We start from the raw sequence: 56761 nt of genomic DNA, 5'->3' as shown, positions 1-56761 counted from the left end.
CTGGAGGGCGTACGCGTCGAGCTTGTTGTAGAGACCGATGCCGCGGCCCTCCTGGCGGAGGTAGAGCAGGACCCCGCCGCGCTCGGCTATGCGCTCGACCGCCTCGCGCAGCTGCGGGCCGCAGTCGCAGCGGGCGGAACCGAAGACGTCGCCGGTGAGGCACTCGGAGTGCAGCCGCACCAGGGGCACGGGGCCCGGGTCGCCGAGGACCACGGCGAGGTGTTCCTGACCGTCGGCCAGGCCGTGGAAGGTGACGAGTTCGGCGTCGACGCGGTAGCCGTCCCCGAAGCGCAGGGGGACGCGGACGCGGGAGCGCTGGGTGGCGGCGGGGGTCTCGGTCATGCGGATACTCCGGATCCATAGGCTCCGTGGAGATATCTGCTTCGGTGCTTCAGTTTTGAAGCAGCTCCACGGTTCGAGACCCTACCTCATGCTTTAAATTTGAAGCAACAGGATTATGGCGCTCGTCACGAGCAGGACGGCGAGGAGCGGCGGCGCCACGGGACCTCGCCGGAGGCGGCGTCGTCGCCCTGGAGCCCCTCGGTGACGCTGGTGAAGATCTCCTCCAGTTGCCCCACCTGCTCGGGGGTGAGCCGGTCGATGAGCGCGGCACGGACCGTCGCCACATGCCCCGGCGCCGCCCGCTCCAGCACCGCCATACCCTCGTCCGTGAGCACCGCGATACTCCCCCGCTTGTCCCACTGACAGCTCTCGCGCCGCACCAGCCCGTCCTTCTCCAGCCGGGCGACGGCATAGGTCAGCCGGGGCCGGGTGATCTTCAGCCCCTCGGCGAGATCGGTCATCCGCAGCCGCCGATCCGGCATCTCGGAGAGGTTGGCCAGGATGGAGTAGTACAGGTGCGGCATGCCGGCCTCCTGCTGGAGCTGCCGGTCGATGGTGTCCTCCAGGAGCAGCGAGGCGGCGATGTACGCGCGCCAGGCGCGCTGCTCGTCGGGGCTGAGCCAGCGGGTCGTCATGCACCCAGTGTAGGTTTGCTTCAAACTTGAACCAAGATCGCCGTCCATCGACCAGCCGGGGAGCGCGCCGAATGCCCCACCCGTACGTCCTCCTCTCCGCCGCCGTCTCCCTGGACGGCTACCTCGACGACACCGGCCCGGACCGCCTCCTGCTCTCCAGCCCCGCCGACTTCGACCGCGTCGACGAGGTCCGCGCCTCCGTGGACGCGATCCTCATCGGCGCCGGCACCATCCGCGCCGACAACCCCCGCCTGCTGGTGAACTCCGAGGAACGCCGCGCGGCCCGGGTCGCGGCCGGGAAACCGCCGTACCCCCTGAAGGTCACGGTCAGCGGCTCGGGCGACCTGGACCCGGCCGCGAACTTCTGGCACACGGGCGGCGACAAGCTCGTCTATACGACGGAGCAGGGCGCGGAGCGGGCCCGTGCGGTGGGTCCGGCGGCCGACGTGGTCTCCCTCGGGACCTCGCTGGACTGGCGGCGGCTCCTGCGGGACCTGTACGACAGGGGGGTACGGCGTCTGATGGTCGAGGGCGGCGGCCGTATCCACACCCAGCTGCTCCAGCAGGGCCTGGCCGACGAGGTGCAGCTGGTGCTGGCCCCGCTGTTCGTCGGCGATCCGGACGCGCCCCGCCTCTTCGGTCCGGGCGCCTACCAGGGCGGCCGACTGCGCCTCGTGGAGACCCGCCGTATCGAGGACGTGGTCCTGATGCGCTACGAGCCCACGGCCCCCGGCACCGGCCTGCGGCCGTCCGCCGCCGACCACCACTGGCTCTCACTGGCCTGCGAGCTGGCGGACCGGTGCCCGCCCTCGTCCACCGCCTTCAGTGTGGGCGCGGTCGTGGTCGCCGCCGACGGCACCGAACTCGCCCGCGGCCACTCCCGGGAGGGCGACGACCCGGTCGTCCACGCGGAGGAGGCGGCCCTGGCGAAGATCGCCGCGGACGACCCGCGGCTGGCCACCGCCACGGTGTACACCAGCCTGGAGCCCTGCACCCGCCGCGCCTCCCGGCCGGCCCCCTGCGCGCGGCTGATCCTGGACGCGGGAGTACGCCGGGTGGTGACGGCCTGGCGCGAGCCGGACACCTTCGTCGAGGACGCCGACGGGACGGGGCTGCTCACCGGGAAGGGCGTGGACGTCGTCGTCCTCGGCGAGTACGAGGAGCGGGCGAAGGCGCCCAACCGTCACCTGCTCTGACCTCGCCGCGCTCAGGGACATACCGGCGACGACACCCGGTGGACGGACACCCGCAGGCCGGTGCGGCGGATCTCCAGCACCCGCCGGTACGGCAGCACACTCCACTCCCCGTCCGGCTGCGGCACCCCGCTCGACGCCACGACCACCCGCTCCCCGTCCACCAGGTAGCGCAGCCGGAAGAAGTCGGGCCCGCGCCGCCGGCTGACCTCGGACTCCGGGTCCTCGTCGGAGTACGCGTACAGCGCCTCCCCGGTCAGCAGCAGACAGTTGAGGCTCGCGAAGGACGCGCGGGCCCGTACGTCCTCGGCGGCCTGTGCGAGGGCGTCGACCGGGTCCTCGTCCCGCAGCAGCGTCAGCACCCGCAGGAAGAACCGCTCGGAGTCGGTGGACCCGGCCGCCCCGGCGAGCAGGTCGGCGTCGATGAGCTCGTCGAGGGCGTCGTACGGCGAGAAGAACCCGTTGTGCGCGAAGGCGAGGGTCCCTGCGGTGAAGGGGTGGGTGTTGCCCGGCACGACCGGCAGCCCGGGGCTCGCCAGGCGCAGGTGCAGCAGGGCGCAGTCGGTGACCGTGCCGCTGAGGGTCTGATCCCAGCGGGTGTTCGCGGCGGCCGGGTCGGTGTCCTTGACGATCCGCGGGCCCGCGCCCTGCCGCGGCCAGGCGGCGATGCCCCAGCCGTCGCGGTGTTCACGGCCCAACTCGGTGAAGGGGGCGGTCAGTTCGCCGAGGGCTTCGGCCAGGGGCAGGGGAGTGCGGGTGACGACGCCGAGCAGGCGGCACATGCTTGATCTTCCTCACGGGTTTCAGGAACGGCGGGATTCCAGCCAGGAGGCCGTCCTGGACAGGGCCGCGTTGACGGCGATGAAGGCCACCGCCGCGACCAGGTAGGTGGACAGCACGGCGTGGTAGTACTCGCCCAACACCTTTGCCTGGTGCAGCAGTTCGAGGTAGCTCACCACGTAGCCGAGCGTGGAGTCCTTCAGCAGCCGTATCAACTGGCTGACCAGGGCGGGTGCCAGGGCCCGCAGCGCCTGCGGGATCACCACGTGCCGAAGGGTCTGGCCGTACGTCATGCCGAGGCTGTGCGCGGCCTCCGTCTGTCCGCGCGGCAGGTTCAGCACCCCGGCCCGGAAGATCTCCGCGACCACGGCGGCGTTGCCGAGCACGATCGGGACCACCAGCTGCCAGAACACCGGGAGGGTGAGGCCGACGCTCGGCAGCCCGAACAGGAAGACGTACAGCAGGAGCAGCAGCGGTACGGAGCGGAAGAGTTCGACGTACGTCCGCGCCACCGCCCTCAGCGCCCGGGACCGGGCCAGACGGGCGAGCGCGACCAGTCCGCCCAGCGGGAAGGCGAGGGCGGCGGCGACCGCGGTGGCGAGGAGGGTGTGGCCGAGACCGTCCAGGAGGAAGCGGAGCACCGGCCACTGGGCGAACATCCACCACTGGCTGCGATCCAGCTGACCATGGGCGGCGAACTGCCTTACCGCCAGGGCCAGTAGGACGGCGAGGGCCGACAGGGAGACCGCCGTGGCGATGTGGATACGGCGGCGGGCGCGGGGGCCGGGGGTGTCGAAGAGGAGGTGGAGGTCGTCGCTGGGTTTCCTCATCGGGCCACCGCCAGTCTCCGCTCGACGCGCCCCGCGAGCAGAGCCGACGTCAGCGTGATCGCGACGTAGACCACCGTGGTGATCGCGAAGGTGGTGAGCGGCTGGTCGTACCGGAGCGTCAGGAACTGGGACTGGCCCGACAGTTCGGCCACACCCACCGCGGCCGCCAGCGACGTACTGAGCGCGCAGCCGATGAAGATGCTGCCCAGCGGCTGCACCATGGGCCGGATCGCCTGCGGCAGGATCACGTACCGCAGACACGCGCCGAAGCCGAGTCCGAGCGCCCGGGCCGCCTCCACCTGCCCGCGTGGCACGGCCCGTACCCCGGAGCGCACGACCTCGCACACGAACGCGGCCCAGTACAGGGCCATCGCCGTGGCGGCCGTGGCGAACAGCGGGTACAGCAGCCCGAGGTCGGGCAGTCCGAACACGAACAGCACGAGCAGGACCAGGAGGGGGATGTTGCGGAACACGCCGACGTACGCGGCGCCGAAGGCCCGCAGCGGGGCCACCGGGCTGATCCGCAGGACGGCCAGGAGGACTCCGGTGAGGACCGCGCCCGCGAAGACGAGCGCGGTCAGGGCGAGCGTCAGCAGCAGCCCGTGGCCCAACTGGACCGCTATGGCGGGGAGATGGTCGGTCATGGCGCCCGGTCAGCTGCCCTCGGCCGAGCCGATCACCGGCGGCTTCGGCGCCGCACCGGTCACGGCGGTGCCCAGCGTCGCCTTCCACAGCTTCGCCCACAGCCCGTCGGTCTCGATCGTCTTCAGCCAGGCGTCGACGAACTCCTTCATCTCCGGGTCCTGCTTCGGTACGCCGATGCCGTACGGGTCGGTCGTGAACGGCTTGCCGACCACCTGCACCGACGAGTCGCGGTACTGGACCCCCACGAGCAGCGCCTGGTCGTTGACGTAGGCGTCGGCGCGGCCCTGCTGCACGGCTTGCACGCACTGGCTGTTGCCGTCGAAGAGCAGGACGTTCGCCTTGGGCGCGAAGTCCTTGATGTTGCCGGCGGCCGTCGAACCGCTCTGCGCGCAGACGTTCTTGCCGTTCAGGTCCCTGACGGACGTGATGGCGGTGTCGCCCTTCTTGGTGAGGATCGCGTTCCCCGAGGAGTAGTACGGCCCCGCGAAGTCGACCTTCTTCGCCCGTTCCGGGGTGATGGAGTAGGTGGCGAACACGGTGTCGACGGTGCCGTTGCGCAGCAGCTGCTCGCGGGTGGCGACGTCGACCTGCACGAGCTTGGTCTTCGTACTGCCGGTGATGTACTTCGCGAGCATCGCCGCGAGGCCCGCGTCGAAGCCGGTGAGCTTGCCGGTGACCGGGTCCTTCAGGGAGAACAGGGCGGCGGTGTCGGTGCCGCCGACGACGAGCGTGCCGCGCTTCTTGATGGTGGCCATGAGGCTGCCGGACGGTATCCGGCTCGCGGCGGCCACGGGAGCGGCGTCGAGGACCTGCTGGTAGCTGTCACCGGAAGCCGGGGAGCCTTCGGCCGACGACGGGCCGGAGGCCGACGGAAGCGCCGCCGGACCGCCGCCACAGGCGGTGAGGGTGAGGGCGAGCGCGGCGGGGACACAGGCGGCGGTGAGCAGGCGGCGCGTTCTCATAAACGAAGTCCTTTTCCTGGGGTTCTTCGAACTCTTTGCACAACCGGGGAATTTCAGTGGGACAGAACCTTCGACAGGAATTCCCGCGCCCTTGCCGAACGCGGACCGTCGAAGAATTCGTCGGGCGCCGCGGTCTCCTCGACCCGCCCGCGGTCGAGGAAGACGACCCGGTCGGCCACCCGCCGCGCGAAGCCCATCTCATGGGTGACGACGAGCATGGTCATCCCGTCGGCCGCGAGGTCCGCCATGACGTCGAGCACCTCGCCGACCATCTCGGGGTCGAGCGCGGAGGTCGGCTCGTCGAAGAGCAGCACCTCGGGATCCATGGCCAACGCCCGTGCGATGGCGACGCGTTGCTGCTGCCCGCCGGACAACTGCCCCGGGTGGGCGTCCGCCTTGTCGGCGAGCCCGACCCTGGCCAGCAGCTCACGGGCGCGTTCGGCGGCCTGGTCACGGGGCCGGCCGCGCACCCGCACCGGCGCGAGGCACAGATTCTCGACCACGCTGAGATGCGCGAACAGGTTGAACGACTGGAAGACCATCCCCACCCGCGCCCGCAGCCGGGCCAACTCCCGTCCCTCCTCGGGCAGTGGAACCCCGTCGAGGAGGACCCGCCCGGAGTCGATGGTCTCCAGCCGGTTCACGCACCGGCACAGCGTGGACTTCCCGGAGCCGGACGCCCCGATCAGGACGACGACCTCTCCGGCCCGCACTTCGAGATCGACGTCCCGCAGGACATGCTGCTCCCCGAAGTGCTTGTTCACTTTCTCGAGTTGTACGAGAACACGGTCCGTAGGCACGCGCTAAGCATGGGCGGGCCCGCTCCTGGCGGTCCAATTCGAATGTCACCGGGAATTAATAAAGGCTCTTTATGCTTGCCGGATGTACGACCCCCGACAGCTGCAGGTCCTCGCCGAGGTCGCCCGGACCGGCACCTACACCGCCGCCGCGGAGGCCCTCGGATACACCCAGCCCGCCATCAGCTACCAGATGCGGATGCTGGAACGCGCTGTCGGCACGCCCCTGGTCACCCGTCGCGGCCGCGGGATCCGCCTCACCCCGGCCGGCCACGCACTGGCCCGCCACGCGGCCACGGTCCTGTCGGCCCTGCGCGGCGCCGAGGAGGAGCTCTCCCTGCTGGCCTCGCCGGGCGGCGGCCGGGTCCGGCTCGCCGCGATGCAGAGCAGCTGCGTGACCCTGGTCCCCCGGGCCCTCGGCGCGCTGCGGCGCACGCACCCGGAACTTGAGGTGACGGTCACCCAGGCGGAGTGCCGCGTCTCGCACGGGCTGCTGCTGGAGGGGGAGGTGGAACTGGCGGTGATGTGCGACGTGGAGGCGATGGCGCCGACCGCCGCGGAGGAGGACCCGAGCGATCCCCTCCTCATCGACCCCCGGCTGCGCCGCGTCCCCCTGCTCACCGACCGCCGCTGCGTCCTGCTCCCCGCCGATCACCCGGCCGCGGCGGGACCCACCGTCTCGCTGGCGGACCTCGCCGACGAGCGCTGGGTGCTGGAGTCCGGCCGCAGCCGCTTCCTGGCCGCCTGCCGGGAGGCCGGCTTCATCCCGCGCGTCGCCGCCACCGCCGACGACCAGCTCACCCTGCACCGCCTGGTCGCCCACCGGATAGGCCTGGCGGTCCTCAACGAACTGGGCGTCTCCGCCCACGCCGACCCCCGAGTGGTGGCCCGTCCGCTGTCGGGCTGGCCCGTCCGCCATGTCTTCGCCCTCCTGTGGCCGGACGCCCTGGCCATCCCGGCGGCCTCCGCCCTGCTCACCACACTCCGCGAGGCGGCGCGGCGGACCGTGACGGCGGTTCCCTGATCCGTGTCACGGCCGAGCACGAACCGAATTTCAGAAATGCCCGATTTGCGGTGAATAGAGGTATGGGCGGGTCCGAGCCGGATACTCGTCCGGCATGGTACGGACGGTGAAACGGCATGGAAGGCACAGCGGGCACGGCGGGCACGTAGCGGCAGGCCAGGAGGCCGAGACCGCGCGGGCACCGGCTGCCGGGCCCGACGAGCAGGTGGAGCGGCAGGCGCCGGACACTCCGACGGATCTGCCCAGGCGCTCCTGGAGCGCGGTTCTGAAAGGCACCCTGAAGGAGTTCAAGCGGGACGAGCTGACCGACCGGGCCGCCGCGCTGACCTACTACGGGATCCTGGCGCTGTTCCCGGCACTGCTGGCGCTCGTGTCCCTGCTGGGGATCATCGGCAGGTCGGCGACGCAGCAGGTGCTGGACAACATCCAGAAGCTCGCCCCCGGCGCGGCACAGGACGTCCTGCGCAACGCGGTACAGCAGATGCAGGGCAACGCCGGACTCGGCTCGATCATGGCGATCGTCGGTCTGGTGCTCGCGGTGTGGTCGGCGTCCGGCTTTGTCGCCGCGTTCATCCGCAGCGCCAACGCGGTCTACGACGTCCCCGAGGGCCGTCCGGTGTGGAAGGTGCTGCCGGTGCGGGTCGGGGTGACCGTGGTGCTGATGGTGATGGCGGTGATCAGCGCGTTGATCGTCGTGTTCACCGGCGGGCTCGCGCGGGAGCTGGGGTCCGCCCTCGGGGTGGGTGACACGGCACTGACGGTGTGGTCCATCGCGAAGTGGCCGGTGCTGGTCGTGCTGGTCACGGTCATGATCGCGCTCCTGTACTGGGCGACCCCGAACGCCAAGGTCCGCGGCTTCCGGTGGATCACCCCGGGCAGCTTCCTCGCGCTGGTGATCTGGATGATCGCTTCCGCCGGGTTCGCGTTCTACGTGGCGAACTTCGGCTCGTACAACAAGACGTACGGCACACTCGCCGGTGTGATCATCTTCCTGGTGTGGCTGTGGATCACGAACCTGGCCCTGCTGCTCGGCCTGGAGTTCGACGCGGAGCTGGCCCGCCAGCGGGCCGTCGCGGGTGGACACCCGGCCGGCGAAGAGCCCTACGTCCAGGCGAGGGACACCCGGAAGTGGGACGAGGAGGACCGTCGCCGCGCACAGGGGCCGATCTGAGCGCCGTGCCCGTGTGAGTGCTCTGCGGACGGGAAGTCGGCTGGTCATGGGAGCGATGGCGGATCTGCACGAAGGGGATCGCCGGATTTCCAGGCAGGTGATCGCCCGGGGGCCCTGGTGGGTGCGGCGGGTGGCGCCCGCGGTGGAGGAGGCGGCCGAGCACACCAAGGTCTGGTGGGCCGCGGCCGCGGTGATGACCGCCGTCGGAGGATGGCGGGGCCGGACGGCCGCCGTCACCGGGATCGCGGCCATGGCAACGGCCGAACTGCTCTCCAACGCGGTCGCCAAGCAGCTGTGCCGGCGCCGTCGCCCGCCACCGGAATGGGTGCCGCCGGAACATCTCCGGGAGCGCCCGGACAGCTCCTCCTTTCCCTCCGGGCACACGGCCGCCGCGTTCGCCTTCACGGGGGCCGTCGCGCCGTCGTGGCCCGCGGCCGGTGCGGTGTGCGGGGCGACCGCGGTGATGGTGGCGGCGCAGCGGGTGCACAGCGGGGCGCACTACCCCTCCGACGTGGCCGTCGGCGGCGTCATCGGACTGGCCGCGGCCGCCCTGTCCCGGGCCGCACCGACCCTGCTGCGGCGACGCGTGCTCGCAACGTTTCGAGCCCGAGCAAGGCGGCGGAACTGCTGGTCCTGAAAGAGGGATCTGCTGCGCGCGGTGTCGATGAACAGCAACACGAAACTGCGGACGGTCACCGAGACCCTCGTCGACTCGCCGTAGCCGCCGCGCGTGGTTGTGGACGGCGCGCCACGGCGCCCGAGCCGGCCCGAGCGCCGCAGGGAGCAGGGCGCGTCGCTCGCGTGATCCGTACTGTGGTCACACGTATTCGACGACCGCGTGCGGCACATACGGCGCCTCCAGGCGGTTCAGCTCCTCCTCCTCGAGAACCAGGTCCATGGCGGCCACGGCGTCCGTCAGATGGTGCGGTCGGGTCGCGCCGATCACCGGGGCGACCACGGCCGGGCGTTGCAGGACCCAGGCGAGCGCCACCTGGGCCATGGGAACGCCGCGCTCCTTGGCGATCTCCGCGACCACCCCGGCCACCTCACGGTCGGACGTCTCGGTGGGGCCGTAGAACTGCTGCTGGATCGGGTCGCCCGCGGTGCGCGGCGACTGTTCGTCCCAGGGGCGGGTGAGTCGGCCGCGGGCGAGCGGGCTCCACGGGGTGACGGCGACGCCCTCGGCCCCGCAGTACGGCAGCATCTCCCGCTCTTCCTCACGGTTGATGAGGTTGTAGTGGTTCTGCATGCTGACGAACCGGGTCCAGCCGTGCAGGTCGGCCACGTACTGCGCCCTCACGAACTGCCAGGTGTGCATCGAGGAGGCGCCGAGGTAGCGGGCCTTGCCGGCCTTCACCACGTCGTGCAGCGCCTCCATCGTCTCCTCGACGGGGGTGTCGTAGTCCCAGCGGTGGATGATGTACAGGTCGATGTAGTCGGTGCCGAGGCGGCGCAGGCTCGCGTCGACCTCGCGCATGATCGCCGAGCGGGACAGGCCGCCGGCCAGCGGGCCGTCGTGCATCTTCTCGTACACCTTGGTGGCGATGACGACGTCCTCACGCCGGGTCAGCTTCCGCACGGCCCGGCCCAGGAACTCCTCGCTGGTGCCGAGCGAGTAGATGTTGGCGGTGTCGAAGAAGTTGATGCCCAGATCCAGTGCCTGGGCGATGAAGGGGACGCTCTCCTGCTCGGGCAGCGACCAGGGATGTGTGCCGAGGTGCGGCTCGCCGTAGCTCATACAGCCCAGTGCCAGGGGCGACACCTTCAGGCCGGACGAGCCGAGTTTCACGTACTTCATGCCGCCCCTTCCCGCTCCGCGGCGGCCAGGGCGTCGACCGCCCCGGCGGCCTGGTCGATGGTCTGCCGGCTGTTGAGCGTGCCGTCACCTATGGAGATGCCGAGGCGCTGCTCCAGGATCAGGGAGAGCTCCACCAGGGCCAGGGAGTCGAGGTCCAGGTCCTCGAGCACGGCTTCGTTCGTCACGTCCTCGGGCAGGACGTCGAACTTTCCGGTGAGGATCTCGGAGATCATCGTGGCCACGGAGTCGGTCATTGCGTCACCTCTCGGGTTGCGTGAGCGGGGGTTGTGAGGGAGGGGTTGTGAGGGGGGGTGTGAGGGGGGGGAGCGGGACATCGGGAGAAGGTCCGTGGGGATCAGTCCGTGCTGACGAGCATCGCCGTCCAGGTGAAGCCCGCCCCGGCGGAGAGCATCAGGCTGTAACGCCTGCTGCCCGTGCGGTCCTTGAGGACTTCCACGCAGTTGGCGGTCAGGTCGCCGGAGCCGATGTGTCCGCTGGGGTCGCTGTGGAAGCGCGGGACCACGCCCGTCAGGCGCCGCACCGGAGCGGCGTACGTCGCGTCGAAGCCGGCCCGGCCGATGCGGGGCAGGTAGGCGTCCGCGAGCGTGAAGCCGGGCAGGTGGCGGTCGCCGAAACCGGCGGCCGTGCGGATCACGGTGGCGATGACGTCACGGCTGAGCGCGGCGAACGCCTCGGTGCCGTGCTGCCGGAAGTACGCGCGCTTGGCCCGGCGTATGTCGATGGGCTTGCCGTACATCTCCTCGACGGGGCCGAGGGGGTTGCCGCAGCGGTGCATCACCTCCAGCTCGGAGAGCGAGGCGTGGAACACCGCGTGGACCGTGATCGCGTCCGGGACCGGGGTCGTGGAGACCAGGGCGGCGGTGCCGCCGTCGCCGCAGACCACCCCGTAGTCGCAGGCCCAGCGGTCGAAGTTGTGGTCCGGGAACACGTCGCCGGTCGTCACGAGGCAGTGCCCGCCCGGGTGGGTGGCCAGCCAGGACGCGGCGAGGTCCAGGGAGAGCGCGGCGCCGTTGCTGAGGTGCTGGGCGGCGAACGGGGTGCAGAAGCGCAGGTCGAGTCGGTCGGCGATGTAGTGGGCGGGGGACCACAGGTCGTGGCCGGAGTGATGGATCCAGGAGTGGACCAGGCAGCTGATCTCCGATCCCTCGATGCCCGACCGACGCAGGGTGTCGGTGGCCGCCAGGACCGCGAGCTCCGGTCCCGATGCGCCGGGTGCCTCCCGCACCGACTCGATGCCGAGGCCGTCGGCCTCGTCCTGGGTGAGTTTCCCGTCGGCGACGGCTTCCTTGGCGGTCGACTGGCCCTCCGGGAGGAAGACGGCCGGGGAGGACACGTAGAAGGGGGAGACGTTGGTCGACACCGCTATGTCAGGACGGGTGTCGGTGTTCTGGGCAGGGGGCATGGGAAGTCCTTTCGAGCCGGGGGATCGTGGGGAAATCAGGCCCGTCAAGCGGCACTTCGCGCGGCCTGGGCAGCAGAGGGCGCGTGCCCGCGGAAGACCCACCAGGAAATGACGGTCGCCGTCACGAGAACGACGATCGCCATTCCCGAGGCGACCGAGAAACCGGTCTCCAGCGAATCCATCGCGTACATGATCGCGCCGAACAGGGCGACCCCCAGGGCGCTGCCGATCTGCCGCAGCGCATTCAGGGCACCGGACGCGACCCCGCTCAGGGACGAGTCCACATTGTTGATCATCACGGAGTTCAGACAGGGCGCGGCGATTCCCGCTCCGATTCCCATGGGAACGGTGCTCACCGCCAGGAGAACCGTCGAGTGTTCCTGGATCGACGGAATGATCCCGATGAATCCGACGACCTCCAGGAGCAGCCCGGCGGCGATCAGTCCGGTTTCGCTCCACCTCTTCGTCAGGCGTCGCACCTGGAGGTTGGTGAACCCGAGGGTCAGTGTCATCGGCAGGAACAGCAGCCCCGACACGAAGGGTGTGTAGCCGAAGATCTGCTGCAGCACGATGCCGAAGACGAACAGGAACCCGAAGTTCGCGATGTTCAGGAACACTCCGGACAGGACCGACCCGTTGAACGCGGCGTTCTTCAGCAGCGAGGGCGGCAGGACCGGGTCCCGGAACCTGCGTTCGTGCAGGACGAACAGCACGGCCATCACCACGGACGCGCCGAGGAGCACTGCCGAGTCCGGTGAGACCCGCTTGTTCTCACCGACCTCGATGACCGAGTAGGTCACGCCGATCGCGGCCAGGACGAAGCAGATCTGGCCGATCCAGTCGATCCGCTTGTATGTGCGAGGGGACGGCCTCAGCCGCACCGAGACGACCAGGCTGAGGACGACGAAGGGGATGTTGAGGAAGAAGATGTACTGCCACGACAGCAACTCGGTCACCACCCCGCCGAGGACAGGGCCGGCCGACAGGGAGACGGCCCCGCCCGCGGCCCAGGTGCCGATGGCCCGGCTGCGCCGCTCGGGGTCCTCGATGTCGTGGCGCAGGATCGCCAGCGACGACGGCAGCAGCGCGGCGGACCCGACGCCCTGCACGATCCGGGCGGCCAGCAGCTGGGGCATGGAATCGGCGAGCCCACAGCACAGGCTTCCCAGACCGAAGACGACCAGGCCCACGGTGAACACCCGGTTGCTGCCCAGCCTGTCGGCGATCGCCCCGGAGGTCAGCATCAGCCCGGCGAACGTCAGGGTGTACACGTCCACGATCCATTGCAGGCTGGCCGTCGACGCACCGATGTCCGCCCTGATCGACGGCAGCGAGATGTTGACGATCGTGACGTCCAGGGTGGTCAGGAAGATCGCCGCGCACGCCACCAGGACGACGAACATGTAGGACGGGGAGGAGTTCCTGCTCTGCTGCGGCATTGTGTCTGTTTCCTTCAGGAGGAGAGCGGGGACAGTTTTTCGTCGAGCCGCCCGTCCGTGATGTCGAACAAGTCATGGAGGTGCCCGTCAGGCCGGACGACGATTCCGCGTGGCGCACCGTTCAGCAGCTTGGCCAGGCGATAGCTGGGGCGCCCTTCCAGATCGACGACCGCGAGACGCTCGCCCCATTTCTCCCGCACCTGGCGTACGGTCTGCTGCCATTCGCTCCAGGAATACGATTCGCCCGGATGCAGCGCCACGGTGTGGCGGTGCCGGTCGATCCGCAGAAATCCGTCGCTTTCCCTGGCCTCATAAGTGCACGGAACGCGTCGGCCGAGCTGCCCGCCGCGCTCGGGCGCGTAATCGATGTCGAACTGGGCGAGTTTCGGTGCCAGCGCCCGGTCGAAGAATCCGGACACGGTACCCAGCCGCATGGCCGCGTCCCGCAGGAGGATGTCCCGCCTCTTCTCGAAGAGGCCGATCCGCGCGAGCCTGGCCGTGTCGGCGCCGACCTTCTGCATGGTGCTCTTTCGTTCGGCGCCGTAGGAGTCCAGGGCCGGGAGCCGGCTGTCGCGCAGTGCGGTGATCAGGCGCCAGGCCAGGTTCACGGCGTCCTGGACGCAGCTGTTGAGTCCTTGCCCGCCTGCCGGATGCACGACGTGGGCCGCGTCGCCCGCCAGGAAGACCCGCTGTCCTGAGCGGAAGGTCCGCGCGGTTCTGACGTCCGCCGTGAAAACGGCGCTGAACCTCATGCCGCGCAGCTTCTGCGCCCCCGGGACACGGGTCCTGAGCACCTCCGCGAAGTGCCGGGCGTCCGGGACCTCGTCCTCCTTGAGCTCGGGCGGGGCGCTGGCGGCCACCCTGAAGAAGCCGTCACCGAGCGGGGCGATCGCCGCGTTGCCGTGCGAGGTGAAGAAGTACGCCGTCTCCTGCGAGGTCCGCTGGTCGTCCAGCTCGGCGTCGGTGATGATCAGCCTGGTCGGCATGGAGATGCCGTCGAACCCGATGCCGCACAGTTCCCGCACCGTGCTGCGGGATCCGTCGGCGCCGACGAGGAACTTGGCCGCGCCTTCGACGCTCTCGCCGTCGGGGCCCTTGAGCGTGTAGTGGACACGCCCCGGTTCCTCGCGGATGTCGAGGAGTTCGTATCCGTCCTCGACGCGTCCGCCGAGTTCCTCGAACCGTCGGGTGAGGAGGTCCTCGGTCCTGTCCTGGGGGATCGTGACGCCGTACGGATACCTGGTGTGCGGGAGGGAGTCGAGCCGGATCCTGGCCGCGAGCCGCTTCTCCGAGTAGTAGGTCAGGTCCCGGAAGGTGTGGCCGGTGGCCACGATCTCCTCGCAGAGGTCGATGCGTTCGGCGAGTTCCAGGATGCGCGGCCAGAGAATGGTGGCCCGGGAGTGGGGGCTGCGGCGGATCTTCCGGTCGAAGATCCGTACGCTTCGGCCGGCCCGGGCCAGTTCGCAGGCGACCCACAGTCCGGTCGGGCCCGCTCCGCAGACCACGACGTCGTCCTCTTCGGTCATTCTCCCCAGCTCCTCTCGCAGTGGTGCGGTGCCACGTCCCACCCGCGCACGTCCGCCCAGCCGTCCCCGGTCGCCGGCTGCCTGCCGAGGACCGCCGCGACTCCCCGGCAATTTCCCGGGAGTTCGACATCGGCCGGGTCCCTGCGCAGGAAACGGGCGCCGAAGAACTTCAGTACGGCTCCGTGCGCGACCACGAGCACGGCCTTGTCCGCGCCCGCGCTGTGCGGGCGGCCTTCGGCGATCGAGGACAGCCCCCGGCAGAACCTGTCCAGCGCGGCGGTCGCGGTCTCCCCGCCGGGTGGTGCGTAGCCGTATTCCGTCTGCAGCCGACGCATGTCCGCCGGATGGCACCGGGCGTATTCCTTCGCCGACAGGCCGTCGAGTTCGCCCAGGTCCCGCTCACGCAGCGCGGGCACGGTGATGCGGGGCGCCCGGATCTGCCGGGCGATCAGGTCCGCCGTCTCGACGGACCTGCTCAGGTCGGAGGAGGCCACCAGGTCCCACCGCCGGCGGTCGAGCCGCTGCGCGACGGCCCGGGCCTGCGCCCGGCCGGTTTCGTTCAGGGGGATGTCGACGTGGGCCTGGAAGCGGCCCTCGTGGTTGTAGGCGGTTTCACCATGCCGGATCAGCACGCAGCGCATAGGGGCTATCCCGCCGTGACGTCGGGCCAGACCAACGTGGCGGCCCCCCAGGTGGCACCGCCACCGAACGCGGTGAGCAGTACGCGGTGGCCGGGACTGAGGGCTCCGTCGACGGTGCCGTCGGCGAGGGCCAGCGGAATGGACGCGGCGGAGGTGTTGCCGACGCGGTCGATGTTCACCAGGGCCCGCTCGGCCGGCAGGCCCAGCTGTTCGGCCACGGCCTGGATGATGCGTGTGTTCGCCTGGTGCGCGACCAGCCGGTCGACGTCGGACACCTCCCACCCGGTGCGCGCCAGCACGGTGCGGGAGGACTCGCTCATCCGCTGTACGGCGGTACGGAAGACCTCCTTGCCCATCATGCGGAAGTACGGGTCCGCGTCCCCCGCCAAGGGCCCCTGGGAGCGGTGTTCGGCTCCTCCGCCGCGGACGGTGATGAGGTCGGCGAGGCTCCCGTCGCTGCCGAGGCTGACGTCCCGGACGGCGCCGGGTTCGTCGCTCTCCCCGGCCCGCAGCACCACGGCGCCCGCGCCGTCCCCGAAGATGACGCTCGTGGTGCGGTCCTCGGGGTCGAGGAGCGTGCTGAACGACTCCGCGCCGATGACGAGGACGCTCTCGGCGAGGTGTGCGACCACGGCGGCGGCCGCGGTGTGCAGGGCGTACAGGAATCCGGAGCACACGGCGGCGACGTCGAACGCCGGTACGCCGACAAGCCCCATCCGGGTGGCGACGGTCGGTGCGGTGGCCGGGCAGATCCGGTCCGGGGTGGTGGTGGCGACGACGACCAGGTCGACGTCGTCGGTCCCGGCACTCTTCAGGGCCCGTCGGCCGGCCTCGGCCGCGAGGTCGCTGGTGGTGGTGCCGGGGGTGATGACATGGCGCTGGGCGATCCCGGTCCGGGTTCGGATCCAAGTGTCCGAGGTGTCGAGGCGGCGGGCCAGTTCGTCGTTGGTGACCACGCGGGGCGGTACGAAGCCGCCCAGGCCGGTCAGTACCGCTGCTCGGGTCATGAGGCCACGTCCTGTGTCGGCAGCTGGTGGGTCACGGCGGACCGCACCTGGATTCCGGCGAGTTCGGCGACGACGTCGAGCGTGCGCCAGGTCCCGCCGCCCATGCGCAGCAGGCCCAGGTTCTCCAGGCTCGCCGCCACCGGGATGCCGTGTCCGGCGCGGTCGGGCCGGGCGGCCGTCATCGTGGTCTGCCGCATCCACAGGGTGTTGCTGTCCCGGCGCCGGATGCCGTCGACGTCGTAGAGCATGACCTGCGCGAGTTGGAGGGCCGTGACGAAGGCGTCGACCATGGAGACCCCCGGCCGGTAACTCCCTTCGAGGCCGCGGTCGGGCGTCGGAGCGGGCCCCTCGGTGACGACGTCGAGTTCCGCGGTCGCGCGCAGGCCCTCGTGGTCGACCTCGACCTCGCGGACGCTCTGCCGCCGCCGGGTGAAACCCTCCCCGAAGTAGCGCTGCGCGCCGGGTCCCAGCAGGGCGGAGAAGTCGTCGTACACCGCCTCACCCACGACGGGCCGGACCGGCGCGTGATCGACCTCGCAGCGCACCCGCATGGTGCCGGCCGTGCAGTCGATCGTGGAGCGGCGGCGGGCCGGATTCCCCTCGGCCGGGGCGGTGCCCCGCAAGGTCGCCCGCACCGGGATGCGGTGCAGGTCCTCCTGGGGGCTGGTGCCCGCCGAGAGCTTCACGGCACGCAGCCACGCGTCCTGGTGTCCGGCCCCTTCGGCGGCCGCCGGGCCGGCGAGGCAGACTTCGGCGAGCTGGGCGGCGACGACCAGTCCGTCGATGGTGCTGAAGTGGGGGCGCAGATCCGTCCCGGCCTTGCGCGACCAGTCCGCGGGGTAATGCACCCCCACCGAGGAACTGGCCTGCACGGCACCGTCGTTGCCGCGGGAGACGTGCAACCGCCCGGGCTCGTAGCGGACTCGGCGAAATCCCCGGCCGAAGAAGCGCTGCTCGGCCGGTCCCAGTCGATCGTCTATGGACGCCAGCATGGTGCGTACTGAAGAGGCGGTCATCAATGTCCCGTCTGTGGGCCGCTACCGAAAACAGATGGAAATTTGACGCGCTCTTTGCCGTGGTTAACATATTGGCAATGAACGCCTCGGCGGGAAGACATTTCCCTTCCCGCCGGTCGCCCCCAAATGCTGGGATGCACCACCTAGTTGTGTCAAGCGGCAAAAATTTGCCGCTTCAACCTCTTGGTTTTCCGGCTAGAATGACCAGCGCGCAGACAGTTACGCAGGCATCAAGGCGACCATGCGCATGTCCGGGTAATAGGCCGGAAGCAAAACCCGGGAGGTGACCTGCAGCTCATTCGACGAAATATGCGGAAGGGAAAGTCGAAATACTCCACCCTGCCGGAACGCGACGATGAAAGGCCCGGCAGTCCACAGCTCCTCGAAATCGGGTTCCCGTCGCACGATCTCCAGAATACTTCTCAGATTCGGGTCGTCCGGATGCCGATGAAGAGCGAACCGGAGCTGCGCGAGATACCAGGCGACCTGCTCACGCCAGTCCACCAACTGCGTCCGCGCCTCGGGCTCCGCCAGGATCCAACGCAGCAGGTTGGCCCCCGGTTCACGGGACCAGACGAACCAGTCCCGCATCAGATCGTTCGCGCCGACAAGGTTCCACGCCCGGTCGACGAGATAGACGGGACAGCTCGTCTGTCCGGCGATGAAATCCCTGATCCAGTCCATCCGGCCGTCGTCCTCCGACTGCTCGGACTGCCCCTCGTCCGATACCTCGGACATTTGATACGCGTACAACGCCGTACGTTCTCCGGGGCCCAAGGAAAGCGCGTCAGCGAGGTTCGTAAGGGTTTCCGGAGTGAGCGGTACACGCGTGCCGCTCTCCAGTGCCCTGTACCATCGCTCACTCACTCCCATGAGCTGAGCAACTTCTCGCTGTGTCAGCATCTTTCCCCGGCCGGATCTCTCTCCGGCCTCCACCCGCCAGGCGCGTAACAGAGCGGGAAGTCCCACCGAATCAGCCGAAAACTGGCCGCCGTCCCACATTTGTCTTTCTTTCTCTCGGCTCCCCCTACGTTCCCATCCTATGCAGGCGGGAACAGTAGAACGTGTTCGACAAATCGCTCCAGAAAGGTGTCCGCCGTGTGCCAGCCCTCTCGTACGACCCGTCCGCGGCCCGATCGCCGGGTGGTGGTCACCGGACTCGGAGCGATCAGCCCGTTGGGCGTGGGCGCTCCCGAGCTGTGGGCGGGACTCCTCGACGGCCGTTGTGGTGTACGGCCCCTCGACGGCCCCGAATTCGACGGCCAGCCGATACGCATCGCCGCGACCGTTCCCGTCGAACCCGGCTCCCTGCTGCCCCGCCCGCAGGCACGGCGCATGAACCGGGCAGCCCAGTTCGCGGTGCTCGCCGCCCGTGAGGCGTGGCGGGACGCCGGGTTGGACGTGGGCGGCACCCGGGACAGCGAGCTGGACCCCACCCGCACCGGCGTCTCGGTCGGCAGCATCATCGGCGGCTTACCCGTCCTGGTGGACCAGGACCGGCGGCTGCGTGAGCGAGGCCCGCGCTCGGTCTCCCCGCTCACCGCTGCCATGGCCGTCCCCTCCCAGGCCGCCTCCCAGATCTCCCTCGACCTGCACATCACCGGCGAGGCACGGACCGTGGTGAGCGCCTGCGCGTCCGGCACCGAAGCCATCGGCCAGGCCGTGGACCGCATCCGGTACGGCCACCTCGACCTCGTACTCGCGGGTGGTGCCGAAGCCGCGGTCACGCCGGCGGTGATGGCGGCGTTCGCGTCCATGCGCGCGCTGTCCACGCGCAACGACGACCCGTTGGCCGCCTCCCGGCCCTTCGACCGGCACCGCACCGGATTCGTCAACGGCGAGGGCGCCGGCCTCCTCGTGCTGGAGTCGGAGGAACACGCGCTGGCGCGCGGGGCCCGGATCTACTGCGAGGCCGCAGGCTGGGGCCTGTCCGCCGACGCTCACCACCTGGCCGCCCCCGATCCGACCGGCGTCGGCATCGAGCGCGCTGTCCGACGCGCCCTCGTCGACGCGGAGGCCGGCACGGAGGACGTGATGCACGTCAACGCGCACGCGACGGGGACCATCGACGGCGACGCGGCGGAAGCGAGAGCCCTGCGCACCCTGTTCGGCGCCGGGAACGTGCCGGTGACCGCGCCCAAGGGCGGCCTCGGCCACCTCCAGGGCGCCGCGGGAGGCGTCGAGGCGGTCGCCACGGCGCTCACCCTCCACCACGGGGTGGTCCCGCCCACCATCGGCTGCGACGACCTCGACGAGAACATCGGCCTCGACGTCGTACGCAAGACGACCCGTGTGTTGTCCGCGAGGGGAGACCTGGTGCTGAGCAACTCGTTCGGCTTCGGGGGCCACAACGCGGTCCTGGCCCTCAGACGCCGCTGAGTTCGGCTTACGCATCCGGGCGGGCGGTGCCACCGCTTGCGCGAGAAGGATCACTGGACCCGCCGGTCACCAGCGCGGACTGCGGCAGCCGCGGGGCGAGGGCCAGCATGCCCGGCACCGTCACCAGGGCGAGCGCCGCCAGGGCGATCCATGGGGCCGCGCTCGACACGTCGAACAGCAGCGAGAACAGCAGCGGGGCGACGACCGTGGCGATCGCGAAGGAGTACTGGAACACCGCGATGTAACGCCCTCGGATATCGGCGGGCGCGGCATCGGCGGACAGCGCGTTCGACACGGGAGAGTGCACGAGCTGAGCCGCCGAGTAGCACAGCACCGCCACGGTGAGACAGGGGACCCACAAAGCCCGGGGCAACCAGAGCGGACCGGCCGTCAGACCCGCCCACACAGCCCAGAGCACACCGGCCAGGCACAGCGACGTGTGTCGGGGCAGAGGTCGGACCAGGCGGACGACCGACGTCTGGAGCACGGCCTGGACGACCGTGTTCATCGCCAGCAGGGGACCGACCACCCAGGTCACGGCGGGCAGTTGGCGGTCGATGAAGGGCGGGAAGGCGACGCTGAGCATGACGTTGCACAGCGCGAACGCCGTGTTCAGTCCCACGAGCCCCAGATAGGGACGGTCGGCCCAGAGCGCCCGGTAGCCGCGGCTGCTTCCCTCCGTCTTCTCCGGCTCCTCACGATCTGCCGTGACGGGCAGAGCCGCGCTGCGCGGAACTCCCCGTTCGAGCAGTACGGCGGCCACCAGCAACAGGCAGGCGCAGGCACCGATCGCCCCTCGATACATGGGGCCCGACTTCACCGACAGGGCGACACCCGCGACGATCGCGCCGACCCCGTAGCCCGCCGCACGCAACGAGCCGATGATGCCGAACCACCGCTCGCGGGAGTGCCCACCGGGATCGCGGTCGGAGAGATTGCTGACGAGGGTGAAGGCGGAGGACCAGAAGGCCCGTTGCCCCAGTGAGGCGACGGTCGCGGCCAGGAGGATCGCCGTATCGCCGCGGACCATGAGGTACCCCAGGAAGCCCGCCGCCTGGAGCAGCTGCGCGACCAGCACGACCGGCTTGGGTCCGAGCCGGTCGACGAGACGGCCGATCCACAGCGGCAACGGCAGGGAAAGCAGGCCGGCCAGGCTCAGCAAGGTGCCCACCCGCACCAGCGACGCGCCCGAACTCGCCGACAGATAGAGCATGGACAACGGGACGAACAGCCCGTTCACCACGGAGTCGACCATCAGTACAAGGAAGACCGCCGTCCCGGCCGCGTTCCGCCGGGCCCTCACCGGCCCCGAACCGGGCGCGCTCGGCCTCCACCCCGGCCACCGCAAGGCCCGCCTCCCCGACCCCGTCAAGAATCCCCCCGACTGCCGCGCCGGCATACGGGACGGCCACAGTCGAACGTCCCGCAGCACATATCCCCCACCGCGAACCGACAACCCATCACCACACGAACCTTTGGCAAGCCCTTACGGTCCGGACGACACGGCACCTCACGCAACACCGTGGCCCCGACCAGAAGAACTGATCGGGGCCACGAAACCGCTGGTCAGGAGCGCAAGGCGACCCTGACCGCCGTAGGCCCTGTGGGACTCGAACCCACAACCAATGGATTAAAAGTCCACTGCTCTGCCAATTGAGCTAAGGGCCCAGGCGATGTTGCCTCCCCGAGCATAGCCGGACGTGGCCGTGTCTCCGATCGGGTATCGGGGGACACGGCCGCGTCGAGGCGGCGGAACGGGGTGGAAGATCAGGGATCGACCGGTTCGGGGGCGTTCGCGCGGGCGGACTCGCGGGCCTTGGTGCGCTCGTGCTCGGGGTTCAGGAACCAGTGCCGGGCCGAGGCCTGCCACCAGATCCAGGCGAAGCCGAGGACGACCAGGACGGCGATCGGGGCGTAGTTGAAGGTCTCCCAGGTGACCGGGGAGACCTGGGGGAGCATGAACAGCACCGTGATCACGCCGACCCATGCCACCGACACCACGCCGATGATCCGGGACCAGCGGCCCAAGTGCCACGGCCCCCGGTCGAACGCGTCGCCCTTGCGCAGCCGCAGCAGCGTCGGGATGACGTACGCGATGTAGAGGCCGATGACGGCGATGGACGTCACCGCCGCGTACGCCGTGACGTTGATCAGGTACGGCAGGCCCAGCAGGAGCGCCCCGCCCGCGGCCAGCCACACCGCCGCCACCGGGGTCCGCGTACGCGGGCTCACCGTGTGCCACACGTGCGAGAACGGCAGCGCTCCGTCGCGTGAGAAGGCGTAGATCATGCGGCTGTTGGCGGTCACCGACGCCATCCCGCAGAACAGCTGGGCGCCGATCACGACCAACAGCAGGAGTTTGCCGGCCGTGGCGCCGAGCGCGTCCAGGAGGATCTGGGCCGGCGGTGCCCCCGTCGGCGACGACAGCGCGCCGTCGTACGACTGGATCGCGAACGTGAAGCCGAGGAGCAGCACGAAGCCCGCGATCCAGGACGTCCAGATCGACTGCACGATGCCCTTCGGGCCCGCCGTCGAGGCGTCGTGGGTCTCCTCGGTCATATGGGCCGAGGCGTCGTAGCCGGTGAAGGTGTACTGAGCCATCAACAACCCCAGCAACACCACGTACACCCCGCTCCCCCAGCCCGTGTTGTTCACGAACTCACCGAAGACGAAGGACGCCGACTGGTGGTGGTCCGGGGCGAAGGTCAGCGCGCCGACGATCACCGCCACACCCACCACGTGCCACCACACGCTCACGCTGTTCAGCAGCGCGACGATCCGCACGCCGAAGGTGTTCAGCAGACCGTGCAGGATCAGGATCCCGGCGAACAGGAGGATCGTGCGGCCGGGCGTCACCTCGAAGTCGAACTGGAGGTTCAGGTAGGCGCCGAGGAAGGACGCGGCCCCGAAGTCGATGCCCGCCGTCACCGCCACCTGCCCCAGCACGTTGAACCAGCCCGTGAACCACGCCCAGGCGGCCGCGGTCCGGGGCTGGGCCAGCTTGTGCGCCCAGAAGTACAGGCCCGCCGAGGTCGGGTACGCCGAACAGATCTCGGCCATCGACAGCCCGACGAACAGCGTCATCAGGCCTACGGCTACCCAGCCCCAGGTGATCACGGCCGGGCCGCCCGTGTTCATGCCGAACAGATACAGCGTCAGACAGCCCGACAGAACCGAGATGATCGTGAAGGAGACCGCGTAGTTGGAGAACGCCGACATGCGGCGGGCGAGGACCTGCGTGTAGCCGAGCTGGGCAAGCCGTTCTTCGTCGGAGAGGCCCGAGTCGGAAGGGCCCTTCTGCCCGCTCGCTATGGCGTCATCTGTCATGCCCCCAGCGATTCCCACCCTGGGGGCGTGACACACGTCACAACTTGGCCGAGAAGTGCCCCTCTAGAAAAGGCCCTTGTAACCCTGCCAGCCGGTGGCGATCTTCACCCGCGCCCCGAACGACCCCTTGCCGTCACCGCTGTTGCGCCAGACGTTCCCGCCGGTGTCCCGGGAGACCAGGTCCGCCCTGCCGTCCCCGGTGATGTCCCCGACACCCACGACCACGTTGTACGAACCGCCCCACGCCGTGAACAGCTTCGTCCGCGCCGAGAACGTCCCGTTGCCCTTGCCGTAGTACCGGTAGAGGTTGTTGGACTTGTCCTGCGCGAGCAGATCCCCGATGCCGTCGCCGTTGAGGTCCCCGGTGCCGACGATCTTCTTGTACGTCTTCCAGTTGTCGTAGAGCTTCACGCGGGCGGAGAGCTTTCCGGCGCTGGTGCCCTTGTAGAGATAGACCGTGCCGGTCGAAGCACCCCGCGCGATCAGGTCGGGACGGCCGTCCCCCGTCACGTCACCGGGGTAGGTCAGCACGTCGTACTGGTTCCAGCCCGAACTGCCGAGCGTCGTGTACGGCGTTGACGTCTTGAACTCGGCGCTGCAACCCGGCTTGTACAGACGCAGGGCACCACTGGCCAACCGCATCAGGATGTCGTTGCAGCGGTCGCCGCTCAGGTCGCCGAAGGGAAGCGGCTTCACCGTACTCGCCCAGCCCCTGCTGGGGATGTCCCCGGTGAACGTGCCCTTGCCCGTGCCCTGGTGGAAGGAGAGCGTGCCCGAGGAACTCTGGGTGAGCAGGTCGCCGACGGCGTCGCTGCCGCCCACGTGGTGGTGGCGGGCCGGGCGGCCGTCGATCAGCCCGACCGTGCCGGTCCACGACGGCGCGGCCCCGACGCCGTCCGCCGGGGTGACCGAGAGCGTCCAGTCGTAGGGGCCGTCGGTCAGGACCTTCCCGTTGGAGTCGGTCCCGGGCCAGCCGACGTCCAGCCCGCCGCGCGCGGCACCGCCGTCCCGCGTGTACACGACCTTGCCCGTCGCCTTGGAACGCACGGTCAGCCGCGAGCTCGCCGTCGGCTTCGACAGCATCAGAGAGACCAGGGTGTCGGGCGTCGTGTCGATCTCCTGCGCCGTGACGGACGGCGCCTTCGTGACCGGTGCGAGCAGCCGCAGCGGCTGCTGCGCCACGCCCGACGGTACGAGGTGCACCTGCTCCCGGGCGTCCACGTAGGCCGCGTTCGCGCCGGACTCGTCGACGGTCCAGCGCACGTCCCGCTGAGAGGTCCCGGTGTCGGGCAGGTCCCCGATCACCCGGCTCGCGGCCGTGCCGTCGGTGAACGTCGTCAGCGTCAGCTTCCCGGCCCGCTTGTCGTGCGTGACGACGAACCCGTCACCGAGCTTGGCCTCGCCCGCCGGCACGGGCACGGACTTCTTCGCCGTACGGTCGTAGACCCCGGCCCGGCCGTCGCAGGTCCAGTACAGGTAGCGGCCGAGCGCCTGGAGTTCGGTGGGCACACAGCCGGCGTCCGTCGTCACCGTCTCGACGGTCTTCTTCGTCGTCAGGTTGTACGCCGTGACGGCACCGGCGGTCGACCCCGCCGTCCACAGGAGCTCGCCGTCGAGGGCGGCGGCGCCCGGGGTGCGGGTGACCTTGGGACCGGAGCTGTCGCCGAGCCTGAGCACGGTCTGCTGGGTCGCCGTCGTGTGGATCACGTACTGGCCGGAGACGTCGGTGATCCGCCCGCCCGCGGGGACGTAGTTCTCCGAGAAGTCGTACGCCCCGGGCCCGCTCGCCCTGATCCGCTCGTTGGTGGCGGTGTCCCGCGTCAGCCACACCGCCCGGTTGTCGGCCGTACCGAACACGGCACAGCCGCCCTCCGCCGCAGGGCAGGAGTAGAGCATCATGTCGGTGCCGTCGTAGTTCGAACGCGTCCCGTAGGTGGGCGCCCCGGCGGCGGCGACGGTCCGCAGGTAGAGGTCCCGCGTGCCGGCCCGGCTGTCGTCCGCGACCAGCAGCCGCCCCTGCTCCAGGGCCAGACCCTGGATCTTGTACGCCGGTTTCGGCAGCGCCTTGACCATGCTCACGATGGGCTTGCCGTCCGCGTCGGCGTGGATGCGCTGGAGGCCCCAGTCGTCGGCGCCGGTACGGCCGACGGCGACGGCGTCCCCGTAGGCCGAGGCGGAGACACGGGCGTTCGAGTCGGCGAGCAGGGTGATCGGGGGGCCGCCCGCGATCGGTACGGCGGTGACCTTACTGCCACCGGCCGGATGGTGGACGAGCCAGTCGCCCACGACGGAGAGCTCGTCGGCGGGGCTCACACCGTCGGCGCCGTCCAGGGACACTTCCACGGGCGGTGCCGAGAGGTCGGCGCGGGAGTACACGTACGCCTTCGAGGCGGTGTCGCCCGCGTAGTGCACCAGGTAATCGGGCGACAGGAGGGCGGAGTTGCCGCCGGACAGCGCCGGGGTCCAGTTCTGGACCTGGCCGGTCTCCGGGTCGACGATCACCGACCGGATGGTGCCGTCGAGCGACGCGCGGAAGGCGATGCCGGAGGCGTCCCCCCGCAGCGGCGCACCGATCTGCATGCCCGAGGGCAGGCCGGAGATCGTCAGGTCCCGGGTGCCTCCGTCGGGTCCCGGGCTCAGCAGATGCAGGACCCGGGTACTGATCCCGTCCTCGCCGGTGACGTTCTCGATGGCAACGACCGTACGGCCGTAGACACCGCCGAACACACCGGCGTACCTCGTGGGGATCCGGAGCGTGCTGGTCGTGCCGTCGGCGGCGTCGAACAGCTCGACGCGCCCGTCCTGGTAACGGCGTGCGAGGACGTCGCTGCCCGTGCCGTTGTCGACCGCCAGGCCGCTGCCGGCCGCCGGTACATCGACGGTCGTACCGTCCGCGTACCGCGTCCACACCAGCCCCGAGTGGCCCTCCAGGCGGTGGAAGACACCCTGTTCGCCTGCTCCTTCACCCCCGTAGGCGGTCTCGGCGTACGAGACGGAGGCCGTGGTGTACGAGTCCCGGAACGTCGCCGGCACCACCGTCTCCTGCGCGGTGTCCGCGACGGCGGACGACGGCAGCAACGGGCTCAGACCGGCCGCGAGTACGGCGGAGGCGGCGACGAGGCGTAGACGTACGGCTGCGTGACGAGCCAAGGAAGACACTCCCCGAAGAAGGAGACGGCTGGCCCACCGGTGCACGGTGTCCCTGGCCCCCCGGCCATCACACCCGTCTCATAAGGTGGCTGATCTTACCTTCTCTTCATCTTCCCGGAGAGCGTTTTCTGACGGGGTACACGACAAACGCCGTGGCCCCCCGTCAGGTACGACGGGGGGCCACGGCGTTCACTGTCCGACAGGGTCAGCCGTTGCGCTTCCAGCGCGGCTTGTCGTCGCGGCGCCCGAAGGAACCGGTGCCGGTGCCGCGGTGGTCGTCACGACGGCCGTAGGGGCGGTCGTGGCTGGGGCGGTCGTGGCCGCCGGCCCGGAAGCCGGGGCGGTCGCCCTGACGGTCCCGGTTGAACGGGCGGTCGCTGCCTCGGTGACCGGTGCGGTCGTCACGGCGCTCGAACGAACGGCCGCCGGCCGGGCGGTCGTCGCGACGGAAGCCACCGCGGTCGTTGTCACGGCGCTCGTTGTCCCGACGCTCGAAGGGACGGCCACCACGGTCGTCACGGCGCTCGAACGAACGCCCGCCACGGTCGTCGCGACGGTCATCGCGACGGAAGCCGCCACGGTCGTTGTCACGGCGCTCGTTGTCCCGACGGAAACCACCACGGTCGCTGTCGCGGCGCTCGAACGAACGCCCACCACGGTCATCGCGACGGTCGTTGTCCCGGCGGAAACCACCGCGGTCGTTGTCCCGACGCTCGAACGAACGCCCACCACGGTCGTCACGACGGTCATCGCGACGGAAACCGCCACGGTCGTTGTCCCGACGCTCGAACGAACGCCCACCACGGTCGTCACGACGGTCATCGCGAACCTGCGCCACCGGCTGCTCGGGCACGGACACGGCCTCCGCCGCCTCGGCCACCGCGGCCTGCGCCTCGGCGACGGCCGCCTCCGGGTCCTCACCGCGCTCGCGGGCGACCCGGGCCACCAGACGGTCGGCCTCCTCACGCAGCTCGGTCGCGCGACGCTGCGCCCGCTCCAGTTCCTTGGTGAGCTGGGCGACCTCGCGCTCGGCCTGCTGCGCCGCGTTGGCCGCGGACTCGGACTGGACCTCGGTCATCGAACGGGCGCCGGTGATCTCGGCGACCTCGGGCTCAAAGGCCGTACCGGAGTTGATGATGTGACGCGAGGCGTCGACGCCCGCGTCCTCCATCAGCCGGAAGATCTGCCGGCGCTGGTGCGGCAGGGACAGCGATACGACCGTGCCGGAGCGGCCCGCGCGAGCGGTACGGCCGGAGCGGTGCAGGTAGTCCTTGTGGTCGCCGGCCGGGTCCACGTTCAGGACCAGGTCGATGCCGTCGACGTGGATACCGCGGGCGGCGACGTCGGTCGCGACGAGCGCGTTGACGTAGCCCTCCTTGAAGTCGGCCAGCGTCCGGGTCCGCGCGCCCTGGGTCATGCCGCCGTGCAGCGCGTCGGCCTTGACGCCTGACTCGCGCAGCTGCTCGGCGATGCGGTCCGCGCCCAGCTGGGTCCGGACGAAGATGATGGTGCGGCCCTTGCGGGAGGCGATCGCGGCGGTGACCGGCGCCTTGTCCTTGGGCTTCACGATCAGGATGTGGTGCGACATGGTCGTGACGTTGCCCTGGGCGCTGTCGACCTCGTGCGTGACCGGGTTGCTCAGGTAGCGCTTGACCAGCGTGGAGATCTCGTTCTCCATGGTGGCCGAGAACAGCATCCGCTGGCCGCCGGCCGGGACCTGGTCGAGCAGCTCGGTGACCTCGGGCAGGAAGCCCAGGTCGGACATCTGGTCGGCCTCGTCGAGGACGGCGACCTCGACGTTCTCCAGGGAGCAGGCGCCGCGGTTGATGATGTCGCGCAGCCGGCCCGGGGTGGCGACGAGGATGTCGACGCCGCGCTCGAGGGCGTAGATCTGGTTGCCCATCGACGTACCGCCGCAGACGACCTTCATCTTGAGGCCGAGGACGTCGCCGTAGGGCTGGAGGGCGTCGGCGACCTGCATCGCGAGCTCACGGGTCGGGGTGAGGATGATCGCGCGGGGCTTGTGCTTCTCGGTGCGGCCACCGGCGAGTCGCGCCAGGACCGGCAGACCGAAGGAGAGGGTCTTGCCGGAGCCGGTGCGGCCACGGCCGAGGATGTCCTTGCCGGCCAGGGCGTCCGGGATGGTCGCGGCCTGGATCGGGAAGGGGGTGGTCACGCCGTTCTGCGCGAGCTTGCGCACGACGCCCTCGGGGAGACCGAGGTCGGCGAAGGTGACCGTGGGGGTTTCCACGACAGCCTCGACGATCTCGTCTTCGCCGTTCTCGGGCATGACGGCGTGATCAGAACTGGAAATGGACATGCGTATGCGAAACCTTCCGGAGTCTCGTCGGCACGCGCCCGTCAACTCCGTGATTCGCAATACGACCGCCTCTATGCGGTCAGCCACGGCAAGGGAGAGAACGCGCCACACGGCGCTCTTCTGCTTTGGCGCCGGGCAAATGATCAAACGATCTATAACCATACGCACCCCTCACCCCCGAAGGCAAACCGATGACCTCGGATGTATCCGAGGTCACTCGACGCCTTCCGCCGTCACACCGGCGACCCGGCGGTGGGCGCCGGCTCCCGCTGGCTCAGCTGCGGTCCCGTCTCCGGCTGGGCGGACGACGACGGCTCGGCGGGCGGCGGCGACGGCGTGGGCGAGGCGGGCGGCTCGCTCGACGCGGGCGGCTCCGGGTCGGGCGTACGCGTGGGCGCCGGGTCGGTCTTCGTCGCCGAGGGCACCGGCCTGGCCGACTTCCCCGGCTTCGCCCCCGCCGAGGCCGACGCACTCGCCGAGGCGGACGCGGACGCAGACGCCGACTCCTCCCCGTCCTTCCCCTTGCGGTGCTTGCCGTGCTTGCCGTCCGAGGCTGCCCCGCCGAACCCCGCCGAACCGCCCGAGCCCGCCGAACCCCCGTCCGGCTCGGCCCCGCCCCGCTCACCGGCGGAGTGCGACGGCCTGGCGCTGCCGCCTCCGCCGTCCCCGCCCACGCTCATGCAGCCCGCGGCGGCGGCGACGGCCAGGACCGTGGCGGCCAGACGGACGGGTACGTACAAGGGGCGCACGAGCAGCCACCTCCGAGGGCGGTCGTCAAAGAGTCAACCTGCTCAACTCCCGCCGCCCACAAGAGGACACGCGAACCGGCTATCCATACCCCAGTGCGTGCAGCCGCGCGTCGTCGATCCCGAAGTGATGGGCAATCTCGTGCACCACCGTCACCTCGGTCTCCGCGACCACGTCCGCCCGGGAATCGCACATCCTGAGCGTCGGCCCCCGGTAGATCGTGATCCGGTCCGGCAGCACCCCGGCGTACCACTCGCCCCGGTCGGTCAGCGGAGTGCCCTCGTACAGCCCGAGCAGCTCCGGATCGTCCGTCGGCGGTTCGTCCTCGACGAACACCGCGACGTTGTCCATCAGCCGCGTCAGCTCCGGCGGAATCCGGTCCAACGCCTCAGCCACCAGTTCCTCGAACTCCTCGCGCGTCATCTCCAGCACATGCCCATTCTCCGGTACGACCCCGTCGTACGAGAGTCATGAGCACGCCCGCATATCCACGCGCGCACTTGGGCATACGGGACCAATGGCACGCGTCCCCGCCGCAGCCCGGAAGATCCTGACCGCCGTACAGAAGCCACCGCTCGCCCTCACCCGGCACTACGCCCGCCGCCGTTCCCACCCGTCCGTCGAACTCGTGCACCAACCCCACCCCTGGGGCCGCGCCGTCGGCCTCGTCGCCGTGGTGCTCCTCGGGGCCTGGCTCGGCCTGCTGATCGTCGGCAACGTACGGGTCCCGGTCGGCCCCATGAACACGACGATGACCCTGCGCCCCTCCCTGTCCGGCGGCACGAAGATCAACGTGTCCCCGCTCGGCGCGCTCCAGCTGGACAGCCACCAGGCCCCCGTCCGCCTCGACGTCAACGTCGACCAGCTCGACCCGGAGCGCTCCCAGGCCCTCGTCGACCACCCCGAACGCCTCTCCGGCCTCCAGGACGAGGTCGCGACGGACGTCGAGCACGGCACCCTCGACCTGGCCCTGCGCTCCTGCGTCGCCGTGGTGTCGGGCGCCACGGCCCTCGGCCTCGCGGTCTACCGCCGCCCCCGCCGGGCCCTCGCCGCCGGCGGACTCGCCCTGACCCTCCTGGCCGCCTCGGGCGGCACGGCGTACGCCACCTGGAACCCGGAATCCGTCCTGGAGCCGAAGTTCTCAGGGCTGCTCTCCTCGGCCCCGTCCCTGGTCGGCAACGCCCGCAGCATCGTCACCGAGTTCGACGTCTACCAGAAGGAGTTGGCCCGCCTGGTGACGAATGTGACGAAGCTCTACGACGTCACATCCACGCTCCCCGCCTACCAGCCGGACCCCACCACCATCCGGGTCCTGCACGTCTCCGACATCCATCTGAACCCGGCGAGCTGGAAGATCATCGCCTCCCTTGTGGAGCAGTACAAGGTCAACGTGATCGTCGACTCCGGCGACACCATGGACCACGGCACGGCGGCGGAGAACGGCTTCCTGGACCCGATCCCGGACCTCGGCGCGCCTTACGTCTGGGTCCGCGGCAACCACGACTCCCTCACCACCCAGCGCTACATGGAGGGCCTGAAGCGGGTCCACGTCCTGGACAACGGCAAGGCCGAGACGATCGCCGGCCTGCGCTTCGCGGGGATGGGCGACCCCCAGTTCACCCCCGACCGCTCGACGAACCCCGCGGCGGACGACTCCCAGGAGGCGGCGGGCGCGCGGCTGGCCGCGGCCCTGCGCGCGCAGACGGCGGCCGGCACCCCGGTGGACATCGCGATCGCCCATGAGCCCTCGGCGGCCCGCGAGGTCGACGGCACGGTGCCGATGATCCTGTCCGGCCACCTCCACCACCAGGAGATGGAGGTCATGAAGAAGGGCACCCGCCTGCGCGTCGAGGGCTCGACCGGCGGCAGCGGGCTACGGGCCGTCGAGGGCAAGTACCCCGACCCCATCGAGGCCTCGATCCTGTACATGGACCGCGACACCCGCCGCCTCCAGGCCTGGGACGAGATCAAACTCGGCGGCCTGGGCCTGACGACGGCGGAGGTCAGCCGCCACCTCCCGGAGGACAACCAGCCGGGGGCGACCCCTTCACCCACGGGTTCGCCCACGGCCTCACCCACGGGCAGCCCTTAAACCGTTTTGGCGATACCTCCCGGCATCCCATATGCTTCTCACGTCCCCGACGCGCTGAGAAGCGCCCAGGCGGGCCGATAGCCCTCATCGTCTAGCGGCCTAGGACGCCGCCCTTTCAAGGCGGTAGCACGGGTTCGAATCCCGTTGGGGGCACGCATCACCGTGTGCGACACTGTTCGTGCGCAACGCTTGGTCCTGTGGAGCAGTTTGGAGTGCTCGCCACCCTGTCAAGGTGGAGGCCGCGGGTTCAAATCCCGTCAGGACCGCTGGGACTTCGCAAGAAGCCCCTCGGCTGGGTAGCTCAGTTGGTACGAGCGACCGCCTGAAAAGCGGTAGGTCGCCGGTTCGACCCCGGCCCCAGCCACAGCACAGACCCCGATCTTCGGATCGGGGTCTTGTTGTATATGTCGTGAGCGAGGGCGGGGACGATGAAGCAGGACGACGCTCTGGAGCTGGCCCGTGCGCGGTACGGGCTGTTCGCGGTGCTGGCCAGCAACCTGGCGATCGCCGGGGTGGCGGTCGTCGGGGTCTGGCGCCTCGACGGCGACAAGGCGGTGATCGTCGGGGTCCTCACCGCCGCCTTCACCGCGGTCAGCAGCATGACCACCGCCTATCTGGGCATCAAGGCCGTCTCCAACACCGCGAGGTCCATCGCCCTCGACGCGAGCCGGAGGGACGCCCCGGCCGAAATGCCGGCGCCGCGGACCCCGTGATACCGCGGACCCCGTGATCCGGCCGCTCCACCGCCCGCGGCAAAACCGTTCGCCACGAATTTCCCGAGGATGAGATCCTGGATCGCGTATGTCTACGCATCCTGCCCCCGCCCCCGGTGCCCCCTCCTTCGGAGAACTCGCCGCCCGCCTGACCGAGCTGTCCCTGCGTGACGCGCACCGGCTCGGGCGCAGGCTCGAAGGCGCGCGCAAGATCCGCAAGCCGGAGGCGCGCTCCGCTGTGCTCGCCGAGATCGAGGCGGAGGTCGGCAAGGGCGAGGAGCGCATGGGTGCGCGCCGGACCCGCGTGCCCTCCGTGTCGTACCCCGAGCAGCTCCCGGTCAGCCAGAAGAAGGACGAGATCGCGGCCGCCATCCGCGATCACCAGGTCGTGATCGTCGCCGGTGAGACCGGGTCCGGCAAGACCACGCAGATCCCGAAGATCTGTCTGGAGCTCGGCCGGGGCGTGCGCGGCATGATCGGGCACACCCAGCCCCGCCGGATCGCCGCCCGCACCGTCGCCGAGCGGGTCGCCGAGGAGCTGGACACCCCGCTCGGCGAGGCCGTCGGCTGGAAGGTGCGGTTCACCGACCAGGTGAACCAGGACGGCACCTTCGTGAAGCTGATGACGGACGGCATCCTGCTCGCCGAGATCCAGACCGACCGCGAGCTGTACGCCTACGACACGATCATCATCGACGAGGCCCACGAGCGGTCCCTCAACATCGACTTCCTGCTCGGGTATCTGGCCCAGCTGCTGCCGAAGCGGCCCGACCTGAAGGTCGTCATCACCTCGGCGACCATCGACCCGGAGCGGTTCTCCCGGCACTTCGGGGACGCGCCGATCGTCGAGGTCAGCGGTCGTACGTACCCGGTGGAGGTCCGTTACCGGCCGCTCCTGGAAGAGGACTCGGACGACTCCGACCGCGACCAGATCACCGCGATCTGCGACGCCGTGGAGGAGCTCCAGGGCGAGGGCAAGGGCGACATCCTGGTCTTCCTCTCCGGCGAGCGGGAGATCCGCGACACCGCGGACGCCCTGGTGAAGAAGAACTACCGCTTCACCGAGGTGCTTCCGTTGTATGCCCGGCTCTCGCACGCCGAGCAGCACCGGGTGTTCCAGCAGCACACCGGACGCAGGATCGTTCTGGCGACGAACGTGGCCGAGACCTCCCTGACCGTCCCGGGCATCAAGTACGTCATCGACCCCGGCTTTGCCCGCATCTCCCGCTACAGCCACCGCACCAAGGTCCAGCGGCTGCCGATCGAGCCGGTCTCCCAGGCCAGCGCCAACCAGCGCAAGGGCCGCTGCGGCCGTACGTCGGACGGCATCTGCATCCGCCTCTACAGCGAAGAGGACTTCGAGGCCCGCCCGGAGTTCACGGACGCGGAGATCCTCCGGACCAACCTGGCGAGCGTCATCCTGCAGATGACCGCGGCCGGCCTCGGCGACATCGAGAAGTTCCCCTTCATCGACCCGCCGGACCACCGCAACATCCGCGACGGCGTCCAACTCCTCCAGGAACTGGGTGCGTTGGACCCGTCGGAGAAGGACGTACGCAAGCGGCTCACCCAGACCGGCCGCAAGCTCGCCCAGCTGCCGGTCGACCCGCGCCTCGCACGCATGGTCCTGGAGGCCGACAAGAACGGCTGTGTCCGCGAGGTCATGGTCATAGCCGCCGCGCTCTCCATCCAGGACCCGCGCGAGCGCCCGGCCGACAAGCAGACCCAGGCCGACCAGCAGCACGCCCGCTTCAAGGACGAGACCAGTGACTTCCTCGCCTATCTGAATCTCTGGCGTTACGTCCGCGAGCAGCAGAAGGAGCGGGGTTCCAGCTCCTTCCGGCGGATGTGCAAGCAGGAGTACCTGAACTTCCTGCGCATCCGCGAATGGCAGGACATCTACACCCAACTGCGCACGGTCGCCAAGCAGATGGGCATCCATCTGAACGAGGAGGACGCGCCCGACCAGTCCGTCCACGTCTCCCTCCTCGCCGGTCTGCTCTCGCACATCGGCATGAAGGACGTGAAGGACGGCAACAAGAACGAGTACCTGGGCGCCCGCAACGCCAAGTTCGCGATCTTCCCGGGCTCGGCCCTCTTCAAGAAGCAGCCGCGGTTCGTCATGTCGGCGGAGCTGGTGGAGACCTCGCGGCTCTGGGCCCGGGTCAACGCGAAGATCGAGCCCGAGTGGGTCGAGCCGCTCGCCGAGCACCTGCTGAAGCGCACGTACTCCGAACCGCACTGGGAGAAGGACCAGGCCGCGGTGATGGCGTACGAGAAGGTCACGCTGTACGGCGTGCCGATCGTCGCCCAGCGGAAGGTGAACTACGGCCGTATCGACCCGGAGTCGAGCCGCGAGCTTTTCATCCGCAACGCCCTCGTCGAGGGTGACTGGCGCACCCACCACAAGTTCTTCGCCGACAACCGCAGACTCCTCAGCGAGGTCGAGGAGTTGGAGCACCGGGCGCGGCGCCGGGACATCGTGGTCGACGACGACACCCTCTTCGACTTCTACGACCAGCGGGTGCCCGAACACGTCGTCTCCGGCGCCCACTTCGACTCGTGGTGGAAGCGGAAGCGGCACGAGCAGCCGGAGTTCCTGGACTTCGAGCGGGAGATGCTCATCCGGGAGTCGGCGGAGGCGGTCACCAAGGACGACTACCCGGACTCCTGGCGCCAGGGGCCGCTGAAGTTCCGGGTGACGTACCAGTTCGAGCCGGGTGCGGACGCGGACGGTGTGACGGTCCACATTCCGCTCCAGGTCCTGAACCAGGTGAAGGACGAGGGCTTCGACTGGCAGATCCCGGGCCTCAGGGAGGAGTTGGTGACGGAGCTGATCCGTTCCCTCCCCAAGCCGATCCGCCGCAACTACGTGCCGGCGCCGAACTTCGCGAAGCGGTTCCTCGATACGGCCGTGCCGTTGCAGGAGCCTTTGACGGTCACGATGGCCCGCGAGCTGAAGCGCATGGTCGGAGTCCCCTTCGAGGCCGACGACTTCGACCAGTCACGGATCCCGGAGCACCTTCGCATCACCTTCCGGATCGTCGACGAGCGGCGCCGGAAGCTGGCCGAGGACAAGGACCTGGAGGCGCTGCGGCTGAAGCTGAAGCCGAAGGCGCGCCAGGCCCTCTCCCAGGCGGCCGCCGCGACCGCGTCCCGTGAGGGCGGCGAGTCCCTGGAGCGCAAGGGCCTCACGGACTGGACGATCGGCTCCCTCACCCGGGTCTTCGAGACCCGTCGGGCCGGCCAGCCGGTGAAGGCCTACCCGGCCCTGGTGGACGACGGTGACACGGTCTCCGTCCGCCTCTTCGACACGGAGGCCGAGCAGGCCGAGGCGATGTGGAAGGGCACCCGGCGGCTGATCGTGCGCAACATCCCGGTGAGCCCGGCGAAGTTCGCGTCCGAGAAGCTGACGAATCCCCAGAAGCTGGCGCTCTCGGCCAACCCGCACGGCTCGATCCAGGCCCTGTTCGACGACTGTGCGACCGCGGCGGCGGACAAGCTGATAGGGGACTTCGGGGGGCCGGCGTGGGACGAGGAGTCGTACCGGAAGCTGTACGACAAGGTGCGCGCGGAGATCGTGGACACGACGGTCCGTACGGTCGGTCAGGTGCAGCAGGTGATCGCCGCCTGGCAGGCCTGTGAGCGGCGCCTGAAGTCCGTACGGAGCCCGGCGCTGCTGGCGAACCTGGCGGACGTACGGGCGCAGTTGGGCGCGCTGGTGAAGCCGGGCTTCGTGACGGCGACGGGGCTGCGCCGGCTGCCCGACCTGATGCGCTACCTGGTCGCGGCCGACCGGCGCCTGCAGCAGATGCCGACGAACGTCCAGCGGGACACGACACGTATGGAGAAGGTCCACGAGATGCAGGACGAGTACGCCTGGCTCCTGGAACAGCTCCCCCAGGGCCGGCCCGTGCCCCAGCAGGTCCTGGACGTCCGCTGGATGATCGAGGAACTCCGGGTCAGCTATTTCGCCCACGCCCTCGGCACGGCGTACCCCATCTCCGACAAGCGGATCGTGAAGGCGATCGACACACTGGCCCCGTGACGACTCCTTCACCCACAGTGAGTTCGACCAGGACCGGCCTGCTCCTGTACAGTCCTTCTCGCAGCGCAACGCAGCAATAAGCGCCGCAAAACCTGGTCCTGTGGAGCAGTTTGGAGTGCTCGCCACCCTGTCAAGGTGGAGGCCGCGGGTTCAAATCCCGTCAGGACCGCAGTAAGAGGCAAGGCCCGCATCCCGTCGAGGGAGCGGGCCTTCTTCATGCGCCCACACATCCAACGCCCTTCCACCCCGTCAAGGAGAAGGCCGCGCCCGCGGCGCAGCCGCAATCGGAGGCAAGGCCCGCATCCCGGCAACGGGGCGCGGGCCTCTTTGGATGCGCGCAGGTCCGAGCAGTCCCAGCCCGTCCGGCGTTTGAACTGGGGGGGCGGCAGCCCCCAGGACGGTCACGGCGGCGCCGGGTGAGGCGTGGCGGGTGTTCGGGCGAGTCACGGCGCCCCCGCGGAGCGCCACACCATCTTGACGGCGCCCCCAGACCCCGGTACCCAGAAACCAGGCCCCCGTTCCCAACGGAGCCCGGAGGTGGCGTATGGCGGCAACGGTCAGGCATGAGACGCGGGCCCTGCTCCGCGCGCACCTGGCGGCCGCGTCGTCGTATCGGCATCTGACCCGTCACTGCCCGATCTGCCACCGCCTGCTGCGGCTGGCGTTGGACTCCGCCCCCCGGGCCGCCACGGTCCCGGACGAGGCGGTGGAGGACGAGACCCCCTCCCCCGCGTGACTCCACTAGCGCACCGGACCCAACGGCAACAAGGACTCCGGCATGTGACGGGAGTCACCGCATGAGTTTCTGAAGCCGTGGAACTTACCCCTCTCCTACAACAGGTCAATTTAATATGTGCAATTGCACTCCAGGCCGCACGTGACCCAGGGCTCGTCCCACAGGAGATCCGACACCCCTCCCCAGACTCCGACAAGCCCGCTCACAGTGGCGCCGGAGCCCCCACAGCCCACCACAGTCCGTGCACAAAAAAGATCGCGCTGGACCCGGCGGAGTCCAGCGCGATCGACGACGAGCTTGAGAATGGGCCCTGTTGGGGCAGGACCCGCGTCGCTTGTAGCTAGGGTTCGGACGCCTCAACCAGTTGGGGGACCAGCCGATTTGCCCGGTTATTCAGTTGTTCAGGCCTCGCTGCGCTGCTGCGGGATACCCGCGAGCAGAGCGCGAACCTCGGCCTCGCGGTAACGGCGGTGCCCGCCGAGCGTGCGGATGGATGTGAGCTTGCCGGCCTTCGCCCACCGCGTGACCGTCTTCGGGTCCACGCGGAACATCGTGGCGACCTCAGCCGGGGTCAGCAGCGGCTCGGCATCAGGGGTGCGAGCGGTCATGAGCGGCCTCCTCGGGAGAACCGAACCTTCTCGGTTCTTTCCTCTAAATTCTGCACCTTGACCCGCGTTGCCCGAAATGGCGGATGCGGGTCGAGTCGGTTATAGGACGAACGGCTTGTCCTCGGCACTACAACTACACCATCTGTCCAGCCGCGTCGGCCAAACCGATGGAATTGCCCCCCAGGTGTTCATCGGCGACGGAAGCCGATGGACCATGCCATAGCGGACAGTCACGCCACTGTGACGATCAGTCACAGTGGCGATCAGGAGTCACCAGACCCCCCAAAGCGGAACCTCCCCCGGGCCCCTTGTCCTATTTTGGCACGAGGAGGGGGAAGAGATGCAAGAGCCGGATACGTGCGGTCCGTCACGCTTGCCCCTTGTTGATGGGACATCAGCGAAACCTCGTGACACCTTGAGCGAGGACGAAACCCCAAAACGGGCGTCACGTCAAACGTCAGTTCGCCGAACGCCGGTCCCTGACGCCCCGCCAGCGCTCCACGAGCCGCCCGTAGGCCTCCCCCGCCGCGGCCCCGTCGCCGTGCCTGAGCGCCTCGATGCCCTCGGCCACATCGGCCGCGGAATGGTCGTCCTCCAGCTCGCCCGGCGGCAGCACATGGACGAGACCGCCGTAGTCGAGCTCGACCAGCGAGCGCGGGTGGAACTCCTCCAGCCAGCGCCCGACGTCGATCAGGCCGTCGATGAGCGGCCCCTCGTCGACGGCGTCCTTGAGGGCCCTCAGGGCCCGCGCCACGCGTCTGCGGGCCTGCACCATGGGCGTGCGGTAGCGCAGCATCGGCGGGATCTCGCCCGAGCCCTTGTCGAAGCGCCGCTCCTCGTCGGAGACGAGCACGAACCAATTCAGCGGCACCTGCCAGGTCGCGGTGCGGATCCAGGGCCGGGCGTCCGGGTTGCGGGCGAGCCAGCGCTCGTAGTCCTGGGCGGTCTGGCGCCGTACGACCTCGGGCAGCACCGCGTCCAGGACCGGCGCCGGCAGCTCCTCCCCGAGCTCCTCCAGGGCCAGCCAGCCGCGCAGCCGGGTGCGCCACGGGCACACGCACACCACGCCGTCCATGTCGATCACGAACGCGTCGCTGCTCTCGTGCACCGGCACCGGGACCGGCGGGGTGGGCAGCAGGTCGGCCAGCGAGCGGCGCAGTTCGTCCTGGTACGACGGACGGTCCGGGCGGCGGGCGTAGCGCGCCCAGTGGCTGCGCTCGGGCTCGGGGAAGGCGGCCAGCGGTTCGTACACGCGCAGATAGGTCGCGTACGGGACGATCACCGAGGACACCTTGGGCACGCCTGCTCTCTCCCCCGCCGCCTGCCGGGAAAACCTGCGAAACCCGCACACAAACGTGCGGGAAAACTATGCAAATCGTCGCACGCCCGTAGGCCGGGAGAGGGTGATCCTGAGCACTGCACGGTCCTGGGCCGCCCCAGGCCCTAATCTCGTGCTCACAGGCCCCGCCACCCTTACGGGCGCCTGTGTCCGATCGCCGCACCTTACCCAGGAGTCACCACAGTGACCGACGTAACCGGCGCCGCTGCCGATGTGCTGCACACCCTGTTCCACTCGGACCAGGGCGGCCACGAGCAGGTCGTGCTCTGCCAGGACCGCAGGAGCGGCCTGAAGGCCGTCATCGCCCTCCATTCCACCGCGCTGGGCCCCGCACTCGGCGGGACGCGCTTCTACCCCTACGCGAGCGAGCAGGAGGCCGTCTCCGACGCGCTGAACCTCGGGCGCGGGATGTCGTACAAGAACGCCATGGCCGGGCTCGACCACGGCGGCGGCAAGGCCGTGATCATCGGCGACCCGGAGCGCGACAAGAGCGAGGAACTGCTCCTGGCGTACGGCCGTTTCGTGGCCTCGCTCGGCGGGCGCTACGTCACCGCGTGCGATGTCGGTACGTACGTCGCCGACATGGACGTCGTCGCACGTGAGTGCCGCTGGACGACCGGCCGCTCCCCCGAGAACGGCGGCGCCGGCGACTCCTCCGTCCTCACCGCGTTCGGCGTCTACCAGGGCATGCGGGCCAGCGCCGCGCACCTGTGGGGGGACCCCTCGCTGCGCGGTCGCCGGGTCGGTGTCGCGGGGGTCGGCAAGGTCGGGCACCACCTCGTGGAACACCTCATCGAGGAGGGCGCCGAGGTCCTCGTCACGGACGTGCGGCGGGAGGCCGTCGGGCGGATCGCCGAGCGGCACCCCTCCGTCGGGGTGGTCACCGACACCGAAGCGCTCGTGCGCAGCGCGGGCCTCGACATCTACGCCCCCTGCGCCCTCGGCGGCGCCCTGAACGACGACACCGTGCCCGCGCTCAGCGCCCGGATCGTCTGCGGCGCGGCCAACAACCAGCTCGAACACCCGGGCGTCGAGAAGGACCTCGCCGACCGCGGGATCCTCTACGCGCCGGACTACGTGGTGAACGCCGGCGGGGTCATCCAGGTCGCCGACGAGCTCCACGGGTTCGACTTCGAGCGGTGCAGGGCGAAGGCGGCGAAGATCTACGACACCACGCTGGCCATCTTCGCACGTGCGAAGGAAGACGGGATTCCGCCGGCCGCCGCGGCCGACCGGATCGCCGAGCAGCGGATGCATGAGGCGGTCGTGAGGCGGTCGTGAGGCGGTCGTGAAGCGGGCCCGCTGAGGTTTGACCGGTACCCGTCGGCGCACACTTAGAGAGAACTCTCACGTTCGTCGGCGGGTCGGCCGCGAAGAAGTGGTTAAAATCGCGGTTGACCAGCGGGGACGGGGCTCCCCGCGGGTTCTGGGTCCGGGCACGTCCTGCGGGCGACGTACCGTATGGGCGTGGGCTCAGGTACCGTGGAAGCCCTACGGACCGGTCTCTCCGAGGAGAGCCCGTTCCAGATCATGAACGCGTGTCAAGACTCTGGGGCCGCCGGGCCCCGTATCCGAGGGGGTCGAGCCATGGGGCGCGGCCGGGCAAAGGCCAAGCAGACGAAGGTCGCCCGCCAGCTGAAGTACAGCAGCGGCGGGACTGACCTGTCGCGTCTGGCCAATGAGCTGGGCGCTTCAACGACTTCGAGCCAGCCGCCGAATGGCGAGCCGTTCGAGGACGATGAGGACGAAGACGACCCGTACTCCCAGTACGCGGATCTCTACAACGACGACGATGAGGACGAGGACGATCAGTCCGGTCCCTCGTCGCAACACCGCCGCGGCGCTTGACGCTCTAGCTGTGCTCAACCCGGTCCGGATTGGTCCACACCACCGGACCGGGTTTTGCGCTGCCTGTCAGGCGCTGTAGTCGCCCACCAGCTCGGCGCCGCTCTCCTTGTCGCCGCGGTCGGTGATCTCACCCGCGACCCAGGCCTCGACCCCGCGGTCGGCCAGGGTGGCCAGGGCCACGTCCGCCGACTCCTCGGGGACGATGGCGATCATGCCGACGCCCATGTTGAGGGTCTTCTCCAGCTCCAGGCGCTCCACCTGACCCGTCTTGCCGACGAGGTCGAAGATCGGGTCCGGGGTCCAGGTGGTGCGGTCGACGATCGCGTGCAGGTCGTCGGGGATCACCCGGGCCAGGTTGGCGGCGAGGCCGCCCCCGGTGACGTGCGAGAAGGCGTGCACCTGCGCGGTGCGGATCAGAGCCAGGCAGTCCAGCGAGTAAATCTTGGTGGGCTCCAGTAGCTCCTCGCCGAGCGTGCGGCCCAGTTCCTCGATCCGGGTCTCCAGGGCGAGGCCCGCCTGGTCCAGGAGCACATGACGGACGAGCGAGTACCCGTTCGAGTGAAGACCCGAGGCCGCCATGGCGATGACGGCGTCACCCTTACGGATGCGATCCGCGCCGAGCAGCCGGTCGGCCTCCACGACGCCCGTACCGGCGCCGGCGACGTCGAAGTCGTCCGGCCCCAGCAGACCAGGGTGTTCGGCCGTCTCGCCGCCCACCAGGGCGCAGCCGGCGAGCACACAGCCCTCGGCGATGCCCTTGACGATCGCGGCGACCCGCTCGGGGTGGACCTTGCCGACGCAGATGTAGTCGGTCATGAACAGCGGCTCGGCGCCGCACACCACGATGTCGTCCATGACCATCGCGACCAGGTCGTGGCCGATGGTGTCGTAGACGCCCAGGCGGCGCGCGATGTCGACCTTGGTGCCGACGCCGTCCGTGGCGGAGGCGAGCAGGGGACGCTCGAAGCGCTTGAGGGCGGAGGCGTCGAAGAGACCGGCGAATCCGCCGAGGCCGCCGAGGACCTCGGGGCGCTGGGTCTTCTTCACCCACTCCTTCATCAGTTCTACGGCGCGGTCGCCCGCCTCGATGTCGACGCCCGCGGCTGCGTAGCTGGCACCGGTTGTCTCAGACATGGCTTGTGAGAACTTTCGTGTCGTACTGCAGGTAAGCAGGTGTTACGGGCTGACTACGGACGGCGGATCGCGTCGACCGCGGCCGTGACCGCCGTGCCGGCGGCCAGCTCGGTCTCCAGGAGCTGCTTGCCGAGCAGCTCGGGGTCCGGGAGCTCCATCGGGTACTCGCCGTCGAAGCAGGCGCGGCAGAGGTTCGGCTTGGCGATGGTGGTCGCCTCGATCATGCCGTCGATGGAGATGTAGGCGAGGGAGTCGGCGCCCAGGCTGGTGCCGATCTCGTCAATGGTCATGCCGTTGGCGATGAGCTCCGCGCGGGTGGCGAAGTCGATGCCGAAGAAGCAGGGCCACTTGACCGGCGGCGAGGAGATCCGGATGTGGACCTCGGCGGCGCCCGCCTCGCGGAGCATGCGGACCAGGGCGCGCTGGGTGTTGCCGCGCACGATCGAGTCGTCGACGACGACCAGCCGCTTGCCCTTGATGACTTCCTTGAGCGGGTTCAGCTTCAGACGGATGCCGAGCTGGCGGATCGTCTGGGAGGGCTGGATGAACGTACGGCCGACGTAGGCGTTCTTCACGAGACCCGCGCCGAACGGGATGCCGGATGCCTCGGCGTAGCCGATGGCCGCCGGGGTGCCCGACTCCGGAGTAGCTATGACCAGGTCGGCCTCTACGGGGGCTTCCTTGGCGAGCTTGCGGCCCATCTCCACGCGGGAGAGGTACACGTTCCGGCCGGCGATGTCGGTGTCGGGGCGCGCCAGATAGACGTACTCGAAGACACAGCCCTTCGGCTTCGCTTCCGCGAATCGGGAGGTGCGCAGGCCGTTCTCGTCGATGGCGACGAACTCGCCCGGCTCGATCTCGCGGACGTAGGAGGCGCCGCAGATGTCGAGGGCGGCGGACTCGGAGGCGACCACCCAGCCGCGCTCCAGGCGGCCCAGGACCAGCGGGCGGATGCCCTGCGGGTCGCGGGCGGCGTAGAGGGTGTGCTCGTCCATGAAGACGAGCGAGAACGCGCCGCGCACCTTCGGGAGGACGGAGTGGGCCGCCTCCTCGATGGTCAGGGGCTTGCCGTCCTCGTCGACCTGGGCCGCGAGAAGCGCGGTGAGCAGGTCGGTGTCGTTGGTGGCGGCCACGCGCGGGCTGCGGCCCTCCTGCTTGGGCAGGTCGGCGACCATCTCGGCTAGCTGCGCCGTGTTGACCAGGTTGCCGTTGTGACCGAGCGCGATGGAACCGTGCGCGGTGGCACGGAACGTCGGCTGGGCGTTCTCCCACACGGAGGCGCCGGTGGTCGAGTAGCGGGCGTGACCGACCGCGATGTGACCGGTGAGCGAGCCGAGGGAGGTCTCGTCGAAGACCTGGGAAACGAGGCCCATGTCCTTGAAGACGAGGATCTGGGAGCCGTTGCTGACCGCGATTCCCGCGGATTCCTGGCCCCGATGCTGGAGGGCGTAGAGCCCGAAGTACGTGAGCTTGGCGACCTCTTCGCCCGGAGCCCAGACACCGAAGACGCCACAAGCGTCCTGGGGGCCCTTCTCACCGGGGAGCAGGTCGTGGTTGAGTCGTCCGTCACCACGTGGCACGGCTCCGAGTGTAGGCGAGATCGACCACTGGTCCGAATTCGCGGAGAGTGGGCTTTCTTACTCCGCGCGGGCCGTAACGCTCTCGCCGGAGGTCCCGGTGAGGGTCAGGGAATCGTGTTTCTGCTGGTAGGAGACCTTGCCGGAGAGGATTTCGGCGAGTCGGCGCTCGGTCTTCATCACCGGGGCGGAACACGTCATGCGTGTGGTCGACAGGCGCCCGAACTCGATGGTGCGGTCCTTGACGGTGGCCTTGCCGTTGAAGGTGTTGCAGCCGAGGCTGCCGGTGACGGTGTTGTTCCTGGTGAGGGTGAGGTAGGCGTTCTCGCCGAGGGACCAGCGGGTGCCCTTCAGGGCGGGGGGCTTCTGCTCGCGGAGGGTGATGCGGTCGCCCTCGGGGCTGGTCAGGGTGAGGGTCCTGGCGCCCGAAGGCCCGTCCAGTTCGGCCTTGAGGTCGTTGTCGAAGACGGCGACGAACTTCTCCTCGAACTCCCCCACGGCCCCCTGGCAGCCGATCAGTGTCCTGGTGAGGTCGGAGACCTTCACGGTGTCGCCCTTGACGGCCACGTCGGCGCCGATGCTGTTGCAGCCCACGGAACCGCCGGACTCACCACCGCCGACGTCCGGGTCGGCGGTGCCTGGCTTGAAGGTGATGTGGGCCGCCTTCAGAGCACCCTTCTCGGGCAGGGCGTAGTCCTTGCCGTCGACGGTGACCTTCCGTGGCACCCAGGAGGTGTCCGCGATGGTGGAGACGTCCTCGGTCCTGGTGCCCACCGACTCCGTGCCGCAGGCGGCCAGGACGGTGGTCCCGGCCAGGGCCGCGGCGGCGTACTTGGCGTATGTCGTCCGCTTCATGACTCTTGGACGCACGAGCCCCGCGATGGGTTCAGCCCATCAGCGGCAGCAGTCCGCCCAGGTCGGCCCGCTCCCCGCTCGCGCCGACCTTCGCCTCGTCCAGCGCGTCCTTCCAGGCCAGACGCCCGGTGGCGAGCCGCATCCAGGTCAGCGGGTCGGTCTCGACGACGTTCGGCGGGGTGCCGCGGGTGTGCTTCGGCCCCTCGACGCACTGCACGACGGCGTACGGCGGGATCCGCACCTCGGTCGAACCGCCGGGCGCTTTGGTGGCGAGGGCGTCGGCGAGGAGCCGGGTGCAGGCGGCGAGGGCCTGGCGGTCGTACGGGATGTCGAGGCCGGGGACGGCCGCGTTGAGGTCGTCGGTGTGGACGACGAGCTCGACGGTCCGGGTGACGAGGTAGTCGGCCAGCGGCAGCGCGCCCACGTTGGTCGCGAGGAGCCGGGTGCCGGGGTGCGTGTCCAGCAGGTCGGTCAGGGTCCGGTCGACGTCGGTGAGGTAGGCGTCGAGGTCGGGGTGGCGTTCGGCGAGGCCGCGGGTGAAGTCGGCGATGGCCACCGAGTTGGCGGCGGTGGCGAAGGGCCAGTCGAGAAGGGTGGCGTCCTGTCGCGCGGGCGCGGGCAGGTCGAGGGCCCGGTGGACGGCTGTGACCGCCATCCCGATGTGCGCGATCAGCTCCCGTACGGTCCATTCGCCCAGCCGCGTCGGGAGCGCCAGCTGCTCGGGGGCCAGGGTGCGTACGGCCTCCCGTACGTTCCCGAGCTGGGCCTGGACGGCCTTGCGGATCTTGACGGGGTCGTAGGTGCGGGCACGCTTCTTGGCCGTGGACATGGCGGTGAGCCTAGTCCGGTGACCCCATGCCGAAGGCCCCGCCCGTCACAACGACGGGCGGGGCCTTCGCAGGCGTACGACCACCGGCTACTTGAGCAGTGCCGGGATCGTCTCCTCGTGAGCGACGCGCAGCTCCTCCAGGGACAGCTCGAACTCGCCCTGGAGCTCGACCGAGTCGCCGTCCACGACACCGATGCGGGTGACGGGCAGGCCCCGGGCGCCGCACATGTCGTTGAAGCGGAGCTCCTCGGAGCGGGGGACGGCAACCACCGCGCGGCCGGCCGACTCCGAGAACAGCAGCGTGAACGCGTCCAGACCGTCCGGGACGATCAGGCGGGCGCCCTTGCCGCCGAGGAGCGCCGACTCCACGACGGCCTGGATCAGGCCGCCGTCGGACAGGTCGTGCGCGGAGTCGATCATGCCGTCCCGGGAGGCGGAGATCAGGATCTCGGCGAGCAGGCGCTCGCGCTCCAGGTCGACCTTGGGCGGCAGGCCACCGAGGTGGTCGTGGACGACCTGCGACCAGGCCGAGCCGCCGAACTCCTCGCGGGTGTCGCCGAGGAGGTACAGCAGCTGGCCCTCCTCCTGGAAGGCGACCGGGGTGCGACGGGCGACGTCGTCGATGACGCCCAGCACCGCGACCACGGGGGTCGGGTGGATGGCGGCCTCGCCCGTCTGGTTGTAGAGGGAGACATTGCCACCGGTCACCGGGGTGCCCAACTGCTGGCAGGCGTCGGCGAGTCCGCGGATGGCCTCCGCGAACTGCCACATGACGGCCGGGTCCTCGGGCGAGCCGAAGTTCAGGCAGTCGGAGACGGCGAGCGGCTTGGCACCGGTCGTCGCCACGTTGCGGTAGGCCTCCGAGAGCGCCAACTGGGCGCCCGCGTACGGGTCGAGCTTCGCGTAACGGCCGTTGCCGTCGGTCGCGATGGCGACGCCGAGGCCGGTCTCCTCGTCGATGCGGATCATGCCGGAGTCCTCCGGCTGGGCCAGCACCGTGTTGCCCTGCACGAAGTGGTCGTACTGCGAGGTGATCCACTTCTTGGAGGCCTGGTTGGGGGACGACACCAGCTTCAGGACCTGGTCCTTCAGCTCCTCGCTCGACGAGGGCCGCGGCAGCTTGCCCGCGTCGTCGGCCTGGAGCTCGTCCTGCCAGGACGGGCGGGCGTACGGCCGCTCGTAGACCGGGCCGTCGTGGGCCACGGTCCGCGGGTCGACGTCCACGATCTTGCCGCCGTGCCAGAAGATCTCCAGACGGTCGCCGTCGGTGACCTCACCGATCACGGTGGCGATGACGTCCCACTTGTCGCAGATCTCCAGGAACCGGTCGACCTTCTCCGGCTCCACGACCGCGCACATGCGTTCCTGCGACTCGCTCATGAGGATTTCCTCGGGAGACAGGGTCGAGTCGCGCAGGGGTACGTCGTCCAGGGTGACGCGCATGCCGCCGGAGCCGTTCGAGGCGAGCTCACTCGTCGCACACGACAGACCCGCCGCGCCCAGGTCCTGGATGCCGACGACCAGCTTCTCCTGGAAGGCCTCCAGGGTGCACTCGATGAGGAGCTTCTCCTGGAAGGGGTCGCCGACCTGGACCGCGGGGCGCTTGGAGGGCTTCGCGTCGTCGAAGGTCTCGGAGGCGAGGATTGACGCGCCGCCGATGCCGTCGCCGCCCGTACGGGCCCCGTACAGGATGACCTTGTTGCCCGCGCCGGACGCCTTCGCGAGGTGGATGTCCTCGTGCCGCATGACGCCGATGGCACCGGCGTTGACCAGCGGATTTCCCTGGTAGCAGGCGTCGAAGACGACCTCGCCGCCGATGTTGGGGAGCCCGAGGCAGTTGCCGTAACCGCCGATGCCGGCGACGACACCCGGGAGCACCCGCTTGGTGTCCGGGTGGTCGGCCGCACCGAAACGCAGCGGGTCCACGACCGCCACCGGCCGCGCACCCATCGCGATGATGTCGCGCACGATGCCGCCGACGCCGGTGGCCGCGCCCTGGTAGGGCTCGACGTACGACGGGTGGTTGTGCGACTCGACCTTGAAGGTGACGGCGTAACCCTGACCGACGTCGACGACACCGGCGTTCTCGCCGATACCGACGAGCAGCGCGTCGGACTGCGGGGCCTTCTCGCCGAACTGGCGCAGGTGCACCTTCGAGGACTTGTACGAGCAGTGCTCGGACCACATGACCGAGTACATGGCGAGCTCGGCGCCGGTCGGGCGGCGGCCGAGGATCTCCACCACCCGCTCGTACTCGTCCTTCTTCAGACCGAGTTCGGCCCAGGGCAGCTCGACGTCGGGGGTCGCGGCCGCGTGCTCGACCGTGTCCAGAGGCGTCCGGCTCATGCGTTGACCAGCTTCTTGAGGATCGAGGTGAAGAAGGGCAGACCGTCGGTGCGGCCGGTGCCGATGAGCGGCTCCACGGCGTGCTCGGGGTGCGGCATGAGGCCTACGACGTTCCCGGCCTCGTTGGTGATGCCGGCGATGTCGTTGAGCGAGCCGTTGGGGTTGAAGTCGAGGTAACGGAACGCGACCCGCCCCTCGGCCTCCAGCTTGTCCAGCGTGTACTGGTCGGCGACGTACCGGCCGTCCATGTTCTTCAGCGGGATGTGGATCTCCTGGCCGGCGTTGTAGTCGCTGGTCCAGGAGGTCTCCGCGTTCTCCACCCGCAGCTTCTGGTCGCGGCAGATGAAGTGCAGGTGGTCGTTGCCGAGCATCCCGCCCGGGAGCAGGTGGGCCTCGGTGAGGATCTGGAAGCCGTTGCAGATACCGAGGACCGGCAGTCCGGCCTTCGCCTGCTCGATGAGGGTCTCCATCACCGGCGAGAAGCGCGCGATGGCACCGGCGCGCAGATAGTCGCCGTAGGAGAACCCGCCGCATAGCACCACGGCGTCGACCTGGTGGAGGTCCTTGTCCTTGTGCCAGAGGGCGACCGGCTCGGCGCCCGCGAGGCGGATCGCGCGCTGGGTGTCCCGGTCGTCGAGGCTGCCGGGGAAAGTGACGACGCCAATACGAGCGGTCACTTCGCGGCCTCCGCGACTTCCTCCACCTTGACGGTGAAGTCCTCGATCACGGTGTTGGCGAGGAAGGATTCCGCAAGATCGTGGATGCGGGCGAGCGCGGCCTCGTCGACCGGTCCGTCAACTTCCAGTTCGAATCGCTTTCCCTGACGTACGTCGGAGATGCCTTCGAAACCCAGACGCGGCAGTGCGCGCTGCACCGCCTGGCCCTGGGGGTCGAGGATCTCCGGCTTGAGCATGACGTCGACTACGACGCGTGCCACTGGCACTCCCGGTGGTGTGGTGCTGAGCAGGTTCCTTCAGACTACCCGCACAAAATTTCTACGCGCGTTGAGTTGTAGGAATCTACGTGACGACCATCACTGAGCAGCACGGAGGCGGCTGTTCGCGAAAATTTCCGGGAAAGATCTCAGATCGACACCCGACAGCTATTGCGCTCGGACACGCGGAAGGATTTAGTCGAGCTTCACAATGCATTGTCGGGCACTGTACAAATGAATTGGCAACGTGCCGTACGAAGGGACCGATATTCGTGGCGCAGAAGGTCGTGGTCACTCTCTTTGACGACATCGACGGCTCGGAAGCGGCGGAAACGATCGCCTTCGGGCTCGACGGCAAGTCGTACGAGATCGACCTGAATCAATCCAATGCCAAGAAACTGCGTAAGGCGCTCGAGCCCTACGTGGAGGCCGGCCGCAAGCGGTCCAGGTCGGGCAAGGCGTACAAGCAGACCGAGGTCGCTCCCGACCCGGCTGCGGTCCGGGCCTGGGCCCAGGCCAACAAGATGGACGTGCCCGCGCGTGGGCGGATCCCCAAGAAGGTCTACGAGGCGTTCGCCGAGGCCCAGTAGGGCGGTCGACGCCGGGTCACCCGCCCCTCGGGACAACCGACTTGCGTTGCACCCCACCTGGTCAGCTAGAGTCTGGAGCACGCCGAGGGGCGAGGCCGAAAAGGCCCAGCTCACGGAGTACATGCGGGTGTAGTTCAGTAGTAGAACATCCCCCTTCCAGGGGGAAGGCGCAGTGTGCAATTCCTGTCACCCGCTCTGCACCGCCGGTCCGATCACGCTTGTCGATCAGGTAGGCTGGTGCTCGCGCCGATCGGTGAGAGCCGGTCGGAGGCAATGCGGACGTAGCTCAGTTGGTAGAGCGCAACCTTGCCAAGGTTGAGGTCGCGAGTTCGAGCCTCGTCGTCCGCTCTTGATGAAGACCCCGGTCCACTGGACCGGGGTTTTTTCTTGCCCCTTCTCCGTCTGACATTTGTCACACGGAGTCGTGACAGCGCGCACTGCTGTCGCGTCCGGTCCGCCGGGACGCTGGTGTCATGAACACCGACGAACACGAACACGTGATTGAGGTCACCGACCTGCGGCGTGTGTACGGGGGCGGGTTCGAGGCCGTGCGCGGGATCAGCTTTTCCGTGCGGCACGGAGAGGTCTTCGCCCTGCTCGGCACCAACGGCGCCGGCAAGACGTCCACCGTCGAACTCCTTGAGGGGCTCGCCCGGCCGACCGACGGCCGGATCCGCGTCCTCGGACACGATCCGTACGCCGAGCGGGCCGCCGTACGCCCCCGGACCGGGGTGATGCTCCAGGAGGGCGGGTTCCCGTCCGAGCTGACCGTCGGCGAGACCGCGCGGATGTGGGCCGGCTGCGTCAGCGGGGCCCGGCCGCCGCTGGAGGTGCTGGAACTGGTCGGGCTCGCCCGGCGGACCGGCGTACGGGTCAAGCAGTTGTCCGGCGGTGAGCGGCGCCGGCTCGACCTGGCGCTCGCGCTGCTCGGCGACCCCGAGGTGCTGTTTCTCGACGAGCCGACGACCGGGCTCGACGCCGAAGGGCGCCGGGACACCTGGGAGTTGGTGCGGGCGCTGCGGGACCGTGGCACGACCGTGCTGCTCACCACGCACTACCTGGAGGAGGCCGAGGATCTCGCCGACCGGCTGGCGATCCTGCACGAGGGGCGGATCGCGACCACGGGGACACCGGCCGAGGTGACCGCCGCCCAGCCGTCACGGATCTCGTTCGAGCTTCCGCAGGGGTACTTCGTGGGGGATCTGCCCCCGCTCGGGGAGCTGGGGGTGTGCGGGCACGAGGTCGACGGGAGCGTCGTACGGCTGCGGACGCGGGAGCTGCAGCGGACGGCCACCGGACTGCTGGTGTGGGCCGGGCGGGCCGGGGTCGAGCTGCGGCGGCTCGATGTGCGGTCGGCCTCGCTGGAGGAGGCGTTCCTGGGGATCGCGGCGCGCGAGGAGGTCGCCGTATGAGCACGGTCACCACTCCCGCGGGCAGGCTGGGCGCCCTCGCCCGGGCCGAGTTCACGCTGCTCGGGCGTAGCAAGGCCACGCTCGTCGCGGCGGTGCTGGTGCCGCTCGCGCTGCCGTTCAGCCTGCGGACCGTCGTGGACGACATGGACGTCGAGGACGCCGGGCTCAGTGTCGGACTCGTACTGCTGCCGGCCGCGGTCGGATTCGCCCTGTTGTTCGGGGTGTACAGCGCCCTCGTCGGGATCTACGCCTCCCGGCGCGAGGAACTGGTGCTGAAGCGGCTGCGCACCGGGGAGCCGCGGGACGTCGAGATCCTCGTCGGGACCGCGCTGCCGATCGGCGCGACCGGCCTCACGCAGTCCCTGGTGCTGGTCGCCGCGAGCACGGCCCTGCTCGACGTGCCCGCGCCGCACGCGCCCCATCTCGCGGCCCTCGGGCTGCTCCTGGGGCTGGTGATGTGCGCGGCGCTCGCGGCCGTCACGGCGGCCCTGACCCGGACCGTGGAGAGCGCGCAGGTCACCACGCTGCCGTTCGTGATGATCTCGATGATCCTCTCGGGCGTCGCCGTACCCCTGGAGCTGCTGCCCGACCGGCTCGCGTCGGTGTGCGAGCTGCTGCCGCTGTCGCCCGTGATCACCCTGATCCGCGGTGGCTGGGCGGGCACGCTCTCGGCGTACGAGGCGCTGGGCGTCCTCGGGACCGCGGTGGCCTGGACCGTGCTCGCGGTGTTTGCTGTGGGACGGTGGTTCCGGTGGGAACCGAGGCGCTGACGTACGGGGAGAGCATGCGCGAGCCGGGGGGCTGGTGGCGGCGGAAGAGCACGCCGGCGAAGGTGGAGACGTATACGCGGTGGTCGTTCCACTTCTTCGCGGTGACCGAGGTCGCCGCGGTCGGGCTGCCGCTGTTCGGTGCGATGCCGGGCTGGCTGACCGCCTTGCTGCTGGTGATGCTGGTCGGGCACGCGGGGACCTGTGCCGTAGTGGCGTCCCGGGCGTTGGACTGGACGCGCGGCAGCCGCGAGCAGCCCGTCCACATGCTGTGGACACTCGGCGTGGTCACCGCCGCGGTCGCCACGGCGGCCATCACGGTCACGGAACACGGGCCGGGCGGGGAGGACGTCGACACCGCGGCCGGTGGGATTTTCGCGGTCGTGCTGATCTTCGGCGCCGGAGTGATCGCGCTGGGGGTGCGGGACCGGAAACGGGTCTTCGCCCTCGTCGCGGGGTTCGCCGCGGGCGCGGGGGGCATCGCCTTCCCGCTGGGGCTGCCCGGTCCGGCGACCCTGGCCACGATGGTGGCCGTGCTGCTCGGTGCCGGGTTTCTCGCCTTCACCTCCGTCTTCTCGGTGTGGCTGCTCACCGCCGTCTACGAGCTCGACGAGGCCCGCGAGACCCGCGCCCGGCTCGCCGTCGCCGAGGAACGGCTGCGGTTCGGGCGGGACCTGCACGACGTGATGGGACGGAACCTCGCCGTGATCGCGCTGAAGAGCGAGCTGGCGGTGCAGCTGGCGCGGCGCGGGCGGGAGGAGGCCGTGGACCAGATGACCGAGGTGCAGCGGATCGCGCACGAGACACAACGCGAGGTGCGGGATGTCGTACGGGGATACCGGGAGGCTGACCTGGGGGCCGAACTCGCGGGAGCGCAAGGGGTGTTGACTGCCGCCGGCATCGACTGCGAGGTCACCGGGGAGCCGGCCGGGCTGCCCGCCGAGGTGCAGTCGGCGCTCGGCTGGGTGGTGCGGGAGGCCACGACGAACGTCCTGCGGCACGGGGATGCCAAGCGGTGCGTGGTGGCTCTGCGAGGAGAGGGGGAGCGGGTGGTGCTGATTGTGGAGAACGACGGGGTGTCGGGGGCGTCGGGGAGCGGTGGGTCCAACGGTGGGGTGTCGGGGTTGCCGGGCGGCGGCGGGTCCAACGGTGGGGTGTCGGGGTTGCCGGGCGGCGGCGGGTACATCGGCGGGGTGTCGGGGTTGCCGGGCGGCGGGTCCGGGCTCGCCGGACTGCGGGAGCGGCTCGCGGCGGTGGCCGGGACGCTGGAGGCGGGGCCGGTGAGCGGGGGTGTGTTTCGGGTGGTGGCTCGGGTGCCGGTGGTGGCGGAGGGGGTCTCGTGAGGGTGGGTGTGGTGGTGGCGGAGGGTGGCTTCGTGTCCGTGGGTGGGGTGGTGGGGAAGGGTGGCTTCTCGCCGGTGGGTGTGGTGACGGTGGAGAGCGGCTTGGTGCCCGCGGGTGTGGTGACGGCGGAGGGCGGCTTCTCTCCCCTGAGCGCAGTGACGGCGGAGAGCGGCCTGGTGCCCGCGGGTGTGGTGACGGCGGAGAGCAGCTTCTCTCCCCTGAGCGCAGTGACGGCGGAGAGCCGCTTCGTGCCCGCCGGCATCGTGACGGCGGAGAGCAGCTTCTCGCCCCTGGGCTCAGTGACGGCGGAGAGCCGCTTCGTGCCCGCGGGGTGGGTGGTTTCGTGAGTGTGCGGGTGCTGCTTGCCGATGACGAGCATCTGATCCGGGGGGCGCTCGCCGCGCTGCTCTCCCTGGAGGACGACCTGGCGATCGTCGCGGAGGCGGCGACCGGTCCCGAGGCGCTGGCCATGGCGAGGGCGCACGCGCCCGACGTCGCCGTACTCGATCTGCAGATGCCCGGTGCGGACGGTGTGAGGGTCGCCACATCCCTGCGGTCCGAACTGCCCTCGTGCAAGGTGCTGATCGTCACCAGCCATGGTCGGCCGGGGCATCTGAAGCGGGCCCTGGCGGCCGGTGTGCGGGGGTTCGTCCCGAAGACCGTCAGCGCGCAGCGACTCGCGGAGATCATCCGCACGGTGCATGCGGGAAACCGTTACGTCGACCCCGAGTTGGCCGCCGACGCGATCTCCGCCGGGGACTCGCCGCTGACCGCCCGCGAGGCCGAGGTACTGGAACTCGCCGCCGACGGGGCACCCGTCGCGGAGATCGCCGAACGGGCCGCGCTGTCGCAGGGAACCGTACGGAACTACCTGTCCTCGGCCGTCTCCAAACTCGGGGCGGAGAACCGTCACGCGGCCGTGCGGCTCGCGCGCGAGCGAGGTTGGGTATAGTGGTTGTCGCGCCACGGCGCATGCGAACGTAGCTCAGTTGGTAGAGCGCAACCTTGCCAAGGTTGAGGTCGCGAGTTCGAACCTCGTCGTTCGCTCTGTTTCGGCAAAGGCCCCCGGTTCCCACCGGGGGCCTTTCGCGTTACGACCAGCTCGTGCCCGTCAGACGCTCGAACGCCTCGATGTACTTGGCGCGGGTGCGGTCCACGACCTCCTGCGGCAGCGGCGGCGGGGGCTGCTCGCTCTTGCGGTCCCAGCCGGACTCCGCCGAGGTCAGCCAGTCGCGCACGAACTGCTTGTCGTACGACGGCTGCGCGTGCCCCGGCTCCCACTGGTCGGCCGGCCAGAAGCGGGAGGAGTCCGGGGTGAGGACCTCGTCCGCGACGACGAGGGTCTCCCCGTCGAAGCCGAACTCGAACTTGGTGTCCGCGAGGATGATCCCGCGTTCCCGGGCGATGTCCCGGCCCCGCGAGTACACCGCGAGGGTCGCCTGGCGCAGCTGGGCCGCGGTGTCGGCGCCGACCTGGCGGGCGACCTCCTCGTAGGAGACGTTCTCGTCGTGCTCCCCGACGGCGGCCTTGGTGGCCGGGGTGAAGATCGGGGCGGGGAGCTCGCTGCCGTCGGTGAGGCCCTCGGGGAGTGCGAGGCCGCAGACCGTGCGGGACTCGTTGTACTCCAGCAGGCCGGAGCCGGTGAGGTAGCCGCGGGCGACCGCCTCCACCGGGACCATCTGGAGCGACTTGCAGACCAGGGTGCGCCCGGCCCATTCGGCGGGGGCGCCCTCCGGCAGGTCCGTGCTCAGGACGTGGTTCGGCAGCAGGTCGGCGATCTGGTCGAACCACCACAGCGACAGCTGGGTGAGGACGCGGCCCTTGTCGGGGATCTCGGTCGGCAGCACCCAGTCGAAGGCGGAGATACGGTCACTGGCGACCATCACGAGGTCGCCCGCCTCGTTCTGGTACAGCTCGCGCACCTTGCCGGTGTGGAGGTGTACCAGGCCCGGCACCTGGATCGGCTCGGGCTTTTCTACGAATCCGGACACGGTTCCTCCCCGTGGTTATTTCCAACGGGTCGATTGTCCCGTATGGGGGGCTGACCTTGGACTTGGGGTGTGCTGCGGGTGTGGTGCGGGTGTGGTGCGTGAGCTCAGTCACGCTTGCAGATGCGGTCCAGGAGGTTGGCGGTGGCGCGCTGGACGCGGGGGTCGACATGGCCCGGGCGGTCCAGCGCCGGGGACCAGGCGAAGGTGCCGGAAGCGAAGACCAGGGCGCCGGAGGGGGCGCGGTAGAGGGACGTCTCCTGGTGGCGGAGGGTGCCCTCGCTGTCGGCGTACGGCGAGTGGGCGAGCAGGATGCGGTCGTCGTGCTCGGGGAGCGGGGTGCGGGGGAAGTAACGGTCGGCCTCGCCCGCGACCAGGCCGGCGATCTCGTCGCCCTCGTGCGCCCCGGTCGCGTCCCACAGCCAGTGCTCGGCGTTGCGGACGATCAGGGGGTGCGGCTCGGGGACCCGTCCCGCGTACTGGATGCCGACCAACTGCTGCTCGGGGCGGTCGACTTCGCGCCAGAGCACCGGCCTGCCCGGGCCCCGGCGTTTACGGCAGGTCAGCAGGCGGTCGGGGACGCCGGAGGGCGAGGGGCCCAACTCGACCTGCCAGTACATGGTGTTGGCGGACAGGAAGACCAGCGAGGTGCCGCTGTCCCTGGCCCGCTCGACCGTGCGGCGCATGGCCGTCGACCAGTACTCGTCGTGGCCGGGGAAGACCAGGCCGCGGTAGCGGGCGGGGTCGAGGTGGCCGGCGTGCAGGTCGCGGGCGTCGGCGTAGGCGAGGTCGTAGCCGTAGCGCTCGGCGAAGCGGATGAAGTCGTAGGCGTGGCCCACGTGCATGGGCAGGCCCGCGCCCGCGTACGGCCGGTCGAAGGAGACCGTGGTCGCGGCGTCGGCCTCGCCGAGAAGCCGTCCGCTCTCGTCCCAGGCGTGGTAGAGGCTGGCGCCGGTGCGGCCGTCCTCCGGGTAGAGGTTGTACGCCTGCCAGGTCACGTCGGGCAGCAGGAGCAGTAAGTCCGCGGGGTGGTTGTCCCGGACCGTGAAGGGGATGTGGGAGCGGTAGCCGTCGGCGGTGGTGAGGACGGCGACGTATGCCCCGATGCTCCAGTACGACGGGATCTGCAACCGCCAGGACAGCCACCAGTGGTGACAGGAGACCGTGCGGTCCGCGGTCAGCGGCGGGGGCTGGACGATGCCGGAGAGGCGGGGGCTGGTGGTGATCTTCGCTGCGCCGTCGCCGCCGTAGTGGCCGATGCGGTAGATGTCGACGGCGAACTCCTGCGGCGGGTCGACGGTGATGTGGAAGTCGACGGCCTCGCCGGGGGCGACCGCGCCGGTCGAGGTGAAGCCCTTGATCTGGCGGCGCACGTCGTCGGCGGAACGGGGGCCGCCGCCTGTGGGGGCGGTGCGGGGGGCCGGGACGCGGGGCGTGTTCGTGTTCGGGGTGTGCGCCGGGTCCGTCTCGACGTACCAGGGGACCACCTGGCCGGTGTCGTCGAAGTACGTCTCACTGCCGCGCAGCCAGGGGACGGGGCCCTGGCCGAAGGGGTCCGTCACGGCGTGCGCGAGTGCTCCCGACTCCCAGCGGCGGATGTGCTCCGGTCCTGGTGCCATGGGTCGCTCCCCTCCCTCGTGCCCCCGTCGTCCGTCCTGCGCGGTGCTTTGTGCAGGTGCCTGTGTGCAGGTGCCTGTGTGCAGGTGCCTTCTGTGCAGGTGGTGCGCTGTCGTGCGCGTGTCCTATGGCGCGCGACCTTGCCATGTGCGCGATCGGTCCCAGCACATCACATTACGCACTCATGCTGTCACTGTTCGTTGCGAATTGACCGAAAGTGGAATGAGGTGCTCCGGCTCGGTCAGACGAGTCGGACCGGCTTCTCTGGACGTATCCCCGACTTGACCAGCCAGGCGCGCAGGGGGGCCGGGTCGCCGTCCTCGACGAGGGCGAGGACACGGGGAGCGAGGTCCGCGGCGCGTTCACCATTGACGAGCAGGGAGGGGCCGTCGAGCCAGTCCAGACCCGGGGCGGCGCCGGCGGTGTCGATCGCGGCGCAGCAGACCATCGCGGTGACGTGGTCGGTGAGGAGCTCGCGGGCGCTGCGGGGTGGCTGGAGCGGGAAGAGGGGGAGCGCGGTGTCGTCCCAGAGGGTGGTGTCCGGGGTGGTGCGGGACTGGGGGGCGGCGGCTTCCTCACGGGCGAGCTCGGCGGTGAGGGCTGCGGCGAGGGTCTCGGCTTCGCCTTCGGCCTTTGCGGTCCCACCCGCACCAGCCATGCCACTTTCGTCGTCGGGAGCGGGGGCCCCCTGTGGGCCGGTCTCGCCATGGGCGGCCGCGGGTTCGTTCGACGGGGGCGGTTCGTGCTGCGTGGTGTCTCGGCCGTCTGGCGAGACCGGTTCGGGCTGCGCGGTCTCCGGGCCGTCCACCGAGGCCCGTTCGGGCTGCGCGGTC

51 protein-coding genes, 8 tRNA genes and 1 pseudogene (2 of these 60 cut by a window edge) are annotated in these 56761 nt (G+C 69.9%); 24 read left to right on the top strand and 36 right to left on the bottom strand.

The features are described 5' to 3' along the window. Both ribA and AB0D34_RS05120 read right to left on the bottom strand, forming a co-directional pair. Nucleotides 1–342, bottom strand: the 5' portion of a protein-coding gene (gene ribA, locus AB0D34_RS05125) for a GTP cyclohydrolase II (RefSeq protein ID WP_362656568.1). 294 nt of this gene lie to the left of the window's left edge; the window shows 342 of its 636 coding nt (coding positions 1–342); the start codon lies at nt 340–342; the stop codon falls past the left edge of the window. 125 nt (nt 343–467) lie between these two features. After that, nucleotides 468–977, bottom strand: a complete 510-nt coding sequence (locus AB0D34_RS05120; RefSeq protein ID WP_362656565.1) for a MarR family transcriptional regulator — start codon at nt 975–977, stop codon at nt 468–470. 71 nt (nt 978–1048) lie between these two features. On the opposite strand from AB0D34_RS05120, the gene AB0D34_RS05115 reads away from it, so the two are divergent. Beyond that, nucleotides 1049–2173, top strand: coding sequence for a dihydrofolate reductase family protein (locus AB0D34_RS05115; protein ID WP_362656562.1), 1125 nt, complete (start codon nt 1049–1051; stop codon nt 2171–2173). An 11-nt stretch (nt 2174–2184) separates the two neighbouring features. Here AB0D34_RS05115 and AB0D34_RS05110 read toward each other — a convergent pair whose 3' ends face one another. Genes AB0D34_RS05110 through AB0D34_RS05090 form a run of 5 tightly spaced genes read right to left on the bottom strand, consistent with a single transcriptional unit; the run spans nt 2185 to nt 6187 of the window. Then, complete coding sequence (locus tag AB0D34_RS05110; RefSeq protein WP_362656559.1) at nt 2185–2952, bottom strand: class II glutamine amidotransferase; 768 nt, start codon at nt 2950–2952, stop codon at nt 2185–2187. 21 nt (nt 2953–2973) lie between these two features. Beyond that, a complete protein-coding gene (locus AB0D34_RS05105) occupies nt 2974–3780 on the bottom strand; it encodes an amino acid ABC transporter permease (RefSeq protein WP_362656556.1) in 807 nt (268 codons plus the stop codon). Then, a complete protein-coding gene (locus tag AB0D34_RS05100) occupies nt 3777–4424 on the bottom strand; it encodes an amino acid ABC transporter permease (RefSeq protein WP_362656554.1) in 648 nt (215 codons plus the stop codon). Before AB0D34_RS05100 ends, AB0D34_RS05105 begins: the two co-directional genes overlap by 4 nt. A gap of 9 nt (nt 4425–4433) precedes the next feature. Then, nucleotides 4434–5387 carry a glutamate ABC transporter substrate-binding protein gene (locus AB0D34_RS05095; RefSeq protein ID WP_362656551.1) on the bottom strand — a complete coding sequence of 318 codons (954 nt, stop codon included), beginning with the start codon at nt 5385–5387 and terminating at the stop codon, nt 4434–4436. Nucleotides 5388–5440: 53 nt separating this feature from the next. Then, a complete protein-coding gene (locus tag AB0D34_RS05090; protein ID WP_362656548.1) occupies nt 5441–6187 on the bottom strand; it encodes an amino acid ABC transporter ATP-binding protein in 747 nt (248 codons plus the stop codon). Between the two features lie 82 nt (nt 6188–6269). Between AB0D34_RS05090 and AB0D34_RS05085 the strand changes: the two genes are divergently transcribed. From AB0D34_RS05085 to AB0D34_RS05075, 3 genes are all read left to right on the top strand, one after another. After that, nucleotides 6270–7208 carry a LysR family transcriptional regulator gene (locus AB0D34_RS05085; RefSeq protein WP_362656545.1) on the top strand — a complete coding sequence of 313 codons (939 nt, stop codon included), beginning with the start codon at nt 6270–6272 and terminating at the stop codon, nt 7206–7208. A gap of 94 nt (nt 7209–7302) precedes the next feature. Beyond that, on the top strand, nt 7303–8379 hold the full coding sequence (locus AB0D34_RS05080) for a YihY/virulence factor BrkB family protein (protein WP_362656542.1): 1077 nt from the start codon (nt 7303–7305) through the stop codon (nt 8377–8379). A gap of 55 nt (nt 8380–8434) precedes the next feature. Further along, complete coding sequence (locus AB0D34_RS05075; RefSeq protein WP_362656539.1) at nt 8435–9016, top strand: phosphatase PAP2 family protein; 582 nt, start codon at nt 8435–8437, stop codon at nt 9014–9016. Between the two features lie 180 nt (nt 9017–9196). On the opposite strand, the gene AB0D34_RS05070 is transcribed toward AB0D34_RS05075, so the two are convergent. The 10 genes and pseudogenes from AB0D34_RS05070 to AB0D34_RS05025 all read right to left on the bottom strand — a co-directional run. After that, complete coding sequence (locus AB0D34_RS05070; RefSeq protein WP_362656536.1) at nt 9197–10177, bottom strand: aldo/keto reductase; 981 nt, start codon at nt 10175–10177, stop codon at nt 9197–9199. Next, entirely contained in the window at nt 10174–10431 is a 258-nt protein-coding gene (locus AB0D34_RS05065) for a phosphopantetheine-binding protein (protein ID WP_362656533.1), read from the bottom strand. The genes AB0D34_RS05070 and AB0D34_RS05065 overlap by 4 nt, the downstream gene beginning before the upstream one ends. Before the next feature lie 101 nt (nt 10432–10532). Beyond that, nucleotides 10533–11600 (bottom strand): ketoacyl-ACP synthase III family protein, encoded by a 1068-nt coding sequence (locus AB0D34_RS05060; RefSeq protein ID WP_362656530.1) that lies wholly within the window; start codon nt 11598–11600, stop codon nt 10533–10535. Between the two features lie 44 nt (nt 11601–11644). Beyond that, nucleotides 11645–13039: an MFS transporter gene (locus AB0D34_RS05055; protein WP_362656527.1), complete on the bottom strand. Its 1395-nt coding sequence runs from the start codon at nt 13037–13039 to the stop codon at nt 11645–11647. A 14-nt stretch (nt 13040–13053) separates the two neighbouring features. Further along, nucleotides 13054–14565 (bottom strand): FAD-dependent monooxygenase, encoded by a 1512-nt coding sequence (locus tag AB0D34_RS05050; RefSeq protein WP_362656524.1) that lies wholly within the window; start codon nt 14563–14565, stop codon nt 13054–13056. Further along, on the bottom strand, nt 14562–15197 hold the full coding sequence (locus AB0D34_RS05045; protein WP_362656521.1) for a histidine phosphatase family protein: 636 nt from the start codon (nt 15195–15197) through the stop codon (nt 14562–14564). The genes AB0D34_RS05050 and AB0D34_RS05045 overlap by 4 nt, the downstream gene beginning before the upstream one ends. Nucleotides 15198–15211: 14 nt before the next feature. Beyond that, the gene (locus AB0D34_RS05040) at nt 15212–16213 is read right to left on the bottom strand and encodes a beta-ketoacyl-ACP synthase III (protein ID WP_362656518.1); all 1002 of its coding nucleotides are present in this window, start codon (nt 16211–16213) and stop codon (nt 15212–15214) included. Beyond that, a complete protein-coding gene (locus AB0D34_RS05035; protein ID WP_362656515.1) occupies nt 16210–17205 on the bottom strand; it encodes an AvrD family protein in 996 nt (331 codons plus the stop codon). The genes AB0D34_RS05040 and AB0D34_RS05035 overlap by 4 nt, the downstream gene beginning before the upstream one ends. 243 nt (nt 17206–17448) lie before the next feature. Further along, nucleotides 17449–17967 carry a hypothetical protein gene (locus AB0D34_RS05030; protein ID WP_362656657.1) on the bottom strand — a complete coding sequence of 173 codons (519 nt, stop codon included), beginning with the start codon at nt 17965–17967 and terminating at the stop codon, nt 17449–17451. 24 nt (nt 17968–17991) lie between these two features. After that, a pseudogene (locus AB0D34_RS05025) lies at nt 17992–18231 on the bottom strand (helix-turn-helix transcriptional regulator); the annotation flags it as partial. Between the two features lie 96 nt (nt 18232–18327). Here AB0D34_RS05025 and AB0D34_RS05020 point away from each other — a divergent pair. Next, the gene (locus AB0D34_RS05020; protein WP_362656512.1) at nt 18328–19608 is read left to right on the top strand and encodes a beta-ketoacyl-[acyl-carrier-protein] synthase family protein; all 1281 of its coding nucleotides are present in this window, start codon (nt 18328–18330) and stop codon (nt 19606–19608) included. Nucleotides 19609–19615: 7 nt separating this feature from the next. On the opposite strand, the gene AB0D34_RS05015 is transcribed toward AB0D34_RS05020, so the two are convergent. The 7 genes from AB0D34_RS05015 to AB0D34_RS04985 all read right to left on the bottom strand — a co-directional run bounded on the left by AB0D34_RS05015 (nt 19616) and on the right by AB0D34_RS04985 (nt 29584). Continuing rightward, a complete protein-coding gene (locus AB0D34_RS05015) occupies nt 19616–20863 on the bottom strand; it encodes an MFS transporter (protein WP_362656509.1) in 1248 nt (415 codons plus the stop codon). Nucleotides 20864–21203: 340 nt separating this feature from the next. After that, a tRNA-Lys gene (locus tag AB0D34_RS05010) sits at nt 21204–21276 on the bottom strand. Between the two features lie 99 nt (nt 21277–21375). Further along, nucleotides 21376–22935 (bottom strand): amino acid permease, encoded by a 1560-nt coding sequence (locus tag AB0D34_RS05005; RefSeq protein WP_362656506.1) that lies wholly within the window; start codon nt 22933–22935, stop codon nt 21376–21378. 63 nt (nt 22936–22998) lie between these two features. Continuing rightward, nucleotides 22999–26094 (bottom strand): FG-GAP-like repeat-containing protein, encoded by a 3096-nt coding sequence (locus AB0D34_RS05000; RefSeq protein WP_362656503.1) that lies wholly within the window; start codon nt 26092–26094, stop codon nt 22999–23001. A 196-nt stretch (nt 26095–26290) separates the two neighbouring features. Beyond that, nucleotides 26291–28405: a DEAD/DEAH box helicase gene (locus AB0D34_RS04995; protein WP_362656500.1), complete on the bottom strand. Its 2115-nt coding sequence runs from the start codon at nt 28403–28405 to the stop codon at nt 26291–26293. Between the two features lie 233 nt (nt 28406–28638). After that, a complete protein-coding gene (locus tag AB0D34_RS04990; RefSeq protein ID WP_362656497.1) occupies nt 28639–29154 on the bottom strand; it encodes a hypothetical protein in 516 nt (171 codons plus the stop codon). A gap of 79 nt (nt 29155–29233) precedes the next feature. Continuing rightward, nucleotides 29234–29584, bottom strand: coding sequence for a metallopeptidase family protein (locus AB0D34_RS04985; protein ID WP_362656495.1), 351 nt, complete (start codon nt 29582–29584; stop codon nt 29234–29236). A gap of 85 nt (nt 29585–29669) precedes the next feature. On the opposite strand from AB0D34_RS04985, the gene AB0D34_RS04980 reads away from it, so the two are divergent. The 8 genes from AB0D34_RS04980 to AB0D34_RS04945 all read left to right on the top strand — a co-directional run bounded on the left by AB0D34_RS04980 (nt 29670) and on the right by AB0D34_RS04945 (nt 36741). After that, nucleotides 29670–31244: a metallophosphoesterase gene (locus tag AB0D34_RS04980; protein WP_362656492.1), complete on the top strand. Its 1575-nt coding sequence runs from the start codon at nt 29670–29672 to the stop codon at nt 31242–31244. An 80-nt stretch (nt 31245–31324) separates the two neighbouring features. After that, nucleotides 31325–31397, top strand: a tRNA-Glu gene (locus AB0D34_RS04975). A 38-nt stretch (nt 31398–31435) separates the two neighbouring features. After that, nucleotides 31436–31510, top strand: a tRNA-Asp gene (locus AB0D34_RS04970). Between the two features lie 24 nt (nt 31511–31534). After that, a tRNA-Phe gene (locus AB0D34_RS04965) sits at nt 31535–31608 on the top strand. Nucleotides 31609–31672: 64 nt separating this feature from the next. After that, on the top strand, nt 31673–31957 hold the full coding sequence (locus AB0D34_RS04960) for a hypothetical protein (RefSeq protein WP_362656489.1): 285 nt from the start codon (nt 31673–31675) through the stop codon (nt 31955–31957). Between the two features lie 88 nt (nt 31958–32045). Then, nucleotides 32046–36005 carry an ATP-dependent RNA helicase HrpA gene (hrpA, locus tag AB0D34_RS04955; RefSeq protein ID WP_362656486.1) on the top strand — a complete coding sequence of 1320 codons (3960 nt, stop codon included), beginning with the start codon at nt 32046–32048 and terminating at the stop codon, nt 36003–36005. A gap of 94 nt (nt 36006–36099) precedes the next feature. Further along, nucleotides 36100–36174: transfer RNA gene (locus tag AB0D34_RS04950), tRNA-Asp, on the top strand. A 375-nt stretch (nt 36175–36549) separates the two neighbouring features. Then, nucleotides 36550–36741, top strand: coding sequence for a DUF6274 family protein (locus AB0D34_RS04945; protein ID WP_362656483.1), 192 nt, complete (start codon nt 36550–36552; stop codon nt 36739–36741). 401 nt (nt 36742–37142) lie between these two features. Here the strand turns inward: AB0D34_RS04945 and bldC are convergent, their stop codons facing one another. Together bldC and AB0D34_RS04935 are read right to left on the bottom strand one after the other, a co-directional pair. Next, nucleotides 37143–37349 carry a developmental transcriptional regulator BldC gene (gene bldC / locus AB0D34_RS04940; RefSeq protein WP_003949541.1) on the bottom strand — a complete coding sequence of 69 codons (207 nt, stop codon included), beginning with the start codon at nt 37347–37349 and terminating at the stop codon, nt 37143–37145. A gap of 457 nt (nt 37350–37806) precedes the next feature. Beyond that, nucleotides 37807–38649 carry a hypothetical protein gene (locus AB0D34_RS04935; RefSeq protein WP_362656481.1) on the bottom strand — a complete coding sequence of 281 codons (843 nt, stop codon included), beginning with the start codon at nt 38647–38649 and terminating at the stop codon, nt 37807–37809. Between the two features lie 222 nt (nt 38650–38871). Between AB0D34_RS04935 and AB0D34_RS04930 the strand changes: the two genes are divergently transcribed. Then, nucleotides 38872–39969, top strand: a complete 1098-nt coding sequence (locus tag AB0D34_RS04930; RefSeq protein ID WP_362656478.1) for a Glu/Leu/Phe/Val dehydrogenase dimerization domain-containing protein — start codon at nt 38872–38874, stop codon at nt 39967–39969. Nucleotides 39970–40275: 306 nt separating this feature from the next. Beyond that, nucleotides 40276–40536 (top strand): DUF3073 domain-containing protein, encoded by a 261-nt coding sequence (locus tag AB0D34_RS04925; protein WP_328748565.1) that lies wholly within the window; start codon nt 40276–40278, stop codon nt 40534–40536. A 66-nt stretch (nt 40537–40602) separates the two neighbouring features. On the opposite strand, the gene purM is transcribed toward AB0D34_RS04925, so the two are convergent. The 7 genes from purM to purS all read right to left on the bottom strand — a co-directional run bounded on the left by purM (nt 40603) and on the right by purS (nt 48214). Continuing rightward, nucleotides 40603–41670 carry a phosphoribosylformylglycinamidine cyclo-ligase gene (purM, locus tag AB0D34_RS04920; protein WP_362656475.1) on the bottom strand — a complete coding sequence of 356 codons (1068 nt, stop codon included), beginning with the start codon at nt 41668–41670 and terminating at the stop codon, nt 40603–40605. A gap of 53 nt (nt 41671–41723) precedes the next feature. After that, complete coding sequence (gene purF, locus AB0D34_RS04915; RefSeq protein ID WP_362656472.1) at nt 41724–43250, bottom strand: amidophosphoribosyltransferase; 1527 nt, start codon at nt 43248–43250, stop codon at nt 41724–41726. Between the two features lie 57 nt (nt 43251–43307). Continuing rightward, complete coding sequence (locus tag AB0D34_RS04910; protein WP_362656469.1) at nt 43308–44102, bottom strand: META domain-containing protein; 795 nt, start codon at nt 44100–44102, stop codon at nt 43308–43310. A gap of 31 nt (nt 44103–44133) precedes the next feature. Continuing rightward, nucleotides 44134–44931 carry a sterol carrier family protein gene (locus AB0D34_RS04905; protein WP_362656466.1) on the bottom strand — a complete coding sequence of 266 codons (798 nt, stop codon included), beginning with the start codon at nt 44929–44931 and terminating at the stop codon, nt 44134–44136. Between the two features lie 87 nt (nt 44932–45018). Beyond that, nucleotides 45019–47277, bottom strand: coding sequence for a phosphoribosylformylglycinamidine synthase subunit PurL (gene purL, locus AB0D34_RS04900; RefSeq protein WP_362656463.1), 2259 nt, complete (start codon nt 47275–47277; stop codon nt 45019–45021). Next, nucleotides 47274–47954, bottom strand: coding sequence for a phosphoribosylformylglycinamidine synthase subunit PurQ (gene purQ, locus AB0D34_RS04895; protein ID WP_362656460.1), 681 nt, complete (start codon nt 47952–47954; stop codon nt 47274–47276). Before purQ ends, purL begins: the two co-directional genes overlap by 4 nt. Then, complete coding sequence (purS, locus tag AB0D34_RS04890; protein ID WP_015659417.1) at nt 47951–48214, bottom strand: phosphoribosylformylglycinamidine synthase subunit PurS; 264 nt, start codon at nt 48212–48214, stop codon at nt 47951–47953. The genes purQ and purS overlap by 4 nt, the downstream gene beginning before the upstream one ends. 269 nt (nt 48215–48483) lie before the next feature. Here purS and AB0D34_RS04885 point away from each other — a divergent pair, with 269 nt between their 5' ends. The 9 genes from AB0D34_RS04885 (at nt 48484) to AB0D34_RS04845 (ending at nt 53370) form a co-directional block, all read left to right on the top strand. Beyond that, nucleotides 48484–48801, top strand: coding sequence for an Lsr2 family protein (locus tag AB0D34_RS04885; RefSeq protein ID WP_123990244.1), 318 nt, complete (start codon nt 48484–48486; stop codon nt 48799–48801). Between the two features lie 123 nt (nt 48802–48924). Next, a tRNA-Gly gene (locus AB0D34_RS04880) sits at nt 48925–48996 on the top strand. 80 nt (nt 48997–49076) lie between these two features. Next, nucleotides 49077–49149 (top strand) — tRNA-Gly (locus tag AB0D34_RS04875). A gap of 125 nt (nt 49150–49274) precedes the next feature. After that, nucleotides 49275–50213 carry an ABC transporter ATP-binding protein gene (locus AB0D34_RS04870; RefSeq protein ID WP_362656457.1) on the top strand — a complete coding sequence of 313 codons (939 nt, stop codon included), beginning with the start codon at nt 49275–49277 and terminating at the stop codon, nt 50211–50213. Continuing rightward, nucleotides 50210–50983, top strand: coding sequence for an ABC transporter permease (locus AB0D34_RS04865; RefSeq protein WP_362656454.1), 774 nt, complete (start codon nt 50210–50212; stop codon nt 50981–50983). Before AB0D34_RS04870 ends, AB0D34_RS04865 begins: the two co-directional genes overlap by 4 nt. Nucleotides 50984–50997: 14 nt before the next feature. Next, nucleotides 50998–52323: a histidine kinase gene (locus AB0D34_RS04860; protein WP_362656654.1), complete on the top strand. Its 1326-nt coding sequence runs from the start codon at nt 50998–51000 to the stop codon at nt 52321–52323. Then, nucleotides 52320–52670 (top strand): hypothetical protein, encoded by a 351-nt coding sequence (locus AB0D34_RS04855; RefSeq protein WP_362656451.1) that lies wholly within the window; start codon nt 52320–52322, stop codon nt 52668–52670. Before AB0D34_RS04860 ends, AB0D34_RS04855 begins: the two co-directional genes overlap by 4 nt. Further along, entirely contained in the window at nt 52667–53275 is a 609-nt protein-coding gene (locus tag AB0D34_RS04850; RefSeq protein WP_362656448.1) for a response regulator transcription factor, read from the top strand. Before AB0D34_RS04855 ends, AB0D34_RS04850 begins: the two co-directional genes overlap by 4 nt. A 22-nt stretch (nt 53276–53297) precedes the next feature. Continuing rightward, nucleotides 53298–53370 (top strand) — tRNA-Gly (locus AB0D34_RS04845). 44 nt (nt 53371–53414) lie between these two features. On the opposite strand, the gene AB0D34_RS04840 is transcribed toward AB0D34_RS04845, so the two are convergent. The 3 genes from AB0D34_RS04840 to AB0D34_RS04830 form a co-directional block, all read right to left on the bottom strand. Continuing rightward, nucleotides 53415–54314, bottom strand: coding sequence for a phosphoribosylaminoimidazolesuccinocarboxamide synthase (locus tag AB0D34_RS04840; RefSeq protein ID WP_362656445.1), 900 nt, complete (start codon nt 54312–54314; stop codon nt 53415–53417). 104 nt (nt 54315–54418) lie between these two features. Further along, entirely contained in the window at nt 54419–55930 is a 1512-nt protein-coding gene (locus tag AB0D34_RS04835) for a N,N-dimethylformamidase beta subunit family domain-containing protein (RefSeq protein WP_362656443.1), read from the bottom strand. Between the two features lie 239 nt (nt 55931–56169). Continuing rightward, nucleotides 56170–56761 carry the final stretch of a hypothetical protein gene (locus AB0D34_RS04830; RefSeq protein WP_362656440.1) on the bottom strand. 1775 nt of this gene lie beyond the right edge of the window, so only the last 592 of its 2367 coding nucleotides appear in the window; the start codon falls outside the window, past its right edge; its stop codon occupies nt 56170–56172.

Source organism: Streptomyces sp. NPDC048420 (assembly GCF_040651535.1).
GTDB lineage: Bacteria > Actinomycetota > Actinomycetes > Streptomycetales > Streptomycetaceae > Streptomyces.
This window is presented reverse-complemented; position numbering and strand designations above follow the sequence as displayed.

Bases quoted from the DNA above. Each gene is read 5' to 3' on its own strand.
- bldC (WP_003949541.1), bottom strand. From the start codon at position 37,349: ATGACCGCTCGCACCCCTGATGCCGAGCCGCTGCTGACCCCGGCTGAG.
- AB0D34_RS04860 (WP_362656654.1), top strand. From the start codon at position 50,998: ATGCGCGAGCCGGGGGGCTGGTGGCGGCGGAAGAGCACGCCGGCGAAG.
- AB0D34_RS04945 (WP_362656483.1), top strand. From the start codon at position 36,550: ATGGCGGCAACGGTCAGGCATGAGACGCGGGCCCTGCTCCGCGCGCAC.
- AB0D34_RS05070 (WP_362656536.1), bottom strand. From the start codon at position 10,177: ATGAAGTACGTGAAACTCGGCTCGTCCGGCCTGAAGGTGTCGCCCCTG.
- AB0D34_RS05120 (WP_362656565.1), bottom strand. From the start codon at position 977: ATGACGACCCGCTGGCTCAGCCCCGACGAGCAGCGCGCCTGGCGCGCG.
- purM (WP_362656475.1), bottom strand. From the start codon at position 41,670: ATGTCTGAGACAACCGGTGCCAGCTACGCAGCCGCGGGCGTCGACATC.
- AB0D34_RS05085 (WP_362656545.1), top strand. From the start codon at position 6,270: ATGTACGACCCCCGACAGCTGCAGGTCCTCGCCGAGGTCGCCCGGACC.
- AB0D34_RS04925 (WP_328748565.1), top strand. From the start codon at position 40,276: ATGGGGCGCGGCCGGGCAAAGGCCAAGCAGACGAAGGTCGCCCGCCAG.
- AB0D34_RS05035 (WP_362656515.1), bottom strand. From the start codon at position 17,205: ATGCTGGCGTCCATAGACGATCGACTGGGACCGGCCGAGCAGCGCTTC.
- AB0D34_RS05100 (WP_362656554.1), bottom strand. From the start codon at position 4,424: ATGACCGACCATCTCCCCGCCATAGCGGTCCAGTTGGGCCACGGGCTG.
- AB0D34_RS05075 (WP_362656539.1), top strand. From the start codon at position 8,435: ATGGCGGATCTGCACGAAGGGGATCGCCGGATTTCCAGGCAGGTGATC.
- AB0D34_RS04835 (WP_362656443.1), bottom strand. From the start codon at position 55,930: ATGGCACCAGGACCGGAGCACATCCGCCGCTGGGAGTCGGGAGCACTC.
- AB0D34_RS05040 (WP_362656518.1), bottom strand. From the start codon at position 16,213: ATGACCCGAGCAGCGGTACTGACCGGCCTGGGCGGCTTCGTACCGCCC.
- hrpA (WP_362656486.1), top strand. From the start codon at position 32,046: ATGTCTACGCATCCTGCCCCCGCCCCCGGTGCCCCCTCCTTCGGAGAA.
- AB0D34_RS05015 (WP_362656509.1), bottom strand. From the start codon at position 20,863: ATGGTCGACTCCGTGGTGAACGGGCTGTTCGTCCCGTTGTCCATGCTC.
- AB0D34_RS04995 (WP_362656500.1), bottom strand. From the start codon at position 28,405: ATGTCCATTTCCAGTTCTGATCACGCCGTCATGCCCGAGAACGGCGAA.
- AB0D34_RS05115 (WP_362656562.1), top strand. From the start codon at position 1,049: ATGCCCCACCCGTACGTCCTCCTCTCCGCCGCCGTCTCCCTGGACGGC.
- AB0D34_RS05110 (WP_362656559.1), bottom strand. From the start codon at position 2,952: ATGTGCCGCCTGCTCGGCGTCGTCACCCGCACTCCCCTGCCCCTGGCC.
- AB0D34_RS04980 (WP_362656492.1), top strand. From the start codon at position 29,670: ATGGCACGCGTCCCCGCCGCAGCCCGGAAGATCCTGACCGCCGTACAG.
- AB0D34_RS05005 (WP_362656506.1), bottom strand. From the start codon at position 22,935: ATGACAGATGACGCCATAGCGAGCGGGCAGAAGGGCCCTTCCGACTCG.
- AB0D34_RS05065 (WP_362656533.1), bottom strand. From the start codon at position 10,431: ATGACCGACTCCGTGGCCACGATGATCTCCGAGATCCTCACCGGAAAG.
- AB0D34_RS05080 (WP_362656542.1), top strand. From the start codon at position 7,303: ATGGTACGGACGGTGAAACGGCATGGAAGGCACAGCGGGCACGGCGGG.
- AB0D34_RS04870 (WP_362656457.1), top strand. From the start codon at position 49,275: ATGAACACCGACGAACACGAACACGTGATTGAGGTCACCGACCTGCGG.
- AB0D34_RS05050 (WP_362656524.1), bottom strand. From the start codon at position 14,565: ATGACCGAAGAGGACGACGTCGTGGTCTGCGGAGCGGGCCCGACCGGA.
- AB0D34_RS05060 (WP_362656530.1), bottom strand. From the start codon at position 11,600: ATGCCCCCTGCCCAGAACACCGACACCCGTCCTGACATAGCGGTGTCG.
- AB0D34_RS04905 (WP_362656466.1), bottom strand. From the start codon at position 44,931: ATGTCCACGGCCAAGAAGCGTGCCCGCACCTACGACCCCGTCAAGATC.
- AB0D34_RS05105 (WP_362656556.1), bottom strand. From the start codon at position 3,780: ATGAGGAAACCCAGCGACGACCTCCACCTCCTCTTCGACACCCCCGGC.
- AB0D34_RS05030 (WP_362656657.1), bottom strand. From the start codon at position 17,967: ATGTCCGAGGTATCGGACGAGGGGCAGTCCGAGCAGTCGGAGGACGAC.
- AB0D34_RS04960 (WP_362656489.1), top strand. From the start codon at position 31,673: ATGAAGCAGGACGACGCTCTGGAGCTGGCCCGTGCGCGGTACGGGCTG.
- purL (WP_362656463.1), bottom strand. From the start codon at position 47,277: ATGAGCCGGACGCCTCTGGACACGGTCGAGCACGCGGCCGCGACCCCC.
- AB0D34_RS05095 (WP_362656551.1), bottom strand. From the start codon at position 5,387: ATGAGAACGCGCCGCCTGCTCACCGCCGCCTGTGTCCCCGCCGCGCTC.
- AB0D34_RS04865 (WP_362656454.1), top strand. From the start codon at position 50,210: ATGAGCACGGTCACCACTCCCGCGGGCAGGCTGGGCGCCCTCGCCCGG.
- AB0D34_RS05055 (WP_362656527.1), bottom strand. From the start codon at position 13,039: ATGCCGCAGCAGAGCAGGAACTCCTCCCCGTCCTACATGTTCGTCGTC.
- AB0D34_RS04910 (WP_362656469.1), bottom strand. From the start codon at position 44,102: ATGAAGCGGACGACATACGCCAAGTACGCCGCCGCGGCCCTGGCCGGG.